Genomic DNA, 57,671 nt, shown 5'->3' with positions numbered 1-57,671 from the left:
AACGCATTAGACTTCCCTCAAGAAATTAGGGACAAGTACGATTTCCTAAGCAACTCTGAAAATAGTCAATACTTATGGGAAGACTATGTAATGAAGCATATGATCTATGGCGTTGATATTGACTACAAAGCTATCATTATTGCTAGTTTAACTTTGACTTTATCATCCCTAGAGCATAAGCCTAAGAATACCAAGTTGCCACAACTTATTGGTAGAACATTGATTCACGCAAACTCATTAATTAATGCCGTTCCTTATTACAAACGTGAAGAAGTCTTTAGTAAATACACGAAAGATATAGCCAAGTTAAGAAAACTCAAATCAACAGACTTTTCAGCATTTACTAAATTACGAGATGAGCTAACTGAAAAAGTATTGCCAGAAGCAGGCGATGTATCTAAATACGCTAGCTTCCTTGAAATTAGTTGTATTGAGTTTTGCTTGCCTGAAATATTCTTTAATGAAGATGGTACCCTTAAATCTCATGGTGGCTTAGATATTGTCATTGGCAATCCTCCGTGGGAAGTTTGGATTCCTAATGCAGATGAGTTCTTTTCAGAATATGATCAAAGTTATCGTAAGTTACCTACCAAAAAAGCTAAAAAGAAATTAGAAAAAGCATTAAAGGAAAAATTCCCAGAAATTGAAGAAAAATGGAATGAAGAACAAAAGAAATATAAAGCTGGATCAAAATATTTTACAAGTTCAAATGCGTTTAGATTTCAAAATTGGAAAGTGGATGGAAAAAAAGCGCCTGCTCATTTAAATTTATATAAGAGTGCAATAGAACGTTTTTCACAGCTTGGCAAAATAGATGGAAAATATAGTATTTTGGTTCCAGATAATTTTGCTACTGATAATGGTGCAGCAGGATTAAGACATTTGTTATTTGATCACTATCATGTAATGGAGTTTCTTTCATTTGCCAACCGTAAAAAGATATTTAAAGCAGTTGATATAAGATATAAATTTGGTTGTTTAACATATGAAGGAAAAGATCAATCTAATAAGGATAATAATTTTAATGTTTTCTTTTATCAAACTGATTTAGAGAATTTAAATAATAGTAGTGCTAAATATAGATATCCGATTAATTTTTTAAAGCAGGTAGAGCCAGAAGGATACAATATGGTAGAAACGCCTGATAAAAAAACTTTTGATCTATTTCGAAAGATTCAAACTGCTTTTCCTTTGTTAAGAGAATCTAAAATAATTAGTTTTTCTTATGAATTGAATAGAACATATGATTCTACATTATTTGATCCAATAAATAATGGTTCAGATCAAATACCAATGTATGAAGGAAAATATATGAATCAATTTAAACTGTTACCTTCAAAAGTAAAATATGGAATAAAAAGTGATCAAATTCCTAATGCTCTTACATCTAAGGTAAATAGCTATAGAATTGCTTTGAGAACTGTAGCAAGTGCTACGAATCAAAGATCATTAATTGCTACCTTGCTTCCTCCAAACACGATTAGTTCAAATAGTTTAGTTACACAAAATATGCCCACTAAAATGAAACTGTCGGATAAGTTGTTTATTTTGGGAGTTTTAAATTCATATGTTTTGGATTTTATATTAAGACAATTAATATCTATAAATGTGAATAATATTTATCTAAGAAGATTGCCTTTACCTCAAAAAGTGGATTTTCGCGATGCAGATAAAATAATAGAAATTGTTGCATATTTATTAAAAGAAAATACGGGTTACTATAATGATTTGAAAGGACTTGCATTTGGAGATGTATATCAGAATTATGACCATGATCAATTAGTTGCAGACCTTAATGCACGAATTATGATTGATTTTAATTTAACTAGACAAGAAGTAGTTACATTAATGCATACCTTTGAGAGCGCTAACCATATGAAAGATGTACAAGATGAAACACAACGTATTTTGGACAGTTATGATAGATTGAGTGAGGAAAATTAATGACTGATACTACATTTGAAGATCAGCTCTTGGGTAGAAAGGTTATTGATAACCGCAATGTATCAATGACTGATGCCTTAAAATATCTTCTCAAAAAAGAAGAATTTAGAATACTCGATGTAGCTGTAGGCTACTTTTACATTAGTGGGTTACTTCTTTTAAAAGATGAATTTACCAACTTTATGGATAACCGTAATGGTCATTTCCGCATTTTGATGGGTAATGAAACTAACGGTGCTACAGTTAATGTCTTAGATAGTGGTAAATACCATGATTATGCTGAACTAATTCAAGATTCAACTGAAAAAGATACCAGTAAAATTTCAGACAAGGAATTTCTAGGTAAAGTAGCTGAATGGATCAAAGAAGGACGTATTGAAATTAAAATCTACACTGGTACTGCCAATTACTTCCATGCTAAAAGCTATCTGTTTGCTTCTAGCTTAAATACTGGTTATGGGACGGCTATTGTAGGATCATCTAACTTCTCAAAGTCCGGTTTAGAGGGGAATACAGAACTAAATGTATTAACTCAAGATGGTTTCTTTGCCTTACACCACTGGTATAACGACTTATGGCTTTCTAAAGATGAAGTTACCGACTTTTCACCTGAACTGATCAAAATCGTTAAAAGTAATGGCGCTAAACAGACACTTCAACAATATAAACCAGTTAAGGAAACTTACTATGACTTTGCCAATATCTTTGCTCAACCATACGCTGAACTTGATATGAACAAAGAATGGGTTAAAGAATTGTTCCCACACCAAAGAAGCGGAATTATTAGTGTTAAGGAAAAACTTGATTCTTTAAATACCGCTGTTTTATCTGATGGGGTAGGTTTAGGTAAGACTAGAACTGCAGCAGGTGTCATAAGACTCTATTTGGAAACAGAAAGTGTTAACAGAATACTAATTATCGCTGATACCAAATTAAAAGATCAGTGGCACGATGAATTAAAAGCGGTCGGTATTAAGAAGCATGAGTATGAATATATTTCACGCCAACAACTTGTTAATATGGACTACGATCAGCTTAAGGACAATAACTACACTTTAATAGTTATTGATGAAGCACACTTAGGTTTCAAGAATAATAATACTGAAGCATATAAGAAAGTATTGTACATGAGACAATGCAATCCTAATGTAAAAGGCTTATTATTAACTGCTACACCGTGGAATAATGCTCGTGAGGACGTAATTAACATTGGATCGCTATTTCTTAAGGTAGATGCTATTCCAAATGATAGAAAATATAAGCAATATTTCTTGTTATCGCCAAATAAGCTGACTAATAAGGTGGTAAAACATTTAGCAAATGACGATGCAGCCTTTAAAGAATTTTGGTCTGACGTTTATCTTCAACGTACTAGAAAGACTTATGGCGGAAAGGGTACACGCTTTCCACATAGAAACTTCCCAAGCGTTGACATTCCATATGAACCAAGAAAGAATGAAATTTTCAGTACCAACTTTGATGTAATTGCCGATTTAAAGTTTCCATACCAAGATCCGATCAAATATATTGACGATAGTAAGGAAGAACTGGGGGCTAAACAGCTTAAGATGATGCTTCTTAAGAGAGCCGATTCAAGTTGGAAAGCTTATGTTACTTCTTTACAGCATATCGTAGACAAACTAGAAAAATTAAATGACTTGTATTTAAAACCTATGTCATTCTTAAAAGGTAAGGAGCTTCTAAATCACTATAAAGGATTTTTAGGCACTGCTTATGGTGTTCTTGAATATGAAGATAATGTAAATCTTTTATTTAAAGATTTTGAGCCGTCCGAACCTGTAGATCCTTCTCAGCAATCTGTTAGATCCCAACTTAGAAAACAAAGATATATCGAAAATCTAAAAGCTCAAATTGATGACTTGACTGTCAAAAAAGCTAAAAATGCCGTAGAACAGATGACTGCAGATTATAACAGCGATGTTTCTACGTTAAAGATGCTGATTGATAGCTTGAATAAAGCCTATAGTAAGGTTGATGAAAAAGTTGATGAAATTATCGAATGCATTGATAAAGAACGTGCTAAAGGTCATAAAATCATCTTAGTATCACAGTTTGCGGACACTGTAGAGTATTACTATGATAGGCTTTATACTCATTACAATAGACCACAGCTTAAATACCCAATGGGTATGATTACTGGTGCTTCTAATACTGATGAAAATGGTTATTCTGCACTGATTAATCAAAAACCATCGACTAAAAAAGATGTGTTAAATCACTTCTCACCACGTTCTAAAAAAGCAATAGAATTAATAGATGATAATTCTCAAATCGACTTAGTGGTGGCTACAGATACTATTTCAACTGGTCAAAACTTGCAGGATGCCGTAACCTTGATGAATATTGATCTACCCTACAACCCTATGACTTTGGAACAACGTATTGGTCGTATTGATAGACCATTACCTAAAGGTGATAACAACGATCAAATCTACATTTACACTTTTCCAATTTATCAATCTATCAACTCACAATTAAAGATGATGAAGCGTCTAGGTAATAAAATGGAAGGGGTATTAAACGACACTGAATTTGATAATGTAGTTTTACCTCAATATGAAGGCTACCTAAAAGATATTACGGAAAAGAAGCAGAATGCAGTTAAGACAATGCTTGATAAGACAGACGATCAGATGATTAATCACTCTGATTTCTCTTCAGAAAAGCACTCAGAAGCATATCAGCAAGCTAATAAGCGCATGTATGACTTTAAAGCTAATCAATTAATACCGCTTAAAGCTCCACTTATACCTGACTATAGTTTCTCAAATGGAAAAAAAGATCATTCAATTGCTGTTGTAGAGATTAAATACTATGACGTAAATGGATCATATCTTGAAAAGGAAAACATTCTGGTTGATGTAAATGATTCTAAAAAGGTTGAGATAATTGATGCTGAGAAGAATTTAAACGGTGAAATTGCATTTGATGTTCATAATAGCCAAGCTTTGTCACAGGGGGATGCATTAACGGCAGTAGAAAGGGCGAAGGACAAAATTTACAATGTCGTAAAGCAACAGGTGGCTGAATACAATAAGCAACATGAATTTTTTGCTAAAAATATAGATTCAACTAAGAATAAGACTGCAGTTAAAGCTGCGGTTGCTTTGAGAACTAGTGCATCTCAAGAGCCACAAATGGTTATGTCTAAGCTTCAATCAGTAGATGTTGATCCTAAGCTACTAAAAGATATTACAAAATATGTAGAAACTATTGACAAAGATGATGAGTTATTCCCAATAGTTCAAGAAATTGCTAATAACCCCAATGTGTTTTGGCTAGAAATCAATAAGTATATTAAATTCTTTAATCCAGATAGCATACGAGAAATGGAAAATGTTGGTAAAAACATACAAAAGGCAAGTACTAGAAAAGCTGACTTGGAAAAAACACAGTATAAAGTCTTAGATGGAAACATTGTAGTTAAATAATTAATTAGATTAATATTACTGTTAAAGATAATAGGTGATCTTAATGATTACATTAACCAAGATGAAATATTTTTGTGATGTGATTGATAGTGGTAGCTTTACCCAAGCTGGGAAAATCAATCATGTTTCGCAAACTAGTATTACTCAACAGATTCATGAAATTGAAAAAGAACTAGGGTATACTTTAATTGATCGGCGGGTTACCCCGGTAAAAGCAAATAAGGTAGGTCAGATTTTCTATTTAGAAGCTAAGAAGGTATTATCGCAATACGATATATTTGAAAATAATATAAAGCAATATATTGATCATCAGTCACTGAAATTAACTATAGGCTATACTTCTTTAACTGATCTACGTGAATTAGAAAAAATTATGACCAAACTGGATTATCAGAATATCGATATCGTAAAAGTAGATGTAGGTCAGGCTGCCGAGGAACTAAAGAATAAACAGTATGATCTAGTTATTTCGTTTCAATCTGAATTTGCTGATGATCCACAAATTGAAAGTATTCCAATTGCAAGTGGTAAATTTATTGCTTGTGTAAATTCAAAACATCCCTTAGCTCACAAAAAAGCAACAATGGTCGAAGTATACCATTATCCTTTGATTATGTTAAAACGAAAGATTATTGGTAAATCTTATGACTTAATGGCGAAGGAAACACGCAATTTAGGATTAAAGCTAAATGTGGTTCAAGAGTGCAACGATGTTTCAACAGAACTTTTCCTGATAAAACATAATAATTATGTGGGATTCTTACCTGACCAATATCCCATTAATGATGAGGATATCTGTAAGGTTGAAGTTGTAGATACACCTCATAAGTATGTTATTTCTCTTGCTATGCTAAGGAATAACGATGATATTAAAACAATAGATTTCTTTAGAAAAGCAAAGTGATTTGTCATAGGTAAAACTTATGGCAGATCACTTTTTTATATTGGCATTTATGTAAGCGGTGACATACTATGAGATTGAAGTAATTTAACTATTAGGAGGCTTAATTATGAAAGATGGCAAATTTGTAGAACAAGCTAAGGGAATGGAAAGACCTTTAACACTTAGTATTGATATAAAAGATAATAAAATTGTTCAAATTAAGTCACAAACCAATGACATGTCTACTCTTGAAGAAAATACCTTAAATAAAATGAGTAATCGCATTATTAAGGATCAATCCATTAGTGTAGATACAGTTTCAGGGGCTACTGTTTCTAGCAATGGTATTTTGGATGCCACACAACATGCGATAAAAGATGCGGGTGGTAATATTCATGACTTTGAACGTCAAGTTCAAAAGTCAGAAGAAACTAACGATGAATCTGATAATTATGCTAAATGGATTAAAAAGCCTAGCCACATTGATAAAGTAGAAAATACAGACTTGGTGATTGTAGGAAGCGGTATTTCTGGTTTATCAGCTGCAGTTCAAGCTGGTTATGAAGACATTAAGACCATTGTGTTAGAGAAAAATGGTTTTGTCGGTGGTAACGGTCTTGGTGTTGAAGGCATGATGGGTGCTCAAACTGCAATGCAGAAGAAGGCAGGTATTAATTTTAGCAAGCAGGAAGTTGTTGAGAATGAGTTAAAGACCATTCAATATCAAGCTGATGGTTCGTTCTGGGTCGATTTAGTTAACAATACCGCTGAGAACATAGACTGGCTGCAAAAACAAGGCGTTCAATTTGATCGTGTAGATGATTATCACCACACTTGTCCATTACCAACTTTCCATTGGTTTAAAGGTGGTAGAGGTGCCACTGGTTATGTTCCGTTCATGGAAAAGAAAGCTAAAGAACTAGGCGTTGATATTAGTACTTCTTCACCAGTAATTGGTTTGATTTACGAAAACAAGACTGTTAAGGGTGTATATGCCAACATTGATGACCAAGTAGTACAGATTAATGCTAAAGCAGTTATTTTTGCTTCGGGTGGCTTTGGTCAAGATAAAAAGCTGGTACATCGTCAAGGTTGGAACACTAAGAACATGTTGTTTGTTGGAATGAAAGGTTCAACAGGGGATGCATATAAGATGGCTATAGCTGCTGGTGCTAAAGATTCATTTGATCGTTCAGCTCCACTGATCACCAATTATATTCAGGCTCTTCCTTTGGGTAATGGACGTGATTTGCTTTCAGGTGGTCCAGCACTTTGGGTAAACCAATATGGTGTTAGATTTACTGATGAAAGTATTACAGACCGCAATGCCATCTTACAATCTCAACCATTTAAATTTATTAAGCATGGATATTTAGTCTTCACACGTAAAATGTTTGCTAAGTATGAAGCTAACTTACAAGACCTAACTGAAGAACAACAAAAGAGTATGCAAGGTATTGATCAATTTGCAGATCAAGATGAAGAGCGTGCATTAAGAATACTTGACCGTTCAGTTAAAGAAAATAAGGGTAATTCTTTATATAAGGCTGATACTTTATCAGAATTAGCAGAAAAGGTCGGTTTGCCAGTTGATGATTTTGTAGCACAGGTAAAACGCTACAATCAATATTGCCAAAATGGTGAAGATGAAGAATATGGTAAAGATCGTAAATTCTTAGTTGCTCTTGATGAGGGCCCATATTACATTGCCCGTTTGGATCAATCTTATGCCATTAGCATTGGCGGAATTGGCGAGAATCGTCACTTTGAAGTTATTGATGACAATTGGAACAAGATTCCTGGTTTATATGCTGCAGGAATTGATAGTGCCATGCAATATAAAGAAATTTACACCATTAACTTAGGTGGATCTTGCTGTGCTCACTGTGTAAATTCAGGTCGTCATGCTGTTATGAATGCGACCGAATATATTAAGTCATTGGATTAGCAGGTGAAAGAAATGAATCAAAAAGTTGATGAAGTTTTAAATTGTGATGTTGTAACTGTAGGTATTGGTGCTGCAGGAATGACTGCAGCAGTTAAAGCAGCTAAGGACGGGGCAAAAGTTGTTGGTATTGATCGTGCACAAGATTTTACCGAAATGAACAACGTTTACTCAACTGCTGCTTTAGCTGTAGAAACTGAAGACGAGAAAAAATATCCAAATTATATGACTGTTGGTGAAGCTTTTCGCTATGTTTGGGAGAAGAATAATTATCAAGCTAATGGTCGATTTACACTTAATGCGTTAAGGGCGACCGGTAAGGCCATTGATTTATTAAAAGATGGCGGAGTAACTTTCATTCCAACATATACAGACGCTAAGCCTGGTGATGATATTACTAAGAGAACAGGTAATATTTACAAAGAATCTGGTCCTAAACGTGCCGCTCAATTTCAAAAAATAGTTGATCAAGCTGGTGTAAAACAACTTTGGTCAACTAAGGTAATAAAAATTCTTAACAATGATCATGAGGTTACTGGAGTTATTGCACAAAAAGAAGATGGAAAGCTTGTACAAGTTAATGCCAAAGGTGGAGTCATTATTTGTGGCGGTGGCTTCTTGCATAATGATCAAATGATCCAACGTTACTATGGCATCCCTAAGGTTTACGGTTATGCTAATGCATTCGTAGATGGCTCAGGAATTAAGTTAGCTCAATAAGCTGGCGCACAAATGGGTAAAAATTTCACGATTGCTATGAATGAAGGCGGTGGGGTTAACCATAAATCTGCTACTTTTATGAAGACATTATGGGGTGACAACTCCTTATTCAGAATTGCTCTTTTGGGTGGAGTAATTGTAAATAACCACGGCTTAAGATTTGTAGATGAAGCAGAATTGTGCAAGCGGACCATGTATAACAGCGAGCCGTTAATCAGAGAAGGTGGCAAATTCTATTCTGTTGTTGATCAAAGTACACTAGATATTCTCAAGACAATGACCTTGGATCAATATACGCAGAAGTATTTGAAGACGAAAGTTACTGCACCAATGTTTGTTATGGCATTTGCTAACCAGATTTTAAAGAATGTTGATCAAGACATTAAAAAGGCAGAAAGTGAAGGTTGGTGCTGGCAAGCTGATACTTTAGAAGAACTAGAGCAAAAGTCACATTTGACTAATTTAAGTAAAGAAATTCAGCATTACAACCAAATGTGTCAGCAAGGTGAAGATACAGAATTATTCAAAGATCCTAACTTTTTGAATCCAATTAATAAAGGACCATTCTACGTTATTGAGAATGACTTCTCCGGCTGGGTTACCCAAGGCGGTATTAAAACTAATGGCGTTTGTTGTGCTTTAAATAAGTTTAATCAAGTCATAAATGGCCTATTTATTGCCGGTGCTGATGGTGACTTCTGGGGTGTACCATACCTTGTTGGTGGCACGGCTAATGGCTTTTCTTTAGCATCAGGATATATTGCTGGTACACAATGCTATCAAAGAGCACTTGATAAAGAATGATCAGGAGATGAAATCAAATGATCAATATGCAACTGATAATGCATCTACTAATAAATGGAAAGATGGTACTTACAATACAGTTGCTCATGGTAGAAATGCAGATTTTGATATTGAAGTCGGCATTAAAGATCATCAAATAAAGCAAATAAAAATTAGTGACCATAATTCAGAGAGCAAGGGTATTGGTTCTAAAGCTGTAGCTGAACTGCCTAGTCGTATTATTAAGGCACAAAGTACTGATGTTGATGCAATAAGTGGTGCCACTGTTACTTCAAACGCAATTAAGTACGCTATTAGGAATGTTCTGGACAAAAATCGTGATTAGAAAAGGAGAAAATTAAAATGGAACAATTTGATATCGTAGTTGTTGGTGCTGGTGCCTCAGGCTTAAGTGCAGGTTTAGCTGCTGCTCAAGCTGGTGCCAAGGTTGCCTTGCTTGAAAAAGGAGACAAATTCGGTGGTGCTGGTATGTTTGGTGCACAAGGGTTATTTGCCGTTGGTAGCAAAGAGCAGGAAGAACATGGCGAAGAATATACCTTGAAGGATGCTTTTCAAGAAGTCATGAATTATACTCACCATTCATCTAATGCTCGTTTAACTAAAGCAATTTTGGCTAAAAGTGCTGATACCATTGAATGGATGAGAAAAAATGGCATTGATACAGAATTGGTAACTAATACACAGGAAGTTCATCAAAATCATCCTAGAACTTATCATCAATTTATTGATAAATTTAATGGCTTTAAGAAGTTTATGGATAACTTTGAAACGGCTGGCGGTACTTTGTTGACTGAAACGGCTGGCAATAAGATTATTCAAGAAAACGGAAAAGTTACTGGCATTGAAGTCATTAGAAATAGTAGAAAAGAAAAAATTGCAACTAAGGCAGTTATTCTAGCTGATGGTGGATTTGGTGGTAATAAGGAAGAAGTAAAGCAGTATTTAGCCATTGATCCTAAAGATCTTTATTCAATGGGTGAACGTAAAGCAACCGGTGATGGCTTAAGAATGTTAAAAGAAGTCGGTGGCGTAAATGACTATAAGCGGATCTTTGAAAATCATGCGGCTTCAGTTGTTACCGGTGCTAAAAATCCTTGGAACAATGGTAACTTAATGACACTGGCTACTTTACCATTGCTTTGGTTAGATCAAGAAGGTAAGAGATTCACCAATGAAGATATAGTCTATGACTTTGCTTTATGGGGTGATACAACATATGCTACAGGTGGACATTATTACTTCGTATTTGATCAAAGTTTTGTTGATTATTTAAAGAATCATGCTTTGAATTGGACTGGATCTTTTGAAAGAACCGGTGCCTTGTTAGCACATAAAGATATGACATATCAAGTAGGTCCAATGAAAGACTTACAAAAAGAAATAGATAGCCTAGCTGGTAAAGATCCTGTATGGAAAGAAGATAACTTAGCGTCATTAGCTCAAGATATTGACGTACCAGAAGAGAATTTTAAGAAGAGTTTGGATCGTTATAATAAGCTGGTTGCTAAAAAGGAAGATACTGATTTTTATAAAGATAGTAAATTTATGAGATTCTCTCTTAAGCAAGCACCATTCTATGCTGTTAAAGCAGTATCAACTACTTTAGGTACAGTTGGTGGCGGATTAGTAAACGAAAACTTCGAAGCTTTAACACAAGATAGAAAAGTAATCCCAGGTGTTTATGCAGTTGGTAACAATGCTTCAGGAATGTTTGATTCATCTTATCCAACTATTGAAGGCTTAAGTAATGCATTTGCTTGGAACTCCGGTCGAATTGCTGGTGAAAAAGCTAGTCAATTTATAAAGGAGGGAAACTAAAATGAGCTTAAAGGACGGTCAATATAAAGTTGTTGCTGAAGTTTATCAAGGCGAAAAGTTGCCATTGATCGTTGATGTCGAAAATGGCAAAGTTGTAGGTATTAAAAGTGAAGAAAAATTAGCTAATACTAATTTGAATAAAGCTGTTATCGACACTTTTTCTCATGAAATTAGTAGAACACAGAGCTTAAATGTTGATGCAGTATCTGGTGCTAGCTATTCATCTAAAGGTATTTTGGCAGCTGTTAAGCAAGCAGTGGTTGATGCAGGTGGTAGTACCGATGACAATGAGATCAGCACTTCTAATGCAGGACATTATGATGCAACCACTAGAACTAATGTCGATGATTATTCTAATTGGCGCGAGAAACCACAAAAGATGGTTAAGACAATTGATACTGATTTGGTTATTGTAGGTTCTGGTATTGCTGGCTTAGCTGCTGCTGTTCAAGCAGGTGAACTTGGTTTAGATACTGTGGTTCTTGAAAAGAACAGTTTTGTCGCTGGTAATGGTGGCGGTGTAGAAGGCATCTTTGGTATTAATACCAAAATGCAACAAGCTGCCGGTATTCATACTGAACCAGAAAAGATCATTGCTAAGGAAATGCAATTAGCACAATATCGTGTTGATGGTTCATTCTGGGTTGATTTAGTAAACAATTCTTCAGCTAATATCGATTGGTTAGTCAAAAACGGTGTTAAGTTAACTAAAGTTGATGATTATGCAGGTATTTGCCAATTTCCAACATTCCACTGGTTTAAAGATGGTGTAGCTGCTTCAGGTTATGTACCATACATGAAGAAAAAAGCTGATGAATATGGCGTTAAATTCTTACTCAATACACCTGCCTATAGCGTAATTTATGAAGACAATAAAGTTAAAGGCGTTTATGCTAAAACTGCAGAAGGATTTATTAAAGTAAATGCTAAGGCTACAATCTTTGCTACTGGTGGTGTCGGTCACAATGCCAAGTTAATTGCTAAGCAAGGTTGGCAAACTAAGAATTTGAAGTTCTTGTCGATGCCATCTAATACTGGTGATGGATATCAAATGGCAATGTCAGTTGGTGCCAAAGATATGCTACAAGAATCTCCTGAATTTATGGATAATTACATTCAAGCATTACCAACTAACAGATTAACTAAGATGGCTCCTGAAACAATGATTGCCGGAGGCGGTCCAGTTATTTGGGTTAACCAAAATGGTAGACGAATTGTAAATGAAAATATCACTTCTTACAATATGCTGTATCAACACATGCCAATTAAAGCTACTAAGAATACTTATGTTGTTTTCAACAAGAAAATTTGGGATCAATTTGCCAAAGTAGCTCTTCTAAAGAAACCAGATCCTGATGAGATTTTAGCCGATGCCGTTAAGAAAAATCGTGGTAATTCCTTGTATGAAGAGAACTCAATTAAAGCTATAGCTAAAGATGTAGGCATCCCCGAGGATACTTTGATTAAGACAGTTTCCGACTATAATGACTTCTGTCATGAAGGTCGAGATCGTGAATTTAACAAAGAAAAGGCAGACTTGGTACCAATAGAGGATGGTCCATATTACATTGGTAGATTGGATAATTCTAACTTAGTCGGTTTAGGTGGTATTGGTGAAAATAATAAGTTTGAAGTAATTGACGAAAACTTCAATACAATTCCCGGTTTATATGCAGCAGGAGCCGATTCTACAATGCAATATCGTAGTGTTTATACAATCACATTAGGTGGGTCAGCATGTGCACATAGTGTAAATTCTGGTCGTCATGCTGTTATGAACGCTAAGAAATATATGCAGAATTTGTAAAGATATACTAAATTAAAAAATCAGACAATCAGAAATGATTGCCTGATTTTTTGTAGAATTTTAATTCTAAAAAGTTTGGAAAATAAATGCTAGGTCGTTCTTTAGATTCAGATAAACTATAATGGATATACACTTTAAATATATCAAGTAATTGGGGAAACAATAATGAAGAAAAATAAATCTAATTGTATTTTTATTAGCTTGATTCTTTTATTAACATTTGCAGTTGGACTATCATTTGCTAAGGTTAAAAATTCAACAGCAAGTCAAACCGTACAAGCAAGTTCTAGACTAAAAAGAGAATATATTCCTAAAAGATTTAGAGGTACATGGTATGCCAATAAGCATGACAAAATGAAAATCACTGCAAATTCTGTTGGTGGTAATGTAGTGGGGAAGACTTATACCAAGTTTTATCATGGTGGCTATAAGGATGTTGATGTAGTAAGCAAACATAATCTCGTTCGTTATCAGGAAAAGTCAATGATTATTCTTTTTGAAAAAGGTGGCAGTGATACAACTTTCCGTGTGGTAAATCGTCATCATAGAAAGGCTTTATATTTCCAGCAAGGTGGAGGATATATTTACTTCTATCGTTCAAGAGCTGCTGCAAAACGCTATGGCAATTATTAATTCTAATAAAAAGATTTAAAACAATTTAACTACTATTCTTGTTTGATATTGATATCTTTTGATATAATTTTACAAGTAGAAAACAAACGTTTTGTCTTAAATCTCTATTTAATTCATGAGAAATGTGAATGAGTCCACCGTTATTGGTATGTTTCACTATTTATATTTATCTAATTCAAGAGGAATGTAAATGCCACAAAAAATAATGGTTTAAAGTCTTCACGACTTCCTTTTTATCTAACTTACGAGAAACGTTATCCAAGTCCCAATCGGGGCTTTTTTCTTTTCCATCAAACAACATGCTGAAATACTACTGCTGAAACTGGTAAAATAGATAAGTAAGTATAGAGAACAATTTTTATAAAAGGGGAATAAAATGGCAGATAAAAAATTACTTCTAATCGATGGTAACTCTGTAGCTTTCAGAGCCTTTTACGCTCTTTATCGTCAACTAGAATCTTTCAAGAGTCCAGACGGCCTGCATACCAATGCCATTTACGCTTTTAAGAACATGCTCGATGTCCTTTTAAAAGACGTTGATCCGACCCACGTATTGGTAGCTTTTGATGCAGGAAAAGTCACTTTTAGAACAAAAATGTACGGCGAATACAAAGGCGGACGTGCAAAAACTCCGGAAGAGTTACTTGAACAAATGCCTTATATTCAAGAAATGCTTCACGATCTGGGCATTAAAACTTACGAATTAAAGAATTACGAAGCCGACGATATTATTGGTACTTTTGTTGATAAAGGTGAGAAGAACGGCTTTACTACCACAGTTGTGACTGGTGACCGTGACTTAACTCAGCTTGCTTCGCCTTCCACTACTGTCGAAGTGACAAAATCCGGTGTTTCTCAACTTGAAGCCTACACGCCTGAACATATGAAGGAAGTTAATGGTGTTACTCCAACTGAATTCATTGATATGAAGGCCTTAATGGGTGATAACTCTGATAACTACCCAGGTGTCGAAGGTATTGGTCCTAAGACAGCTTCTAATTTAATTCAAGAATATGGTTCAGTAGAAAATCTTTACGATCATATTGATGAAATGAAGAAATCTAAGCGTAAAGAGCGTTTGATTCGTGATAAAGACAAGGCTTTTTTAGCTAAAAAGCTTGCCACTATTGACCGTGATTCACCAGTTACCATTGATATTGATGATGTAAAACGTCAACCAGTTGATTATGAGAAACTGCGTCAGTTCTATGAAAAGATGAATTTCCGTAAGTTCTTGGCAGAACTTAATGCGTCAGGTGCTGGTCAAGGTAGTGCAGATGTTGAAAAAGTTGAATACACCGTTTTAAATGATGACAATGTCAAAGATGTCAAAGCTACTGAAAAAGACACTGTTGAATTTTATCTAGAAATGCTCGGTGCTAACTATCACCTAGCTCCTTTTGTTGGCTTCAGTTTGAAGCTCAATGACAAGATCTACGTTTCAAGAGACGTGGAATTGCTTGAAGAAGATAATATCAAGCACATCTTAGAAGACGAAAAGATTAAGAAGAATGTCTTTGACCTAAAGAGAACAATGGTTGCTGCACATCGTTTGGGCATTCACACTCACGGTCTTGATTACGACATGCTTTTGGCATCCTACTTGATCAATAATGAAAATAACTCCAACGATCTTGGTGAAATCGCTCATCTTTATGGTGATTACTCCGTTAAGACTGACCTCGAAGTTTATGGCAAAGGTAAGAGTGAACATGTTCCCGATAATGACGATGAATTGTTCAACCACTTAGCTTCCAAGATTAACGCTATCGAATCACTCAAGAAGCCACTGCTTGAAAAGCTCAAAGACCACGAACAAGATGCCTTGTTTGATACGATCGAAATCCCAACCGCGCGCGTTTTAGCCAGAATGGAAATGAACGGGATGAAGGTTGAAGCAAGTACTTTAATTCAACTGCAAAATGAATTTGCCGTTAAATTGAAGGAACTCGAAGACAAGATTTATGACCAAGCCGGTGAAAAGTTCAATTTGAATTCACCTAAGCAATTAGGTCACATTTTGTTTGAAAAGCTTGGTTTACCACCAATCAAGAAGACCAAGACTGGTTACTCAACTTCAGTTGAAGTGCTTGATCAATTGAAGACACAAAGTCCAATCGTTAGTGAAATTTTGGATTACCGTCAAATTGCCAAGATTCAATCTACTTATGTAAAGGGTCTGCTTGATGTTATCCAACCAGATGGCCGCGTGCACACGCGTTACTTGCAAACCTTGACTGCGACTGGTCGACTTTCTAGTGTGGATCCTAACTTGCAGAACATCCCTACCCGTACCGAAGAAGGTAAGCAAATCAGAAAAGCTTTCGTGCCAAGTGAACCAGACGGCTACATTTTCTCTTGCGACTACTCACAAGTTGAACTTCGTGTTTTAGCTCACGTTTCGGGCGATCAAAACATGCAAGAAGCCTTCAAGACCGGTTATGATATTCACTCACATACCGCGATGAAGATTTTCCACTTGGATTCACCAGATCAAGTAACGCCACTGATGCGTCGTCACGCTAAGGCTGTTAACTTCGGTATCGTTTATGGTATTTCCGATTACGGTTTGTCCAAGAACTTAGGCATTTCTAGAAAACGTGCTCAAGAATTTATCGACAACTACTTCGAACAATATCCTCAAATCAAGGATTACATGGATAAGGCTGTGCAAGAAGCGCGTGACAAAGGCTATGCCGAAACAATTATGCACCGTCGCAGATACTTGCCAGATATTCACGCTAAGAAGTACACCGTTCGTGCCTTTGCTGAAAGAACTGCTATTAATTCACCAATTCAAGGTTCAGCTGCCGATATTATTAAAATTGCAATGATTAACATGCAAAAGAAGTTAGATGAACTACATTTGAAGACTAAAATGGTAGTGCAGGTACACGATGAATTGATTTTTGATGTACCAAAAGATGAGCTAGAAACAATTAAAAAGATTGTGCCTGAAGTAATGCAATCAGCTGTTAAGTTGGATGTGCCATTGATTGCTGATTCTGGCTGGGGACACAATTGGTATGATGCAAAGTAGGTGATAAAATGCCTGAAATGCCCGAAGTTGAAACAGTTCGAAGAACGCTGCTTCCTTTAGTTAAGGGAAAAACTATTAAAAAAGTGATTTTGTGGTATCCAAAAATTGTGGCGACTGATCATGAAAAATTTTTATCTGAATTGCCTGGTAAAAAGATTATCGATATTGATCGCTACGCCAAGTATTTGCTTATTCGCTTGAGTGATAATTTAACGATTGTTTCTCATTTGCGAATGGAAGGAAAGTATCATTTAACTGCGTCTGATGCGCCTAAGGATAAACACGATCACGTTGAGTTTGTTTTTACTGATGGAACAGCGTTGCGTTATAATGATGTGCGCAAATTTGGGCGGATGCAGCTAATTTTAACTGGCACCGAAAGACAAACTACAGGGATTGGTAAGCTTGGAGTAGAACCAAATAGTTCTAAATTTACTTCAGAATATTTAATCAATGGCTTAAAGCGTAAGAAGAAAAATATCAAAAACACTTTGCTTGATCAATCAGTAGTAGCTGGTCTAGGTAATATTTATGTTGATGAGGTTCTTTGGCGAACCAAGATTCATCCTTTAAGTCAGGCCAATAAAATTCCTGTGGAAAAAGTATCTGAATTACATGATCAGATTAATAAAATTATTGCCGAAGCAATTAAGCTGCAAGGCACTACAGTTCATTCCTTTTTGAATGCGAATGGACAAGTTGGTGGCTTTCAAAGTAAATTGCAAGTTTACGGTCATGTAGGTGAGCCCTGCCCAGTTTGTGGTACTAAATTTGAAAAAATTAAGGTTAATGGTCGGGGAACCACTTTTTGTCCTCATTGTCAGGTGATTTATAAATGAGTTATGTCTTAGCATTAACAGGTGGAATTGCCACCGGTAAAAGTACTGCTGATGATTTTTTTAAAAAGAAAAACATTCCGATTATTGACTGTGATCAAATTGCCCACGAACTGATGAAACCCGGCAATGCATCTTGGCAAGCGATTAAAGATCATTTTGGGGTAGAATATTTAAATTCAGACCAAACAATAAATCGTAAAAAATTAGGGCAATTAGTTTTTAGTAATAAAAGAGCCTTGTCTGAATTAAATCAGTTGACGCATCCGTTAATTTTCGATAAAACAGTAGCAAAGATAAAAGAATATCAGAATTTTGCTCTTGTTATTTTAGATGCACCAGTGTATTTTGAAGCGGGATTGGATAAAAAACATGTAGCTAATGGAGTTTTAGTGATTACCCTTCCTGAGCAATTACAGATTGAACGTTTAAAAAAGCGTAATAATCTATCTGACGAGGAAGCAAGAATGCGGATTAATAGTCAGATGCCATTAGCTGAAAAAGAAAAAATGGCCGATTTTGTAGTGGCAAATACTGGTACAATAAAAGAATTAGAAAATAAACTAGAACAGATATTAATTAAGAGCAAAGAAGAGGGATAGCTATGGAATGTCCAAATTGTCATCAAAATGCCTCCCGCGTTATTGATTCACGTCCTAGTGATGAAAACCGGGCAATTAGAAGACGTCGAGAATGTGAAAACTGTGGTTTTCGTTTTACCACTTTTGAAAGAGTCGAAACAGCTCCGTTACTTGTAATTAAAAATGACGGTACGCGTGAACCATTTAATCGCAAGAAAATCTTGCATGGTGTAATGGCTGCAGGACAGAAACGACCAATTAGCAGTGAGCAATTTGAGCAATTGGTTGATCATGTTGAAAATAAAGTAAGAAAGCAAGGCATTAGTGAAATTTCATCTAAGAAGATTGGTCAATACGTTATGGATGAATTGGCTGATCTTGATGATGTGGCTTACATTCGTTTTGCATCTATTTATCGTGAATTTAAAGATATGTCTAGCTTCATGAAGACTATGGAAGACATGATGGCTAAGAAAGGTAAGGGCAATTAGTCATGTTTGAGACGTCTGATCCCAAACATCTTTATTATGTAGCCAATCGTGTGAAGCGTTTTCCCGAAGATGAAAAAGTTTTAATCAAATTATATCAACCGTTAGTAGGTGCCGTAGCAGTAGCGCTATATCAGACTTTGATTCAAAATTATGATCCGTATGGCATAATTTCCGACTCGAAGGGGATATATTCATTGCAAGAGCAATTGGATTGCAGTTTGAAACAATTATTTGATTCATTGCATAAATTAGAGGCTGTGGGATTAGTCCAAACATTTTTGTCTGATAATGTATTCAATAATGTTTTAGTTTTTAAATTGCTGCAAGTTCCAGCTGCAGACAAATTTTTTGCGACGCCACTTTTAGCTAGTTTATTAAAAGAAAAGGTTGGTGTATCAGCCTTTCATGATTTAAGTCATGCTTTTGCTCAAGAAGCAAAATTAAGGGAAAAACCTATTAAAAATGCTAAAGACGTGTCAGCAAACTTTTTTGATGTTTTTCGTTTACCTGGGGATGAAGCAATCACTCCGTCTAGTGATGTGGTTCAAGCCGCACAAGAAAATAAGATTCATGAAGTTGAAACTGCCAAGGTGAATGATCACGATAGTATTGATTGGGATTTTATCAAGCAGGAGTATAATCGCTATCAAATTCCAGCTAGTGAAATTGACCTTAATAAAGATCAAATTCGTGGTTTAATCCAAACGTATGGCTTATCAGAAAAAGAATTTGTGGATGAAAGCTTGCCATGTCTTCATGGCTCATATAGCTTAAATATGCATGACATTAGCAATACTTTAGCGGAAAATTATAAGAGGGCTAATACTAGAGAAAATGTACAAAAGCAGTTAAATGAAGGGCAAAAAAAGGCATTAGCTGTGATTAAAGATATGGATGACCATGATAAAAAGCTGTTAAAAGCAGCTAATGAGAGTTCACCCGCTGAATTTTTGTATAAAATAAAAACGCAAAAAGGCGGTATAACTAGTGCCAATGAGAAGCAGATTATTAATAATTTGCACACCCAGTATGGGTTGCCTGAAGACTTAATCAACATTTTGACCTATACATGTCTTACTTATGACACAGTAGTTAGTTCTAATTTGGCTTATAAGATTGCCAATGACTGGCTGCAACATGGCGTGGCTACAGCCGTACAGGCTTTGCAATATGTGAAAAAGCGGCGCAATAGCTTTGGTAAGAAAAAATCTGTTCGAACTTATCAAAAGCGAGTCGAAAAAGGCACTGATTGGAGTAAGAAAAAGGCTGATAGGGATGCTGGCATTTCTACCGAGCAATTGAAGAATTTATTTAAGGATTTAAATAATAAATAGGATTCAAAGATAATTGGAAGTAGGTGAAAAAATGGAGCCAATTGGCAATGTAATTAAAAAGATTGTAAAAGAGCGTAATCTGGGTGATGAACAATCTTTGATAGAACAAGCCTTGCGTGATCCCGATGTGCAGTTATTTATTCATGCAAATGCAGATAAAATTGATCAAAAGATGATTCGAAATAGTATATCTAACTTGTATGAGTATTATTCTCAAAAGCATACTGCAAGTAGGGTGATGGCAGGGTATGCTCCCCAATTATTTTTGAATGGTAAAGTAATTGATATTCGGTATGTGCCAACTAAGGCAAAATTAGCTCAAGATCGCAAGCAAGCTGCCGAGCGAAGATTACAACTAATCGATGTTCCGACTCGTCTTCATGATGTGAGTTTGAGTGAAATTGATGTAAATGATGATCGTAAACAAGTTTTAACTTTGATCTACGACTTTTTAAGAAAATATAAGCAAAATCCGCATATTCAGGGACTATATTTGTCAGGTGATTTTGGTGTTGGTAAGACATATATTTTAGCGGGATTAGCTAATTATGTGGTCACGAACATGAATAAAAATGTTGTGTTCTTGCATGTGCCAACTTTTATAGCCGGATTAGCAAGTCATTTTGACGACAATAGTTTGCAAAGTGAAATTCGCCGTTTGTCTGAATGTGATTTATTGATTTTAGATGATATTGGTGCTGAGAGTCTCAGTCAATGGTCACGAGATGACGTATTGGGTGTAATTTTACAAGCTCGGATGGATAATGTTTTACCAACATTTTTCTCATCTAATCTTGACATGGAAGCATTAGAATCTCATTTTGAAGAAACACGTAATGCGACTGATCCAGTAAAGGCTAGGAGACTTATGCAGCGAGTACGTTTTTTAGCTAAAGAAGTTGTGGTTTCTGGACCCGATCGAAGAAATTCTTTGCATTAATTTAAAAAAAGGTCTTGCATCTAAAAGTTTCGTGCGTATAATGAGAGTTAATTAAGCGAGACATGATAGCTTTCGATTCAGAGAGAAGAACCTTGTTCTGGAAGTTCTTCATTAGAAAGTTACCCCAATCGCTTATTCTCAAAGTTATTAATATTAGGTTGGATGCCTTTATCAATCTGTAAAGAGGTTAGATTACGCTAACCTGAATTTTGGGTGGAACCACGCTAATTAACGTCCCAGTGCATTCTCGCACTGGGACTTTTTTTATTATATTTTTTCTGGAGGAAAATATGAGTTTTTCAATCACTTTGCCTGATGGCTCAAAGAAAGATTTTGAAGAAAGTTTAACTATTGCTGACTTAGCTCACAACATTGCAACTTCACTTGGTAAAGCTGCTGTTGCTGGTAAGGTTAATGGTGAAATTAAGCCACTTGACTTCAAGCTTGATAGTGATAGCGAAGTTGCTATTATTACTGATAAAGATGAAGAGGGCTTAGACGTTTTACGTGCTACTGCTGCTTTTGTATTTGAAGCTGTAGCTAAGCGTGAATATCCTGAACTTCGTTTAGGTGAACATGTTGCCGATGAAGGTGGTTTCTACGTTGACACCGATAAAGATGACCAAATTAAAGTTGGTGAATTACCAAAGCTTGAAAAAGCTATGCAAAAGGTAATTAAGAACGGTGAAAAGATTGAACACGTTCAAATTGCTAAATCAGAACTTGAAGACCTTTACAAGAATGATAAGTTCAAGAGCGAACTTCTTGCTAAGGTTGAAGGCGATACTGTTGATGCTTACAAGCTTGGCGATTTTGTTGACTTTGGTTTTGATGCTTTACTTCCAAACACTGGCAAGATTAAGCAATTTAAGTTATTGTCAGTAGCTGGTGCTTACTGGTTAGGTAAGTCATCAAACCCAATGCTTCAAAGAATCTTTGGTACTGCATTCTTTAAGGAAGCTGATTTAAAGGCTGATCTTAAGCGCCGTCAAGAAATTAAGGAACGTGACCACAGAACTATCGGTCGTGACCTTGACCTCTTCTTCGTTGACCCTAAGGTTGGTGCAGGTCTTCCTTACTGGATGCCAAAGGGTGCTACTATTCGTCGTGTTGTTGAACGCTACATCATTGACCGTGAAGTAGCTGACGGTTACCAACACGTTTACACTCCAGTACTTATGAACCTTGATGCTTACAAGACTTCAGGTCACTGGGCACACTACCGTGATGACATGTTCCCACCAATGGACATGGGTGATGGCGAAATGCTTGAACTTCGTCCAATGAACTGTCCTTCACATATTCAAATCTTTAAGCACCACATTCGTTCATACCGTGATCTTCCACTTCGTGTTGCTGAACTTGGTATGATGCACAGATATGAAAAGTCAGGTGCTTTGTCAGGCCTTCAACGTGTACGTGAAATGACTTTGAACGATGGTCACACATTCGTAGCACTTGATCAAGTTCAAACTGAATTTGCTAAGATCTTGAAGTTGATCATGGACGTATACAAGGACTTCGATATTACTGATTACTACTTCAGACTTTCATACCGTGATCCAAAGAACACTGACAAGTACTTTGCAAACGACGAAATGTGGGAAAGAAGTCAAAAGATGCTTAAAGGTGCGATGGATGACCTTGGCCTTGACTATGTTGAAGCTGAAGGTGAAGCAGCCTTTTACGGTCCTAAGCTTGATATTCAAACTAAGACTGCTTTGGGTAATGATGAAACTATGTCAACTATCCAACTTGACTTCATGCTTCCAGAAAGATTTGGTTTAACTTACGTTGGTCAAGATGGGGAAGAACACCGTCCAGTTATGATTCACCGTGGTATTGTTGGTACTATGGAAAGATTCATTGCTTACCTTACTGAAATTTACAAGGGTGCCTTCCCAACTTGGCTTGCACCAGTTCAAGCTGAAATTATTCCAGTTAACAACGAAGCTCACGGCGAATACGCTGAAAAGGTTCGTGCAGAACTTGCTAAGCGCGGCTTCAGAGTAGAAGTTGATGACAGAAACGAAAAGATGGGTTACAAGATTCGTGAATCACAAACCCAAAAGGTACCTTACACTTTGGTATTAGGTGATGAAGAAATGAAGTCAGGTAAGGTTAACGTACGTCGTTACGGTACTGACGAAGAAGTTTCTAAGAGTCTTGACGACTTCATTAACGAAATTGATGCTGATGTTAAGTCATACTCACGTGAAAACTAATTAAATAAATAGTTAATTAAGGCACTTCATGAATATTCATGGAGTGCCTTTTTGACGTCATAATTTTGTAACATTTGTAAAATAAATGTAAAATTTATTGCTTCATCAAGCATTTTTTGTTGCATAATATCTGTAAAGATTTCTGTGGAGGATTTAAGATGAAAAAGAAATTTTTATTATTACTTAGTGCATTTTTATTAGTTCTTGGTTTGGCAAGTGTATCATCAAAGACTGATGCTGCAACAATTAAAGCAACCGATTGGGGTGCAAAGAAAGTATTTACTACACCTAAGAAAACTCGTAGTACTTGGTACTACAGGGAAGACAAAAAGGTAAAGAAATTCAAGATTACAGCGCACACTATTGATGGAGTTAAATTATACAAGGACTTAAGCGGAAAGACTTCAGATAAATGGGTCAATAAGCTGATTAAGGCTGATAAAAAAGCAAATTATAAATTAGCTGATAAAGTTGGTGAATCAGCGTGGGCTTGCCATACAATTAAGTACCATAAGATTACTGGATTTAATGCTGACGGCTGGCTTGCAGGTAGCGGAGATGGGTTTTACTATGTTCCCGTTAAAAAGAATGTTAAAGGAAAGAAAGTCAATGCTTTGCGTGTAGGTGAAGGTGCTGGAAATTATCTTTCATACTATGCTTACAAGAGTAGAAAATTAGTTAAATAAAGTTTAATGAAAAGGAACGAAGTGTATCCATTTCGTTCCTTTTTGTGTTTTAATAGGAAAAAATGATAAAGGAGAGTATATATGAAATTAACTATTAAGAAGTTGCCATATCAATTAACAGTTTGTCAATTGAGTGATATTAAAGATTTAAATTTTAAAAATGATTTTTATTTTTTTGCCAAGACTGATGAAGAATTATCTTTAGTCTGCGAAACTAAAAATGCTCCAAGCAAAACGATTAATCGGGAAGATGGTTGGCGTGCATTCAAAATAGAAGGACAATTAGATTTTTCATTAATTGGAATTTTAGCTAAAATTGCGCAATTATTAGCAAATAATGGTATTTCTATTTTTGCTGTGTCAACTTTTAATACTGATTATGTTTTAGTTAAAGATAATAATTTTGATCCAGCTATAAAAATTTTGTCAAAAAATAATTATGAGATTAAATAAGAAAAAATGAGTAGAAGAAACTATTTAAGCCCACAATTTCTTACCAAAATAAGTGATGATGGCACCTTAAATATAGAAAGCTTAATTATTTTAACTTGTGCGATCTTTATTGCAAGTATCGGGTTAAATGTGAATTCAACAGCTATAATTATTGGTGCGATGCTTATTTCACCTTTAATGGGTTCCCTTTTAGCCATCGGTACAGGATTGGCGCTGTATAACACCAATATTTTACGAAAAGGTGCCATTTCTTTATTAGCCGAAATTATTATTAGCTTAATTGCTTCAACCATTTATTTTCATTTTTCTCCGTTGACTTATGCTAGTCAGGAAATTATTGCTCGAACATCACCTACTATTTGGGATGTAATGATTGCCTTTTTTGGTGGTAGTGCAGGTATTATTGGAGCACGGAAAAAAGGTGCAAATAATATTGTTCCTGGTGTAGCAATAGCAACGGCATTGATGCCACCGCTTTGTACCGTTGGTTATTCAATTGCAGCCGGAAATCTTAAGTATTTCTTAGGTTCAAGTTATCTATTTTTGATTAACTGCGTTTTCATTACCCTTACAGCATTTTTAGGTGTAAAAATCATGAAGTGGCTAAGTCATTCAGCAGGTCAACCTGGACTTAGTTTCTTTCGCAAGCCAACTTTAAAAGAAGTAGGAATAGTCATGGTAGTAATTATTTTGATTATTCCAAGTATCCTTTCAGCCGGTCATATGGTAAATAAGACTTTGGTTGATCAAAATGTGCAAAATTTGGTTGCCAATGAATTGGGCGATGTTGATTTAATCAAAGAAAATGTTGATTCGCAAGAAAAGACTATTAATCTTACTGTGTCGGGTAATAAGATTAGTGCTAAGAAAATTAAAGCGGCCAAAGCTAACTTGGACGAATATAACTTAAAAGGTTATTCCTTGAATATTGTGCAAGTGGCACAAGTAAATCCTAACGCGGAGAATCAATTAGATAGACAAGTAAATAATATTATCAATCAACGTCAACGCGAACAAGAACAAGCAAATGAGAAGAGACAGCAAGAACAGGAAAAGCATAATCAAGAAATTCAAAAATTGTCTCCTACAATTTCTTCTGTTACTGCGGTAAGTGATAATAAAAATAAGCAAATTACTTTGGTGGAGTTAAAGAAAGATATTTCTGCCAAAAAGAAGAAGGCCTTAGTAAAACAAATCAAGAAAAAATATCCAAATATTAACTTAGTAGAGTTTGTGCAAGAAAGCGAGAAAGAATAAGCGTTAAATTATTTCTTAAGTCGTTTCTCTGTTAATATTTTGTAATATACGAATATTAGAATGAACTTGATGGGTTTATTTTAAAGGAGAAATTTTGGTGAAAAGTAATAGAATTTTACTCGCACTGGCAATGAGTTCGTTCATGCTGACGACACCTGTTGTGATGCTGCATGAACAATCGAAAACAGTTTTAGCACAAAAGAAAAATGGAAATGCTAAGAAAACTAAGTTAAGTGACAGTCAAATCATTAAAAATTTAGGTGTCAAAAAAGTAGCAAATCCAAGTAATGATGCTCTGACTACCAAATATGCAAATATTGTAAAAGGCCAACAATATACTTGGGAAAGTCCTTATATTAAGGTCAATCCTTATGAAAATTCGCCGCTGACAGCGTTAATGACTTTTCATACTGATCAACCTACCAAAATTAGTTATAGAGTAATTGGAAAAACAGCCAATACTACTATTAAAAATGAAGTTAAAGGTTATCAAACGAATCATCAAGTACCTATCGTAGGTCTATATGCTGGGTATGATAATTCTGTTGAAGTAACAATGACTGATCAATTTGGCAATAAACAGACCAAGACAGTTAAGATTAAAACAGCTAATTTACCTAAATGGATTAAAAGTTTTCCAATTAATGTCACTGTTAAAGACAAGGCTAAGATGAGCTTAGGCTCAAATGAATTGACTGTTTTAAACAGGACCACTAAGCAAACCTTTGCTGTAGACGGTGATGGAGAAGTACGCTGGTACTATTTACGCTGGAATGAGCATATTTTTGAACAATTGAATAATGGTCATATTCTCTTGTTCAATAAGATTAAATCCGGTGATGAAAAGTATAATATGTTGGTTGAAACTGACTATTTAGGTCGTGTATATCGTCAATTCAGTTTTGATAAAACCTTGGGTGGCAGTTATGCTGGAACCGCTGGCTTATCATTGGTTCACCATGATGTGGCAGAAATGCCCAACGGCAATTGGCTCTTAACTGTTGATGATGGCAGCAAGTATGTAGAAGATACGATTGCTGAACTTAATCCTAATACTGGTAAAATTGTTAAAGTAATTGATTTTAAGAAGATTTTTCCAGAATCAATGTACAAAAAGAGCAAAATCAAAGCCAATGACAATACTAGTAGCGGATTAGGACTAATGGATTGGCTGCATATTAACACCATTGATTATGATGCCAAAACTGGCAATATTTTATTGTCTGCGCGTAACCAAGATATTATTTGGTCAATGAATTATCAAACTAAAAAGATTAACTGGATTTTTACTAGTAAGCCGGCTAAGGAGTGGCCTAGTTCATTCCATAAATATCTGTTGAAGCCAAGCAAGGGGACAAAATATCCAGGTGGTCAACACGGAATTTACTTGTTAAAAGAAACAGGAAATAAATTAGATATTTTGCTTTATGATAATAATATTGCTGTTACTAACGGTGATAAGAAGCAAAGTGGCAAGTTTTCTGCTGCTACTGAATATCAAATTGATACTAAGAAAAAGACCATTAAACAAGTTTGGAGTTATGGCAAGAATTTAGGTAAACAAAACTTTACCGAAGTTATTGGTTATGCACAACGCTTGAATAATGGTAATACTCTGATTAATTTTGGTTTAAAAAATAAGGGTAAAGAAAGCAATATAATTGAAGTTGATGCCTATGGAAATCAAGTCTTTAATTTGACTATTACTAATAGTGCTAAAGATATGACATATGTATATCGTGCATATCGGATGCAATTTTATCCTGATAATTATGTTTTTGATGCAACTAAATAATTGCACATCATGTATTGACGCAGCTGGTTTAAACGCGTATAATACACCTAGTTGAGAACAAGAAGAAGCTCCCGCTTCTCGCCTAAGTTAAGTTAACCTCTGGGCTGATCGATAATTTCTGTTGATTAAAGGCGGGTGATTCTTATCCCGCCTTTTTCTTGTCCTCAAATTAACACGGAGGTGAATAATCATACCAAAAAGTTTAATCTTAAACGAAAGAATTCGTGCACGCGAAGTTCGTTTAATTGATGAAGATGGTCAGCAAGTTGGTGTTGTATCTAAGAATGAAGCTTTGCATAAAGCAAGTGATGCTGGCTTAGATTTAGTTCTTATTTCACCTAATGCTAAACCACCTGTAGCACGTATCATGGACTACGGTAAATATCGTTTCGAACAACAGAAGAAACTTAAAGAATCCCGTAAAAAGTCCAAGACAGTTAGTGTCAAAGAAATTCGTTTGAGTCCAACTATTGAAGGCAACGACTTCGAAACTAAATTGAAGCATGTTCGTAAGTTCGTTTCTAAAGAAGGAGCTAAAGTTCGTGTATCAATTCGTTTTAGAGGTCGTGCCATCACTCACAAGGAATTAGGTCAACAAGTTCTTGAAAAGATGGCTGAAGCAACTTCAGATATTGCTAATGTTATCAGTAAGCCTAAGATGGAAGGCCGTTCAATGTTCTTGATGTTAGCACCTAAGAGTGATAAGGACAAAAAGAAAAAGTAGTTAATTGGAGGAAATAGAAATATGCCAAAGATGAAAACACACCGCGCTTCTGCTAAGCGTTTTAAGAGAACTGCAAATGGTGGCTTGAAGCGTCACCACGCATTTACTGGTCACCGTTTCCACGGTAAGACTAAGAAGCAACGTCGTCACTTGAGAAAGGCTGCTATGGTTTCACGTAGCGACATGAAGCGTATTAAGCAAATGCTTGCTCAAATGCACTAATTATTAGTTCTTTAATAACTGACTATAGTAGGAGGAATTTTAAATGCCAAGAGTTAAAGGTGGAACTGTAACACGTCAACGTCGTAAGAAGATCATGAAGCTTGCCAAGGGTTACCGTGGCGCAAAGCACATGCAATTTAAGGCCGCAAGTACTCAATTATTTGTTTCATACAAGTACGCATTCCGCGACCGTAGAAGACGTAAGAGCGAATTCAGAAAGTTATGGATTGCTCGTATTAACGCAGCTGCAAGACAAAATGATATTTCATATTCTAAGTTAATGCACGGCTTGAAGTTAGCTGGTGTTGACATGAACCGTAAGATGTTAGCTGATATTGCTTACAACGATTCAAAGACTTTTGCACAATTAGCAGAAACTGCTAAGAAGGCATTGAACTAATATGACTATGAATAAGGATCAGGAGATATTCCTGGTCCTTGTTTTTTTATGATTTTGCAAATATTCTAAGACAAAAATTTCTAATGCAACTCCATTTTTGATATTATAGAGAATGAGAAAAAATGGAGAGTTTTTATGTTATTTAGACCAAAATATACAATAAATACAATTTACAATTTGGACCCCGTCAAGTTGAATGAAATGGGAATAAAAGCAGTTTTTTCAGATTTAGATAATACATTGCTTGCATGGAATAAGTTTGAAACTGCTAAAGAGATGGATAATTTTAATAAAAAACTTGCTAAAGCTAATATTAAATTGATAGTTATTTCCAATAATAATGCTGAAAGAGTTGGTAAGGTATTGAATCCATATCATATTGATTTTGTTTCTGAATCTCGCAAACCGTTACCTTTTGCGATCACGCGTAAACGCGAAGAGATGAAATTAGCTAAAGATCAAGTAATGATGGTTGGTGACCAGCTGATTACTGATATGCAAGCCGGGAATTTAGCAGGAGTAGAAACTGTTTTAGTAAAACCATTGGTTGAAACTGATAAATGGAATACGCGAATTAATCGCTTTTTTGAAAAGATTATCTTTTTCTTTCTTGGTTTATCACATCGAGTAACCTTTAAGGAGAATTTGCAAAATGGATGAGGATATTATTTGTATTGGCTGTGGGGCAGTTCTTCAGTCTGATGATCCACAAAAGGCGGGTTATTTGCCAAAGAGCGCTCTTGAAAAAGCAAAAAATGAAGAAAATACAGATGTTTATTGTCAACGTTGTTTTAAATTACGTCACTATAATGAAATTATGCCAGTAGATTTAAACAATGATGACTTTTTGGCTTTGCTCAATTCTTTAGCTGAGAAAAAAGCTTTGATTGTCAATGTGGTTGATCTATTCGACTTTTCTAATTCTTTGTTATCATCTTTAAAGCGTTTTGTAGGGAATAATGATTTTATTCTTGTTGGAAATAAATTTGATCTTTTTCCTAAGAATTCTAAGCAAAGCAAAATTAAGGATTGGATGAGACAAGAAGCTAATCGCATGGGGCTTTATCCTAAAGATATTTTCTTAGTTTCTGCTAAAAAGAAATTAAATTTAGAAAGTTTGATTTCATATATTAATGACCAATCTCAAGATAAAGATGTCTACTTTGTAGGGACAACTAATGTCGGTAAGTCAACTTTAATCAATGCAATCATTGACATGATGGGTGATATTCAAAATCTGATCACAACGTCACGTTTTCCAGGTACTACTTTAGATCAAATTGAAATTCCGCTTGAAAATGGACATTTTTTGATTGATACGCCAGGAATTATGACAGACAATCAACTAGCCACTCATCTAGATGCTAAGGATTTGGAATTGATCTCACCTAAGAAACCGTTAAAGCCAGCTACTTACCAACTTTTGCCAGGGAATACTCTGTTTTTGGCTGGATTAGGTAGAATTGATTACCTTAAAGGTGAATCAACTAGTTTTACAGTTTATGTAGCACGTAACATGTATGTTCATCGAACAAAAACTGCCAATGCAGATGCGTTTTATGAAAAACATAAGGGCGAATTATTAGCACCTCCATCTCCAGATGATAAAATGACACCACTTAAGGGAAAAGAATTTAAAACGGAATTTAAGAGTGACCTATTATTTGGAGGCATTGGTTTTGTAACTGTGCCAAAGGGCTGTTTAGTTAAGACATATACGCCAGATGGTATTGGCTTGGGTATTCGTCGTGCATTAATTTAGAGGTTTGCGTATGGTTAATCCAAAATGTATTGAAAAAGAAGCACCAACTGTTGAAGAAAAAGCTGAATTAGAACAGGAAAAGGGCAGAGGCCGGCAAATTGGAATTATGGGTGGTACTTTTAATCCAGTCCATATTGCCCATTTGGTAGCTGCAGAACAAGCAATGACTAAATTGCGTTTAGATGAAGTTTGGTTTATTCCAGATAATATTCCGCCACATAAAAATGCACCGCTAACTTCAGCCAAAGATCGAGCAACTATGCTTGATTTAGCAACCAAAGATAATCCTAAATTTAGAGTGAAGCTGTTGGAGTTATTCCGCGGAGGTGTTTCATATACTGTAGATACAATGCGTTATCTAAAAGAAAAAGCACCTCAAAATAATTATTATTTAATCATGGGTAGCGATCAGGTAAACAGTTTCCATACTTGGAAAGAAGCATCTACTTTAGCTAAGTTAGTTACCTTGGTTGGTATTCGTCGCCCAGGTTATCCGCAAGATCCGCAGTATCCAATGATCTGGGTAGATGCACCCGATATTCGATTAAGCTCGACTGCTATTCGTCGTTCTGTAGCTACTGGAACTTCAATTAGATATTTAGTGCCTGAAGCAGTTAGAAAATATATTGTGGAAAAGGGGCTTTATCTTGACGAAACTAATTTTTAAAAAGACATATTCACCATTAACAAGCGCTGAAATTATTGCTAAGGAAAAGGCAAATATGGATGATAAAAGATTTCAGCATTGCGTTCGAGTTAGTGAGACTTCACGTAAATTAGCCAAATTGAATGGTTATGATGAAGATAAAGCAGCACTTGCAGGTTTTGTTCATGATTATGCAAAGCAAGTGCCTGTAGAAGAATATGTTAAAGTAATTAAAGAGCAAGATTTTGATCCAGATTTACTTAATTGGAATCGCGCTATTTGGCACGGAATCGTTGGAACATATTTTGTAGAACGTGATTTGAAAATTCGAGATCCTGAGATTTTGACTGCTATTCGCCGTCATACTACTGGGGATGTAGAAATGACCACCTTAGACAAAATTGTGTTTATGGCGGATTTTATCGAGCCTGGTCGTGATTTCCTAGGTGTTGACGAAGCTAGAAAAATAACCTATGCCAATTTAGATAAGGGAGTAGGTTACCAACTGGCTCATACTTTAAGTTTTTTAATTGAACAAAGAAATAAAGTTTATCCACGTACTTTAAAAGCTTATAACGTTTGGAGTACAAAATAGTTTTATAAAGGAGAAAAAATTTGACTAGTCAAGAAATTTTAGATTTTACAACTAAAGCAATTAGTGATCGTCATGGTGAAGATACCGAAGCTTATGATATGCGCGGTATTAGTATTTTAGCTGATTATTATGTAATTACCAGTGCTGGTTCTAATCGTCAACTTCATGCTATTGTTAACTCAATTGTAGAAGCAGCACATGAAAATGAATATAGTGACTACCGTATTGAAGGTACTAGAGATTCAAATTGGCTTTTGCTTGATTTAGGCGATGTAGTAGTTAATGTCTTTACCAAAGAAGCTCGTGAATTTTATAATCTTGAAAAATTATGGGCTAATGGTAAGCAAGTTGAATTAAAGGAAGATTAATAAAAATGAGCGTTGTCGGGATTATTGCAGAATTTAATCCTTTTCATAGTGGTCATGAATTCTTGCTAAATCAAGCACGGTTAATTGCTGGGAATGATCCAATTGTAGTTTTGATGTCTGGTAATTATGTGCAGCGTGGAGAAATGGCGATTATGAGTAAGTGGCAACGGGCTAAAGCAGCACTTCAATCAGGTGCAGATTTAGTCTTTGAGACGCCTTTTTCAACCGCTGTTGAACCGGCAGACTTATTTTCATTAGGCAATATTGAACAATTAGCTAAATTAGGCGTGACTGATCTTGTTTTCGGCGTTGAAGATGCTAACCTTAATTTTGCATATTTGGGCAGTAGAATTGCTGAAATCCCCCAGAATCATATGGATTTTAAGGATTACAGCCAGACTTATTCAACCCAGTATAATCAGATGGTAGCTCGTGAGGTAGGACATGAGGTTAATCAGCCTAATGCAATTTTGGGTTTGGCCTATGCAGTTGCAAATCATAATTTAGGTTCACCACTGAAGTTACATCCTGTTAACCGAATTGGAGCGGGACATGATGATCTTCTGCAAAGAAATGGCGTAGTCCAAAGCGCAAGTGCTATTAGAAATTTACTGCTCCATGGTGAGGATACGAGTAATTTAAAATACTGGATGCCTAAAGCCGAAGCAATTGAACTGAGCAAGCAACAAGTTTATCCTAATTGGAATTTATTGTATCCGTTTTTAAAATATCGGATCGAATCTTCTTCAATTGAGGATTTAAGACAAATTTATCAAATGAGTGAAGGCTTAGAGTATAAAATGAAACAAGAAATACATTTATCTCGTGATTTCACAGAATTTTTACGTAGGATCAAATCTAAACGATACACTTATTCTCGTTTGCGTAGATTAAGCCTTTATACGCTTTTAAATGTTACTCAAGATGATATGATTGCTAGTTTCAATCAAGAATCCTTAATGTTATTAGGATTTAGTAAAATTGGACGTCAATATTTGAAGAAGAATCGAAAAGATTTTCAAACTGAAATTATTTCTAAAGTAGATAAGCGAAGTGCTAAAAGCGGTTCACTTGCATTGCAAGTTAGAACAGATCGTTTATTTGAACAAATAATGGGTGTTGATCAAAACTTTGGTCAACGACCAATTGAGGTGTAATATGTTAGAACTTAGTTTTTCTAGAATAAGAAATAGTTCTGAGCCGTTAACACATATTGAACGTGATGTAGAAATGCGACCAGAATTTTTCAAAAGAAGCAAGGATCTTTTAATTGATGCCAAAAACGTATATGTTTCTGGAGATTTGTTTTATCAAGAGCCCTTTGTAACTGGAAATTTTCATGTTACTGCTGATTTAGTGGTTCCATCAAGTCGAAGCTTGCAGCCTGTTAAATACCATGAAGATTTTACTTTTACAGAAAATTATCTTGATCGAAAACCAACTAAAGAAGAACTTGAAGATAATGATACAATTGTTAAAATTGAAAATGATGTAATTGATTTACAGACAGCAATTGAAGATAATATGTTACTTAATATTCCGACCACAATTTTAACTCCTGAAGAAAAGGAAAAGGATATCTATCCTGAAGGTAAAGGCTGGGAAGTAGTTTCTGAATCAGCATTTGAAGAAGGAAAGAAAAATCAAGTAAATCCTGCATTTGCCAAATTAAAGGTTTTATTTGATAATAATGAGAATAATAAGAAAAAGTAAGATTATCTAATTGACTAAGAACGATCAAAGAATTTTGGCTTTGATTGTTTTTTTATCTTGTTTTGAGGGCACTTTTAAAGTATCCTTTAATTATAAAAACATTTTTTAATATATTTGTTAGTATTTAGAGAACCAAATTGATCGATGAGGAATTGAATTAACATGGCAAAAATTCTAATTATTGAAGATGAAAAAAATTTAGCTCGTTTTGTGGAGTTGGAATTACAACACGAGAATTATGAAACTGTAGTAGAAAACAATGGTCGTAAGGGACTAGAAGATGCCCTTAATCAAGATTTTGATGCAATCCTGCTTGACTTAATGTTGCCGGACCTGAATGGATTAGAAATTGCTCGTCGTGTTCGTCAGGTGAAGACTACGCCTATTATTATGATGACCGCACGTGATTCTGTTATTGATCGCGTTTCAGGTTTGGATCATGGTGCAGATGATTATATTGTTAAGCCATTTGCAATTGAAGAACTTCTTGCTCGTTTACGTGCTGTTTTGCGCCGAGTAAAGATTGAAAAAGATGCTTCTAAGGTTACTGTAGCTAAGCAAAAGATTGTGAAATTTAAGAATTTAACAATTGAAACTGCTAATCGTATTGTTCACCGCGGAGATGGCAAGGCAATCGATTTAACTAAGCGCGAATACAACTTATTAATGACTTTAATTGAGAATAAGAATAACGTTGTTAGTCGTGATCAATTGCTAAATAAGATTTGGGGTCCAGAATCTAATATTGAAACTAACGTTGTAGAAGTTTATGTTCGTTACTTGCGCAATAAGATCGATGTTCCAGGACAATCATCTTACATTAAGACGGTTCGTGGTACCGGTTATATGGTAAGAGATGAAGATGATGACCAAGAATAAAAATGAAGAGACCAAGCATTCATCGTTAATTGTGCGATGGGTAAGTATCGTTGCTTTAACGATTACGGTCTCTTTTGTCATATTTTCAGTCGTTGTTTATCAAATTGTTAGTCAGCAATCATTAGATCAGCAGCAAGAGACATCGCGCAATGTAGTGACTACGCTAGATAGGACGTTAAGTTCAATTCCAGATGAATTGCAGATATCTAACGTAATACCATCTCTTTCTCCGGCTACTAGACGAATTCTAAAGGGTGGGCCAGTCATTAGCAATAAAGACACCACTAATAATGCGTTTAGCGATAATTTGATTGCTTCTATTTCTAATCCTGATATTAATGCGGCTGTTTATAATAAACATGGTGAGATTGTTTTTACTAATGGAAACGTGACACCAAAATTCAAACCGTTTAAAGAAGTAGAGAAAAATGAAATAATTAAACGCAATGGTCATCAAATTTTATTGACTTATCAAAAAGTTTATTCATCCGTAAACAATAAGTTGACAGGATATATTGTAGTTTCTAACAATATGACATATTACAATAGTTTGATGAAGAACTTATTGCGTTCAATGATTGTAATATCAATAATTGCGATTGTTGTGTTTGTAGTGACTTCATATATTTTGGTATTCAATGTTGTTAAGCCGATTAAACGGATGTCTAAAGTTGCTCAGGAAGTTAACGCGGATCCTAATAGTGGAGCACGAATTAAAGAATTAAATCGTGATGATGAATTAGAAGATTTGGCCACTTCGATTAATCAAATGTTGGATAGAATGCAGAGCTACATTGAACAGCAGAAGCAGTTTGTAGGGGATGTTTCGCATGAATTGCGCACACCTGTGGCTGTAATCGAAGGGCATCTGAATATGCTCGAACGTTGGGGTAAAGATGATCCACAGATTTTAGATGAATCAATTAAGGCCTCCTTGCAAGAAGCTGACCGGATGAAACATCTGATTCAAGAAATGCTTGATTTAACTAGGGCTGAACAAATTGATGTGCAATATCCACATGAAGTAACAAATGTTTATGATACAGTTAAGCGAGTAGTTGCAGATCTAGCCATGGTTCATCCTGATTTTGAAATTAGACTTGACGAGGATGATTTACCTCAAGGTACCGAAATTCAAATATATCACGGTCATTTAGAACAATTACTAGTGATTTTAATTGATAATGCGATTAAATATTCAACCGATCTTAAGCAAATTAATGTTTCTGCTGGGTTAACCAAAAAAGAAGTTAACATTATTGTTCAAGACTTTGGTGAAGGTATTTCTAAGGAAGATCAAAAGAAAATCTTTAATCGTTTTTACCGAGTGGATAAGGCAAGAACTCGTGAAAAGGGCGGCAATGGCTTAGGCTTGTCTATTGCCCATAAACTTGTAGACAGCTATCATGGTGAAATTAGTGTAGAGTCTGTTGAAGGACAAGGAAGTCAATTTAAGTTAACTTTCCCACTTCTTTCTAAAAAGAAGGCTGCTAAATTGAAGAAATTAAATGAAAATTCTGAATTGCCAAAGAGTAATTTGGAATAATGAAAAAATAGTAATTTAATTTTAAATAATTAAAAGCATCAAGTTGATTTGAAAAACTTGATGCTTTTTGTATGCAAAAATATATTATTTGATTATTAAATAACAAAAATATTATTGAATAATAGAAATGATTAAAGGGATTGCTAAGATAGCGTACTCGCTAGTTTTAATGATATTGAATAAAACACTGGAATTACGGTGTTCTTAGCATAAACAGAATTAAGCAGAAATAACAAAACAATATTATATAATACGCGTACACAAAAGTCACAAGACAAGGCTAAGCTTTAAATGATATGTAAAAAGAGTAATTTATGCGCATTAAAAAAAAGAACTAGAATGAATTTTGTAAAGATAAACGTTGTTATTGATTCAAAACTTGAGTACTGGGAGGTTAAATCATGTTGTCAAAAAATAATTTTGATGAAAAACTTAAGCAAATGAATAAAAAAAGTGATAAGTTTTCGATTAGAAAGCTTACAATCGGTGCAGCTTCCGTTTTGATTGGAACAGTATTTTATTTAAATAATGGTGGTAATGTAGTGCAAGCTGCGGATGACGTTCCCAACCAACCCGCTACTCAAGTTGAAAAACAAAATATAAACCAAAAAACAGTAGGTAAGGTCTCAACAGATACTGCTACTTCAACTTTAAAGGCAGATAATACATAGCAAGATAATGTTGTTAAAGTTAATACTTCTGTTTCACCAGAAAGTGAAATAAATTCAAGCAAGATAGTTGTTAATAAAGATGCAAGAGAGAAAACTGCTAACTTGAATGAAGTTGGGCTTCAGGGGATAAAAGCAAAGAATCATTGCCTGCATCTGCATTAAAAACAAGTAAAGTTGAAAAGACTGATTCAAAACAGGTTAATGGTCAAGATGTATCTAATAAATTGGAAGATGTAAAGACAAATATCACTGATTCAAAAGGAAAAGCACTTGAAGATAATCAAAATGTTGAACCAGAAAATGGAGATATACTCAGAGCTAATTATTCTTTCAAACTTCCTAATGATTCCGTAAAAAGTGGTGACGGTTTTAAGATTCATTTTAGTGACAATCTGAATTTATATGGTACGACTGATCCTAATTTTATGAATAATCATGCTCATGAAGAAGGACGTAGTATACCAGATTTAATGGATCAAGATGGTGATATAATTGCTACTACTTCTAATAAGGTGACGGATAGAGATATTCTTTATACTTTTACTTCAAATATTGATGGTAAGGAAGATATATCTGCTTCGCTTTCTATTCCTGTATTTATCGATCCTAAAAATGTCCCTAATGATTCACAACAAGAGCTTGAGACAAACATTGGATCGAAAACTTATAGTAAAGATGTAAATGTAAAGTATCGTACATTTAATAATGATATTCAATCTGAAAATTCAAATCTAAATGGTGAAGCCTTTATAGATAAAGTTAATCTAGATAATAATACTTTTAGACATACTATTTATATTAATCCTCTAGGCAAAAGTATTGGTGATGAAACGGTTACTATATCAAATTGCCCCAAGACAGATTCAGAAGTAAATTATAATAATCATGTCACAAAGATTAAAATATATGAATTAAATAATCAGAATTCATTTCCAACTCAAAGTATGTATTTTGATCCGGACGCTGCAAAGGATGTCACAGATGCCTTAGCAGGAAACATGCATTTTTATGGTAATAAACTATATTTAGAGTTACCAGGAAATGATCCATATGATAGTGGTAAATATAATGATAAAAAGTATGTTGTTCACAAGAAACATCAATCATGGAATAAGAATAGTGGGATACATGCTGAAAATAATCGCTGGACTAATAACTACGTACCACAAGGGGAAAGCTGGTCTAATGATTATAAACCATATGGTGAGAACAGCATACAAAGCAAAGTGGTTAATGAATCAAGTCATAAAACATTACCTCAAACAGGAGAAAGACATAGTATTATGACTATTATGTTAGGTTCTTTACTTGCTGCAACTGGATTAATGGCTTTGTTCATAGATGATAAACGTAAGAAAAATTAAAGAATAAATCCTTAATAATGTAAAAGAGATTGAATATCTGCGTTATAAAAACGTTAGATATATCAATCTCTTTTTAGTTTATAATCGTAATTTTTTCTACCTAAAACGCTCTTTCTTCAACCAAATGCCCATAGCTACTCAAAATACGTGTTAAATCGATCCATTGCAGACTAATCGTTTTAGTATTGTCATTAGGGTGCACACCAACAAAATTATTTTCTTCCATCGCTTCTTGATCAATGACTAATGGAATTGTATTAGTTTGATCGTTTAAAAGGCTGAACGGAGATACTAAACCTCTTTTTACCTTTAATTTGTTCATTAATTCATCTTCATTAGCCATAGTTAAACTAGAAGTAAATAATTCTTTTTCTGCTTTCTTCCAATCTATTTTTTTATTTTCAGGAAGCGTTATTAAAAAATATGATTTTTTATCTCGCGTTTTAATAAAAAGATTTTTACATTTAGCGAAAGTTCTATCTTTTAAATATTGGTCTGCTTCTTCACAGGTTGAGACCGCAGGATGAGTAAATGTCTGATAAGTAACATCATGCTTGTCTAATAAACTAAGTAATTCTTTGCTGTTCATAAAGTTTTTCCTTATTAAAAAAGCCAGGAAAAATCCTGACTCCATTTTATTATTTACGTTTTTGCTTACCCTTATTGCGGTTACGTAAGTCTTGGTGCAATTCCTTCTTTGCTTGACTAGTAGTGCTATTACCAGAATTAGTATCAAACAAATCGGCAACTTTTTCTTTAGTAACTACAATTTCAACCGGCTTATCCTTTAATTCATCAGCCACATGTTTCTTAACGCTAGGTGTAAGAATGAAGGTAACAATGATTTGTTGAATAATCATTACTAAGTTACCGGCTGCCCAGTATAATGCTAAAGCGCCTGAGAAGGATAAACTGAAGAATAAAGTCATAATTGGGTTGAAGATCATCATTGATTGCATGGTCTTCTTTTGTTCTTCAGGAATACCGATTAATGAAATGTATCCTTGAATTACCGTAAAGATAGTCGCAACAATCGCTAACACAACTGACTTTTGACTAAGTGAAATGCCAAAGAAAGTTGAGTGAGCCAATTGTGGTGAGTAGAATACCGCTTGATAAATTCCCCACATAATTGGCAACTGAATGATCAATGGCAAACAACCAATCCCGCCAGTTAATGACATTTCATTCTTAGAATAAAGTTCTCTTTGCCAACCTGACAAGGTCATTTGTTGTTGAGGAGTAATTCCTTTATGCTTCATTGCAGTTTGGATTAACTTCATTTGTGGTTGCAAACGAGCCATCTTTTCTTGTTGACGCACACTCTTGTTTTGTTGAACAAGCATTAAAGGCATTAAGATTAAACGAACAACGACGGTAATAATCACAATACCCCAACCTGCGCCGTTGTCACCACCGACCATATGAGCCGTGTGAATCATGATATTTTGTAATGGTCGGCCTAGCCATTGGTAAACCCAACCATAAATGCCACTATGAGGTGCAACATTAGGATTATTTGTAGCACCACAAGCACTTAATACAAGAGCAGTAACTACTAAAAGTGCTAAGACTCCCGTATATCTTTTGATTTTCTTCATTAAATAAATCACCACTTAGTTTCTATAGTAAATAAAATATGCATCTCTAATATAATACATGAAAATCATGCATTTGTTCCACATTTGGGATAGATTCTTGTGCAATATTTTCAATATGAGCGAATCCTGATGCAGATGGTAGTTTTTCAATAAAATGATCAATTTTATCGGGAGTACTTTGTAAGTAAATAGTAACAGTGCCATCCGAATTATTTTTAACAGTACCAGGGATGTTCATTTTATTTGCTAGTGCCGTAGTGCTCCAGCGAAAGCCAACGCCTTGTACTAAACCAGAGACAGTTAATTTTCTTGTTTCCATAGTATTTTCCTTCTTAAAAATCAATTTCATTTTTAATTTTAACATGTTCTATGCTCATTATACTTTATAATAGAAAAGGATTAAAAAAGGAGAAACATATGCAACAAATTAGTTCAGTTAATAATGCAACGGTTAAAAAGTTAGCTAAGTTAAAGCAGAAGAAGTATCGAGATGAAGAAGGCCGCTACTTAATTGAAGGTTTTCATTTGTTTGATGAAGCCATTAAATCTGGTAAAAAGTATCAATATCTCTTGGGTACTGAAGAAGCTCTCGATAAGGCAGAGGAAGACTATGATGTCGATCTAAGTGGTAAGAATGTAATTTTGATCAATAAAGCGATTGCGCGTCATTTAAGCAGTACCAAGAATTCACAAGAAATTTTTATGGTACTAAAAATTGATCAACCTCGTGAATTTCCATTTAATTATGGTAAGTGGGTTTTACTTGATAATTTAGCAGACCCAGGTAATGTTGGAACAATCATTAGAACAGCTGATGCAGCTGGCTTTGATGGGGTGGTACTTTCTCCAGAAAGTGCAGATTTGTATAACCCTAAGACCCAGCGAGCAATGCAAGGCAGCCAATTCCACATTGATTTGATTAAGCGTGATTTGGCTGATGTCATCACTGATTTTCAAGATGCGGCAATTCCCGTTTATGCAAGTATGTTAGATAAGACTGCTAAACAATTGCCTGATTTTGATAAAGTACCACAACTTGCTTTAATTATTGGTAATGAAGCTCATGGTGTTAGCTCTACGATTGCCAGCTTAAGCGATGAAAAATTGTATATTCCAATTAAAGGCAAGGCAGAATCCTTGAATGCGGCCGTAGCAGCAGGAATTATGATTTATTACTTTGCATAGCACTTGTATTTAGTAAGTGAATTTCATATAATAACTTATGGTCAGAGTAAAACAAAAATATAATATATGGTTATGGAGGAATTTACTTATGCAAGAAGTCAAAGAAAAAAAGGAGAGCGCTCCTTGTAAACCCGAAGACTACGAATTATGTGGTCATTTTATCAATGCTTTTCAAATAATTGGCAAAAAATGGAACGGCTTAATTATTAGTTCATTATGTGATACAGAAGATATGCGTTTTAAAGACTTGGCTCGCTGCATTGAGGCATGTTCAGATCGAGTTTTAGTAGAACGACTTAAAGAACTCGAAAAAGATGATATTGTTAAAAGAAGTGTTGATAAGGAGACAGGGATTATTTCCTATGGTTTAACTGAAAAAGGGGTAGAACTTAAACCAGTCTTTGATCAAGTACATAATTGGGCCGATAAATGGGCTTAAAGACTTGCAAGAACAAGCAAAAAGAAATATCATAATAGTTAATTACTGAGATCAAGACTAGTAACAGTTAATTATCTGAACAGAGAATCTTCTTTAATAAGCTGAAAGAGAAGATAGAATAGTTAATTGTGAATTTCATCTTGGGAGTAGAATCTAATCAATTCCGGTATTTCACCGTTAACGAAAACTTGAGTGTGGGCAGATAATGTCCAAACTAGGGTGGTACCGCGACGCTTCGTCCCTATTGAGGGACGGAGCTTTTTTGTTTTGAAAGGAAAGAATTAATGGACTTATTTGATAAGTTAAAAGAGCTTCATGAGCAAGGTCTTGAAGAAATCAAAAAGGCTACTGATGAACAGACTTTGAATAAAGTCAGAGTTGAATTAGTTGGACGTAAGGGTGAATTAACTAAGATTTTGCACTCTATGCGTGATGTTGCACCAGAAAACAGACGCGAAGTCGGACAAAAGGTTAATGAACTACGCGATTTATTTAACAAGCAATTAGATGCTACTAAGGCTGAAATCGTTAAAGCAGTTTTAGTAAAAAAGCTTGAAGATGAAAAAATTGATGTTACTTTGCCAGGTTGTGAAGGACATTTAGGTTCAAAGCACCCAATTAATGTTATTTTGGATGATTTGGAAAGTTACTTTATCGGTATGGGTTACAAGGTAGTACAAGGTCCTGAAATTGAAACTGATCACTACTGTTTTGAAATGATGAATTTGCCAAAGGATCACCCAGCACGTGATATGCAAGCTACTTTCTACATTGATAGTGAAGACTTGCTTAGAACCCAAACTTCAGGTGACCAAGCAAGAGTGTTAGAAAAGCATGATTTTTCTAAGAGTCCGCTTAAGATGGTTGGTCCTGGTAAGGTATACCGTCGTGATGATGATGATGCCACTCACTCACACCAATTCATGCAAATGGAAGGTTTAGTAGTAGATAAGAACGTTACAATGAGTGATTTAAAGGGTACTCTTGAAATGATTGCTAAGCATGTCTTCGGTCAAGATAGAGCTACTCGTCTTCGCCCAAGTTACTTCCCATTCACTGAACCATCAGTTGAAATGGACGTATCTTGCTTTAACTGTGATGGTAAGGGCTGTCCAATTTGTAAATACACTGGTTGGATCGAAGTATTAGGTGCTGGTATGGTTCACCCTAACGTATTAGAAAATGCTGGTATTGATTCAACTGTTTATGGTGGTTTTGCCTTTGGTTTAGGATTAGACCGTTTTGCAATTTTGAAGTACGGTATTGACGATATTCGTGATTTCTACACTAACGATGTTCGTTTCTTGAAGCAATTCCGCAAGGAGGAAAATTAATTTATGTTAGTTTCATACAATTGGTTACAAGATTTTCTTAATTTAGATCAAGATCCTCACGACTTAGCTGAAAAGATTACCCGTACTGGTGTTGAAATTGCTGACGTTAAGCATCCAGAAGAAGGACTTAAGAAGTTAGTTGTCGGTAAGGTCCTTGACTGTAAGGGTGTTGAGGGTACACACCTTCATTTAACACATGTTGACGTTGGCGAAGATGAACCACTTCAAATTGTTTGTGGTGCTCCTAATGTTGCTGCAGGTGAATTAGTAATTGTTGCTCTTCACGGTGCCCGTATTGCTGGCAATGAAAAGATCAAGAAGGGCAAGATTCGCGGCATGGAAAGTTACGGAATGATCTGTGGCTTGCAAGAAATTGGCTTCAGTGACAGCGTAGTACCAGAAGAATTTGTTGATGGAATCTATGTTTTCCCAGAAGATGCAGACGTTAAGCCAGGTCAAGATGTTTATGAAGCACTTGGAATGGATGACTACATTTTAGACTTCGATATTACGCCTAACCGTGCTGATACCTTAAGTATGGAAGGCTCAGCTTACGAAGTTGGTGCAATTGTTGATCAAAAGCCTAAGGTAGAAGATGTTTTCTTAAAAGAAGATGGTCCTGACTGGACAGATTCTCTTGATGTTAAGGTTGATGAAAAGTTAGCACCTAAGTTTTACTTACGTAAATTAACTGGCGTTAAGATTCAACCATCACCACTTTGGATGCAAAGACGTCTTTGGAATGCAGGCATTCGCCCAATTAACAATGTAGTTGATGTAACTAATTACATTATGCTTTTAACTGGTCAACCAATGCACGCCTATGATGCTAAGACTTTCTCAAATGGAAAATTAGAAGTTAGATTAGCTAACAAGGGTGAAAAGCTTACTTTATTAAATGAAAAAGAAGTAGATCTTGATCCTAATGATATCGTTATTACTGATGGTGAAAAGCCTGTAATGATGGCTGGTGTCATGGGTGGACTTAACTCAGAAATTACTGCTGAAACTACTGATGTAATTTTAGAATCCGCAATTTTTGATCCTACTTTGGTTAGAAAAGCTGCTCTTCGCCATGCAAACCGTACAGAAGCTTCTAGTCGTTATGAAAAGGGCGTTAACTGGGATGGAACTGAAAAGGCAATTAACATGGCTGCACTCTTGCTTAGAAATGATGCAGATGCAACTGTAGATGAAGGCATTATTAAGGCAACTGACACTAAACGTAAGCCAGTTGTAGTTAAAACTACTGTTTCATACATTAATCATGTTTTAGGTACTGAAATTTCTGCTAAAGATATGATTAAGATTTTTGATCGTTTAGGCTTCATGGTTGAGCACGATGGCGATAATATTGCAGTCCATGTTCCAAATAGAAGATGGGATATTGCTATTCCTGCCGATTTAGTTGAAGAAGTTGGTCGTATCTATGGTTACGATAATTTGAAGTCAACTCAACCACTTTTGGCTGAAACTCACGGTGGTTACTCAGAAAAAGAAGAAATGATGCGTCGTATGAAAGCTATTGTCGAAGGACAAGGCTTAATGGAAGCTATTTCTTACTCATTAACTTCACCAGAAAAGGCTGTTCGCTACACTAAGGATCCTAAGGATTTAGTTAAGGTTCAAATGCCACTTAACTCAAGTCGTTCTGCTATGCGTGAAAACTTGATGACTGGTTTAGTTGATGCAGCTAGCTACAACTTTGCTAGAAAGCAAACCCAATTGGCATTGTTTGAACAAGGCCGTGTTTATGATCATGATGGTGGAACATTTAATGAACATGAACATTTAGCTGCTTTATATTCAGGCAATACCTTTGCTGAAAACTGGCAACACTTAACCCAAAAAGTGGACTTCTACTTTGTAAAAGGTCAATTGACTAACCTATTTACTGCAATTGGCATTGATCTCGAAAAGGTAGTCTACAAGGCTGAAGGCATCAAAGGGATGCACCCAACTAGAACCGCTGCTATTTACATTGATAAGCAATATGTTGGTATGATCGGTATGATTGCTCATGCTGTAACCCTTGCTGACAAGGCTCTTCGTGGTTCAGAACTTTATGGTTATGAAATTAACCTAGATGTAATTATTCCTATGCTTACTAAGGGCATGACTGCTACTCCAGCTCCTAAGTTCCCAGCAATTGAACGTGACCTTTCATTGTTAGTCAATAAAGATGTAACTAACCAAGAAGTTGAAAATGTCATTAAGTCTAATGCTGGTAAGTATTTGACAGCTCTTAAAGTAATTGATGTTTACGAGGGTAGTCACATTGAAGTTGGCAAGAAGAGTATAGCTTACAGTTTAACTTTCTTGAATAGAAAGGATACTTTAACTGATAAGGTCGTAAATAATGCAATGGACAAGATCAGAGCAGGTCTTGAAAACGATCTTGATATTAAAGTACGTTAATGGTTGACTTTAATGGTGTAAACCAATATCATTGATCAATGCAAAGAGAATTTAATTTCTGAGGAGTTAAAATAATATGCCTGAAAAATCTTATCCAATGACTGCTGAAGGTAAAGAAAAACTTCAAGCAGAATTAAAGAATTTAAAATTAGTTAAGCGTCCAGAAGTTATTGAACGTATTAAGGTTGCACGTTCATTCGGTGACTTATCAGAAAATTCTGAATACGATGCAGCTAAGGATGAACAAAGTCACGTAGAAGACAGAATTGCTCAAGTAGAAGACATGCTTAAGTACGCACAAGTTGTCGATGCTGACAGTGTTGATCCTAATGAAGTTTCAGTTGGTAAGACTGTTACCTATACTGAAGTTGGTACAGATGATGCTGAAACCTACACTATTGTAGGTAGTGATGAATCTGACCCATTAAATGGCAAGATCTCAAATGATTCACCAATTGCACAAGCACTCTTGGGCAAGAAGAAGGGTGAAACTGTATCAATTACCACTCCTGGTGGCCAATTTGACGTTGTAATCAACAATGTTGAAGCATAATAATTGAGAAGAGGAGTTAGGTAAAACTAACTCCCTTTTTGTTAGAAAGAAGGTTTTTAAAAATGAGAACAGTAGGAATTATCGGAATGGGTCATGTTGGTGCAACTGTCGCATATACTTTATTTACTCATGGCATGGTTGATGATTTAATTTTAATCGACAAAAATGAAGATAAAGTAAACGCTGAATACAATGATTTACATGATACTTTGGCTAGAAATGATAGTTATGTCAATGTAAGAAAGCAAGATTGGGATGGTCTTGAAGATGCCGATATTATTATTACTGCTTTCGGTGATATTGCAGCTTCAGTTAAGACTGGCGATCGTTTCGGCGAATTTGAATTAAATGCAAAAAATGCTAGACAAGTTGGTGCAGATATTAAGGAATCAGGCTTCCACGGAGTTTTGATCAATATTTCTAACCCTTGTGATGCAATTACTCAAATTTTGCAAGAAACTTCCGGTTTGAAGAAGAATCGTGTCTTCGGTACTGGTACTTTCCTTGATACTGCAAGAGTACAAAGAATTATTGGTGAAAAGTTAGGACAAGATCCACGTAATGTAGAAGGTTTTGTTTTGGGTGAACATGGTTCTTCTCAATTCACCGCTTGGTCAACGATCAGAGTTAACAATAAGATTGCTTTCCAATTATTTGGCGATGAAGAACAAGAAAAGATCAGTGAACAATCAAATAAGAACGCATTTGTTGTGGCAAACGGTAAAGGCTATACTAGTTATGCCATTGCTACTTGTGCAGTTCGTTTGGTTCAAGCTGTATTTAGCGATGCACGTTTATACTGTCCTGTTTCAGTTTATAATCCAGAATACAAGACTTACATCGGCTATCCAGCAATTATTGGCCGCGACGGTATTGAAGAAGTAATTGAATTGAAGCTTACTTCTGAAGAAAAGGAAAAACTTGAAGCAGCAGCTGATAAGATCAAGGAACACTTGGATCAATTGAAGAAAAAATAAAATATTGATTTAGATAAGAAGACGAGAAGTTACAATTGCGTAATTTCTCGTCTTTTTAATTTTTCCAAAAAAATTTTCGTCTTTTTTGCGTAATAAATAGTGGGAGGTAAATTTTGATTCTTATGTATATGAATTTGATAGTATATTTGCTATCATAGAAAGGGAGTAATGCGCGAAAAAAGCTAAAATTTGAAATGTACGAGCGTTTAAACGGTCATAATGAATTTTATGAGTATTTGAATTCATTGACAGTTAAGGACAGGCAAAATTGTTATCACTTATTAAGCAAATAGAGCTTAATGGTATAAGTGTCGCTATTCAGCAACATTGGGTAGGAGTAATTGATTCAAATATTTTTGAACTTAGGGCTATATTCTCTAATAAACGGATGAGAGGTTTGTACTTTCACGTAGATGGTGACAAGTACATAATTACGCATGGTTTTACAAAAACGACCAAAAAGACGCCTCTTCGAGAAATTAAGCATGCTCATGATATAAGAAATGAATATTATGAAAGGAAAAATTATGAGTAAAAGTATTGATGATGTAATTCAAGAAAAAATGAAAAATCCGGGATTTAAAAAAGCATTTGAAAAAGATATGGCTCAGTTTAGTAGCTCAGTGGCACTTTTAAAAGCTAGAGAAGATGCGGGCTTAACGCAACGTGAACTAGCTGAAAAGGCTGGGGTACCTCAAAGTACAGTAGCTCGTATTGAACGTGGATACAGTACGAGTACCAAAACGCTTTCTAAACTTGCAAATGCAATGAATAAAACTATGAGAATTGTAATTTCATAATAATCAAAAAAGCCCACAACTTCTACAATTTGTAAAAGCTGTGAGCTTTTTCTTTGTTTTAAATTAACGATCTTCGTGGTTAGTGAAGTAACGGTAATCTTTACTCTTGTCGAATAATACGGCACGAGCGTTTTCACCATTTGAGATGGAGAAGATTGCGTCAGGGTATTTATCCTTAACTTCGTCTTCAATAAGTCCTCTCATCATTTCGTTGTTAGCCAAAACTGAACCAGTCAAAGCAATCTTCATTGGCTTTGGATCTTCGTAACGATTAAGACCAATAATAATATCGCGAGCTAACAAGTGAGCTTGATGTTGGATGATCTTGATTGCGTCATCGCTGCCTTCATCTGCAAGCTTAGCAACATGAACTGCCATGCCGGCAACTTCAGGATTAGACATTCTGTAGAATTTAGCGTTACATTCATCCATGTGTTCTACGTCGAATAACTTAGTGAACATTGGAATAAGTGCATTATCTTCACGCTTGTCCCAGCTAAGAAGTGCAGATTGCATAGCTGAACGAGCAATAGCATAACCTGAACCTTCGTCACCTAAAATGTTACCGTAACCACCAACAGCGATTAAGTGACCGTTTTGTAAGCCGTTGTATACTGAACCAGTACCAGCGATAACAAGAGCACCGTCATCACCTTCAAGACCAGCATAAAGGGCTAAGAGTGAGTCAGTAATAGCACGGGTAGGTAAGTTGTTGATTCTTGATGAAATAGTAGCAGCAACTTCAGGTGCGTTACCAACAACTGAAAGACCAGCAATACCTACTAAAACGCGCATACAGTCGCCGTCAATCTTGTTTAACAATTCGTTAATAGTATCTGAGATGTTTTTAATTCCGCCTTCGTAATCAGCGTTAATTTGACCAGGACCGCCTTCTGCGCGACCAAGTTCTTTGCCGTTTTCGTCATATGCAATGGCAGTTGAGTGAGTACCGCCTGCATCTACACCAATTTGGTATGTAAGAGCCATATTCAAATCTTCTTTCTATATTAATTTATCCATATGATAACGTATTCATTTTATTACATTTTTATATTATAGGTCTAGTATTATTTCTCCATGTTAACGCTAACACTGATATTTTTGTTTATTTTTATGTAAATTACTAAGGTAATCAAGCTGATTAATAAGCCGATTATGAGAATCCATGGAATATAAATCAAAGTTATCTGATGTTTACCGGGATTGAGGTTAAAACTCAGAAAAGCATTAGCAAATAGTACTTTATTTTTATGAAGAATTTTACCATTATCAATTACTAACCAGTTAATACTACTTGGGATAGTAGATTTCATGGTCATTTTTTTATGAAGGGAAAAATGATTGGATTTGATAACCAAGGCAGAGGGTTGAGTAATTTGAGGTTGAATTTGCTTAAATGAATGCATTTCTTGGGCTAGCTTTTTGGTATCTAAACGCCATAAATTTGTTGCATTTAAGTCTAAATTGTCTTTTTTCAGAGTAATAGCAATTTGGATACGTTGGCCACTTTGTCTACTTCCTAAATTTATCAGTCGAGTATTTGAATCACGTACTGTAAGGTTAACGAAACTACCGTTAACGTACATATCAATAGCGTTGTCATCAATATCACCAGGCAACTCGAGATAATAAGAAGAATTTGTTTTAGGCCTAAGGTTAAAAATTAGACGAGCTGATTTATTCTTTCTCTTTTTGGAATATTGCATCCAGCCGCCATCCCAACTTGAAACATTAATCTTTTTTGGATCGGGCCAAATTACATTATGGAAGAGAGTAGTAGTATTGCCAGTTGCCGCTTGTAAAAATTGAGTTTGATTTTTAGTGATATTACTAGGATCGAACTTCATCTTTTTGGTAGAAGTTGGTGATAAAAATAAAAGTGGCAGTGCATAATTATTTTTCATTAAAATTAATTGATTAAATCGTTTTTGTAAATGATAATCACCAACGTCGATTCTTTGATTTTTATTATCATATTTCATTTGTTTTTTTTCTTTAAGTGGGGTGATTTCTTCATTAGGAAGAATGTAATATTTAATGCCAAAAAGATCGTCAGTAATTGGAGTACCGCCAAAATTGGTATAAGAATTGCTGTTATTAACAAAACCTAGATTATTTAACAGCGACAGCACATGTTGGTTGGAGATGGAATTGAAGTTGCTCAAACCATAATAATTAGCACTAAATGGATCATCATCGGAACGATAAAAATTCTTTTCGGTTCTATATAAGCTTTGATCATGATTAGTTTCATAGTTAGTAACTTGCGTTGTATTTTTTACAAAATTTTGATAATCGTAATTTTTTTGATAGGCCAAATTTCCTAATGATAAGACCAAATTAATTACCAATTCCAATTCAATTATTAAATAAAAGAATATTGCTGCATAATTGTTTTTATTATAAATAAAAGCGATAAACAGTAAGCCCAAAGCTAAAAAAGCTCCTGTGGCAATTTGAGCATTTTCATTTAAGAAATCAAATGATTGATCATTAAACGTGACAAAAAGAATCAGTCCCAAAGCAACAATAGCTAATGGCAGAACTTGCCATAGTTTGATTTTTTCTTGCTGATTTAATGCGATGATTGCTAAGTTTAAAGCTAAAAAAATCAACACAAAACTAAAGCGACCAGGGTACCAGACAGGAAATTGACCTAAGTGCCATAGTAAGACTAATGGTGTCCAAAATAGTGAAGCGATTAAAAATAAAAGCAGGAGGCCATTAGCTAATTTAGTTTTCCAATTAATTTTTTTATTTAGAAAGTAAAGAATAGTCAACAACAAAAAAGGAAGAGGAATAAAAATATTTGGCATCCCTTCTTGCATTTCATGAAAATTATAAGCACCATCGGCAAGCTTAGTTATTTGATTATATGGGATAAATTGAAATCCCCATGACCAATTTGCAGAAGATGCTGCCTTTCCTTGCAACATTTCAATAAAAACTGGCAATAACATAAAGGCATCTAAAAAAGACCCCAAAATACTTTTTATTAAATATGATTTAAAAATAGACCATTGCTTTTTTCTATTGAAGAAGAAAATCTGGGTCAATAAATAAAGAAAGCCAAAAGCTAATGTCATAAATGCGGTATAAAAATTGGTAAACCACAGTAAAAATGTGATTAAGATTAGATGGCTTTTCTCTTGCCTTAGCGTGCGATCGATTTCATTAATTAAAAGAGGCAAAAGTATAACTGAATCTAGCCACATCAAGTTGAAGTGGTTGGCGATAACATATCCTGATAATGCATAGGCGCTGCTTGCAGCTAAAGCGTAGAATGGCATATTTATTTTTTGCTGCCAGTAATAATAACTAGTTAGGCCACTTGTAGCGATTTTTAGTCCGATAATTATTAAAATAGCTTGCGGTAATAAATTTTCTGGAAATAAGAATAAAAGTAAATTAAACGGGCTAAAAAGATAATAAGCATCTGTTGCTAACATCGATCCGCCTAATCCATTTGAAAAGGAATAAATTAAGCGAAGGGGATGAGAAAACAAGTTATTTCTAAAAAAAGCGAGGAAATCAACATATTGTTGCCCCAGGTCTACTGTTAAAACGCCATTTTTGGTATAAAAGAAGTAGCTGAAGAAAATTAAACCAGGTAAAATAAAACTTAATAAAAAAAGAAGATTTTTTTTAGCAGTAAATAATTTATGGATAGTAAAATAATTATTCATCTTAAAATTTAGCTAAGCTCCATTCTCAATCGTAGAATTAACGTTCAGTTTTTGTTAAAATACATACAGTTTTAGTAAGGGACGATATACGTGGATTATTTTAGAAAAAATAGTGGGACTGGTTCAAACAAACAGTCTTCTACTCCAATAAGAATGCGAATCATCGTAGGGGTTATCCTTGTGCTTTTTGCGATGTTGATCGGACAACTGGCTTATTTACAGCTAGTATATGGATCTCGTTTTAAAGCAGAAGTACAACAATCGGATTCGACAGTTGTTTCAAATCAGGTGCCGCGAGGTGTTATGTATGATGCTAAGGGACATGTATTAGTAGGAAATAAGGCTACTAATGCTATCACTTATACTAAGAGTGCTTCGACCACCACAACGCAGATATATCAAATTTCTAATGCGTTGAGCAACTATATTAAGATTACAGATGAAAAGCCGACAAAGCAAATGATTGCCGATTATTATTTAGCTGATGAAGATAATAATACTAAGATTTCAGCTGAATTGCCTAAATCAGCTAAGGTAGATGCAAGCGGAAATAAGAAAACTAATTCCGAGGTTTACCAAGCCGCAATTGCTTATGTTGAAAAAATGGATCCTAAGTTAACTGAAAAGCAGAAAACGGCCGCATTGATCTTTAATAAGATTTCTGGTGCCTATACTTTATCAACTATTTATATCAAAAATAAGGGCTTAACTGATAAGGAAATCGCTCAAGTGGGTGAGCACCTATCAGAGTTGCCAGGTGTCGGTATCGGAACTGACTGGCAAAGATCTTATCCAAATGGTTCATCTATCCAAAGTATTATTGGTTCAGTTTCTACTGAAAAATCCGGATTACCTAGCGATAACTTGCAGTACTACTTGAGAAATGGCTATTCTCGTAATGATCGAGTAGGTACTTCATATTTGGAAAAGGAATATGAACCGCTATTAAAAGGAACGAAGTCAACTAGCAAGGTAACTACTAAGTCTAATGGTAATATTCAACAGACTAAGACAGTTTATGATGGACAAGCTGGTGCCAGCTTAATGTTGACCATTGATGCCAAGTATCAAAAGGAAGTTCAGGCATCTTTGAAGCGAATTTATGGTTCAGCTATTGGTGCAGGAGCAGCTCGCTATTCTAACGGTGCCTACGCCGTGGCAATGAATCCAAATACGGGAGCATTATTAGCGGTAGCTGGTATTAACCGTAATACGAATACAGGCAAGACTACCGATAATGCCTTAGGTGTAATCAATCAGTCATTTGTTATGGGGTCAGTAGTTAAGGGTGCAACTGTTTCTGGTGGTTTGATTAATAAAGTTATTACTCCTACTAGCAACACTTTGCCCGATACGCCAATTTATCTTCCAGGTTCACCAGTTAAGAAATCTGTTTACCCAGTCGGAACATTCAGTTCATTGGATGCCGAAACAGCGCTAGAAGTTTCAAGTAACATTTATATGATGCACTTAGCAATGAATTGGGTTGGTGCAAAATATGTACCTAAGACCTACATCCATATGCCAGACAATGCTTTTAATACTTTAAGAAGAAACTTTGCAATGTTTGGTCTTGGTCAAAAGACTGGTGTTGACCTTCCTGGTGAAGTTGCCGGAATTGAAGGTAAGTCCTTCAATTCTAAAGGAAATATTCTTTCTGGTTCAGTACTTGACTTGGCATATGGTAACTATGATGCTTATACACCAATTCAGCTTGCTCAATATGTATCTACAATTGCTAATGGTGGTTATAGAATGCAGCCATATATTGTGCAGTCTGTTGGGAAGACAAGTAAAGACGGCAAGAAGATTTATATTAACTACAATAAGAAGCCAAACGTTCAACAGTCTATTCCATGGACTCCAGATGAATTAAACGTAGTTAGAAAAGGATTCTGGCGTGTAGTACATGGTACAAATGGTTGGGGTACTGCTCACTACTTGAAAGATGTTAAACCATCAGTTTCAGGTAAAACTGGTACTGCCCAAACTTTCTACTATGATGCTGAACACCCTAATAGAAAACATAATATTGAATTAATTAACGCTACTTTCATTGGTTACGCTCCATCTAAAAATCCAAAGCTTGCTGTAGCTGTGGTGTTCCCAGGTCTTGATCCAGACATGGAAGGGAAGTATACTTTGCAAGTCGCTAAAGCAATGATTCAGGATTATTTTAAACTTCATTCAACAAAATAAAGAATTAACACTGGTCAAATTGCTTGAAAAATGCTATTCTAGTACAGTCAGAATAAAAGTGTAGGTGGTGAAAAAAATGGCAGATAACATCATTTTAGAATGCACCGAATGTGGCGATAGAAGTTACTTATCTAAGAAGAACAAGCGTAAGCATCCGGAACGTTTATCTTTGAAGAAGTATTGCCCAGTTGAAAGACGCGCAACACTTCACCGTGAAACTAAGTAATAAATCAAAGTAGCAGGTTGTGTGCCTGCTATTTTTTGTAGGTAAAAAATGAAAAAATCAGAATTAAGAAAAATACAAATAAATAAATTAAAGCGTTTTGCCAAAACTGAAGATAAAAAATTAGAAGATACAATTTTACTTAAAAAGTTAATGGAATCTGATTTAATCAAAAATAGTCAAACTATTGGAATAACTGCTTCTCTACCTTTAGAGGTGGATACTTCCGAAGTAATTGCTCATTTATGGGATGAGGGTAAAGAGGTATATTTGGCCAAAGCTGAAAATGATCAAGATCATACTTTAAATTTTTTGCATTACACATATATGAGTAAATTGAAAAAATCTAGTTTTGGTGTAGAGGAAATCGCTGACCCAGATGCTATAGTTAATAATCATTTGGACTTGGTGATTGTGCCTGGATTAGCATTCGCACTTGATTCTCACGTTCGTCTTGGTTTTGGTGGCGGCTATTACGATCGCTTTTTAGCAAAATATAATCCTAAGACTGTATCACTAGTGAATTCTCAAATGCAATTCCAACATGCTGAATGGCCTGTTGAAAACACTGATATACCAGTTCGGACGCTGATAACTACTGAAACACATTAATTAATTTAAGGAGGCTGGAATGAAGCAAAAAATTAACCTCTCACAAATATTTGTGACCTTAGGAATTTTAATAGTTTTATTAATAGTCTTTTTAGTTGAAGTCTTTTTAGGTGGCTCCGAAAGCGTCAATGTTTTGATGAAAATGGGAGCCATGAATAATTATGCGGTAGTCGCTGGTCATCAATGGTGGCGTTTATTTACTGCTCAATTTTTGCATATTGGTGTCATGCATTTAATATCAAATGCTGTCATTATCTATTACATGGGTCAATATATGGAGCCAGTTATGGGTCATACGCGCTTTTTAGTTACGTATTTATTGGCTGGAGTTGGTGGTAATTTATTTAGTTTGACTTTTAGTTCAGATCGAAGTTTAAGTGCAGGAGCTTCAACAGCTTTGTTCGGACTTTTTGGGGCTATGGTTGCCATTGGCTTGCGTAATTTCCATAATCCAATAATTAGTTTTTTAGGAAGACAAGCTTTTGTCTTAGCACTGATTAATTTAGCGTTAGATATTTTTGTACCCGGTATTGATATTTGGGGTCATATTGGTGGTTTAATAACTGGCTTCTTGCTAGCTATCATTTTAGGTGATCGCGTAATGCGGACGTATAATCCTAAGTGGCGCGTTTTAGCGGGCGCTGTTTTGATCGTTTATATAGTGTGGACTGTTAGAACAGGAATGGTTATTAACTTTTAAATGAAGACTTTATACGATGTACAACAACTTTTAGAAAAATATGGCATTTTAGTTCATGTTGGTAAAAGAATCTGGGATATTGAATTGATGGCGCTCGAACTTGATAATATCAATAAAGCCGGTTTAATTGATAAACATGATTATATGATTGCAAAATTGATTTTACGTAGAGAACATAGAATCGAAGAACTAAAAGAGGAAGATAAAAAGAAAAAGGATAGCAAGTAAATTAGTTTAGCGGTATCATTATATTTGTAAGTTTTTATGGAAGGGCAGATTAAGGTTTATGTCGAGTTTTTTAATTATCTTAGATTTAGTTTTATTAGCCATTATTTTAGTTTTTGTAGGTATTTGGGGATGGAATAAGATCCAAGCCAAATCTATCGGCGGTGAATTGACTAATGAAGAATTTAAGGCAGGCATGCGCAAGGCACAAATTATCGATCTGCGTGAAAAAGAACCGTTTAAGCGCAAGCATATTGATGGTGCCCGCAATTTGCCATATACAATGCTTAAATACCAATATAATGAACTTAGAAGTGATTTACCGGTTTATCTTTACTCAGATTCAAACACAATTACTTTGAGAGCTGCCCGTTTCTTAAAGAAGAAGGGCTTTGTTTCAATCCACTGGCTTAAAGGTGGTTTTGAAACTTGGGATGGTAGAACTAAAAAGTCTAAATATTAATAAAAAAAGACACATTTAGAGCTGAAGGAGCCTAAATGTGCTTTTTTGTATCAAAAATAAAATTGAAAAGATGATGATATGCAAAAAGTACTAGCAATAGTAGGGCCAACTGCCATTGGTAAAACAAATTTGGCAATTTCTTTGGCGAAAACATTAAATGGTGAGATTGTCTCTGGTGATTCTATGCAAGTTTACCAAGAAGTGGAAGTCGGTACAGCTAAGGCAACTAAAGAAGAGCAGGCAGAAGTTAAGCATTATTTAGTTGATACACGATCAGTATTTGATGAATATTCTGTCAAAGATTTTGTTGGTGAAGCTACTAAGGCGATCACAGATATTAGTGAAAAAGGTAAATTTCCTATTTTAGCAGGCGGAACAGGCTTTTACGTTAATGCTCTGTTGAATAAAATGCAGTTGGGAGAAAAAAAGGACGAAGACAGCGGAACTTCCCAAAAGTGGGAAGTTTATTTAAAGCAGAATGGACCGCAAAAGTTGTGGGATATTTTAAATGAAAAAGATCCAGAAGCTGCTAAGAAAATCCCAGTTCCTAATTCGCGCAGAACGATGCGGGCATTAACGGTGATTGATCGTACAGGTGAAAAATTTTCACAACAACAAAAAAAGATTGAACCTAGATATGATTATCTGATTATTGGTTTAAATTCTGACAGGCAAGAAATTTATCGCCGAATTAATTTGCGCGTTGATCGCATGATGCAAAAGGGGATGCTAGAGGAGGCAAAGTTTATTTATCAAAATAGGGATAAAGAACATCAAGTATTGCAAGCTATCGCATATAAAGAATTTTTTCCTTATTTTGAAGGCAAAAAAGCTTTAGACGAGTGCGTTGAGCAACTTAAAACTGCATCTAGGCGGTATGCGAAGAGACAGCTGACATACTTTAGAAATCAGTTGCCAGTTAATTGGTTTGATCCATTAAATGATCCTGATTGTAAGGCAAAAATTATTGAAAAAGTAGAGGCATGGAAGAATGAATAATATACCAGATGAATTGCAAAAAATAGTAAAAGAAGTAGATAAACAAATAGCTCCTAAATTGGCAGAAATTGAGGATCAGATTGTTTATAACCAGGCTAAGGTATTGCAAGCATTTCAAGATAATAGCGTAGCAGAAGCTGATTTAAACGGTGCTACAGGCTATGGTGATGATGACATTGGTCGTGATAAGTTAGATCGAGTTTATGCGCAAGTCTTTGACACGGAAGATGCATTAGTGCGCCCTCAGTTTGTTTCAGGTACTCATACTTTGTTTACAGCATTGAATGGTAATTTGAAATATGGCGATACTTTGACTTATTTGACGGGGATGCCATATGATACTTTGCAAAAGGTAATTGGTTTAACTGATGACAAGCGTGGCACTTTGGCTGAAAAAGGCGTTAAGTTTTCATATGTTCCGCTAAAAGATAATTTGGTTGACTATGATGAAGCTGAGAAGATTCTCCGTAGAGATCAGCCTAAGGTGGTAGCGATCCAGAGATCACGTGGTTATTCGACTCGTAAGACTTTTACTATCGACCAAATTAAAGAGATGATTGCTTTTGTTAAGAAAGTTAGTCCACAAAGTATTGTCTTCATTGATAATTGCTACGGTGAATTTTCTGAAAAGCATGAAGCAACAGAATATGGCGCAGATTTAATGGCCGGTTCTTTAATAAAGAATGCCGGTGGTGGTCTTGCTAAGATGGGTGGCTATATTGT

At 35.2% G+C, this 57,671-nt stretch carries 56 protein-coding genes and 2 other annotated features (2 of these 58 cut by a window edge); of the genes, 51 read left to right on the top strand and 5 right to left on the bottom strand.

All coding sequences use genetic code 11. The features are described 5' to 3' along the window. The 35 genes from FC37_RS05535 to FC37_RS05360 form a co-directional block, all read left to right on the top strand. Nucleotides 1-1,944 carry the 3' portion of an Eco57I restriction-modification methylase domain-containing protein gene (locus FC37_RS05535; RefSeq protein WP_056945535.1) on the top strand. Its footprint begins 1,533 nt before the window's first position, so only the last 1,944 of its 3,477 coding nucleotides appear in the window; the start codon falls outside the window, past its left edge; it ends in the stop codon at nucleotides 1,942-1,944. Beyond that, nucleotides 1,944-5,396: a DEAD/DEAH box helicase family protein gene (locus FC37_RS05530; RefSeq protein WP_025005301.1), complete on the top strand. Its 3,453-nt coding sequence runs from the start codon at nucleotides 1,944-1,946 to the stop codon at nucleotides 5,394-5,396. The genes FC37_RS05535 and FC37_RS05530 overlap by 1 nt, the downstream gene beginning before the upstream one ends. A 43-nt stretch (nucleotides 5,397-5,439) precedes the next feature. After that, a complete protein-coding gene (locus FC37_RS10790) occupies nucleotides 5,440-6,300 on the top strand; it encodes a LysR family transcriptional regulator (protein ID WP_236697285.1) in 861 nt (286 codons plus the stop codon). Nucleotides 6,301-6,406: 106 nt separating this feature from the next. Further along, nucleotides 6,407-8,227: an FAD-dependent oxidoreductase gene (locus FC37_RS05515; protein ID WP_025005303.1), complete on the top strand. Its 1,821-nt coding sequence runs from the start codon at nucleotides 6,407-6,409 to the stop codon at nucleotides 8,225-8,227. Nucleotides 8,228-8,239: 12 nt separating this feature from the next. After that, nucleotides 8,240-8,944: an FAD-binding protein gene (locus FC37_RS10970; protein ID WP_081776551.1), complete on the top strand. Its 705-nt coding sequence runs from the start codon at nucleotides 8,240-8,242 to the stop codon at nucleotides 8,942-8,944. Nucleotides 8,945-8,956: 12 nt separating this feature from the next. Then, nucleotides 8,957-9,748, top strand: a complete 792-nt coding sequence (locus FC37_RS10965) for an FAD-binding protein (protein ID WP_025005304.1) — start codon at nucleotides 8,957-8,959, stop codon at nucleotides 9,746-9,748. 7 nt (nucleotides 9,749-9,755) lie between these two features. Then, nucleotides 9,756-10,073, top strand: a complete 318-nt coding sequence (locus FC37_RS05500; protein ID WP_035434143.1) for an FMN-binding protein — start codon at nucleotides 9,756-9,758, stop codon at nucleotides 10,071-10,073. A gap of 17 nt (nucleotides 10,074-10,090) precedes the next feature. Then, the gene (locus FC37_RS05495; RefSeq protein ID WP_025005306.1) at nucleotides 10,091-11,566 is read left to right on the top strand and encodes an FAD-dependent oxidoreductase; all 1,476 of its coding nucleotides are present in this window, start codon (nucleotides 10,091-10,093) and stop codon (nucleotides 11,564-11,566) included. 1 nt (nucleotide 11,567) lies between these two features. Next, nucleotides 11,568-13,373: an FAD-dependent oxidoreductase gene (locus FC37_RS05490; protein WP_025005307.1), complete on the top strand. Its 1,806-nt coding sequence runs from the start codon at nucleotides 11,568-11,570 to the stop codon at nucleotides 13,371-13,373. Between the two features lie 165 nt (nucleotides 13,374-13,538). Next, on the top strand, nucleotides 13,539-14,006 hold the full coding sequence (locus FC37_RS05485) for a hypothetical protein (protein ID WP_006351611.1): 468 nt from the start codon (nucleotides 13,539-13,541) through the stop codon (nucleotides 14,004-14,006). 376 nt (nucleotides 14,007-14,382) lie between these two features. Next, nucleotides 14,383-17,046 carry a DNA polymerase I gene (gene polA, locus FC37_RS05480; RefSeq protein ID WP_025005308.1) on the top strand — a complete coding sequence of 888 codons (2,664 nt, stop codon included), beginning with the start codon at nucleotides 14,383-14,385 and terminating at the stop codon, nucleotides 17,044-17,046. An 8-nt stretch (nucleotides 17,047-17,054) separates the two neighbouring features. Further along, a complete protein-coding gene (mutM, locus tag FC37_RS05475; protein ID WP_025005309.1) occupies nucleotides 17,055-17,885 on the top strand; it encodes a DNA-formamidopyrimidine glycosylase in 831 nt (276 codons plus the stop codon). Further along, nucleotides 17,882-18,484 carry a dephospho-CoA kinase gene (coaE, locus tag FC37_RS05470; protein WP_025005310.1) on the top strand — a complete coding sequence of 201 codons (603 nt, stop codon included), beginning with the start codon at nucleotides 17,882-17,884 and terminating at the stop codon, nucleotides 18,482-18,484. The genes mutM and coaE overlap by 4 nt, the downstream gene beginning before the upstream one ends. A 2-nt stretch (nucleotides 18,485-18,486) precedes the next feature. Next, nucleotides 18,487-18,954 (top strand): transcriptional regulator NrdR, encoded by a 468-nt coding sequence (gene nrdR, locus FC37_RS05465; RefSeq protein ID WP_025005311.1) that lies wholly within the window; start codon nucleotides 18,487-18,489, stop codon nucleotides 18,952-18,954. Between the two features lie 2 nt (nucleotides 18,955-18,956). Further along, nucleotides 18,957-20,288, top strand: a complete 1,332-nt coding sequence (locus tag FC37_RS05460; RefSeq protein WP_025005312.1) for a replication initiation and membrane attachment family protein — start codon at nucleotides 18,957-18,959, stop codon at nucleotides 20,286-20,288. A gap of 31 nt (nucleotides 20,289-20,319) precedes the next feature. Beyond that, entirely contained in the window at nucleotides 20,320-21,228 is a 909-nt protein-coding gene (dnaI, locus tag FC37_RS05455; RefSeq protein ID WP_025005313.1) for a primosomal protein DnaI, read from the top strand. A 290-nt stretch (nucleotides 21,229-21,518) separates the two neighbouring features. Continuing rightward, complete coding sequence (thrS, locus tag FC37_RS05450) at nucleotides 21,519-23,453, top strand: threonine--tRNA ligase (protein ID WP_025005314.1); 1,935 nt, start codon at nucleotides 21,519-21,521, stop codon at nucleotides 23,451-23,453. A 158-nt stretch (nucleotides 23,454-23,611) separates the two neighbouring features. Next, complete coding sequence (locus FC37_RS05445; RefSeq protein WP_025005315.1) at nucleotides 23,612-24,139, top strand: hypothetical protein; 528 nt, start codon at nucleotides 23,612-23,614, stop codon at nucleotides 24,137-24,139. 81 nt (nucleotides 24,140-24,220) lie between these two features. Then, a complete protein-coding gene (locus FC37_RS05440) occupies nucleotides 24,221-24,592 on the top strand; it encodes an ACT domain-containing protein (RefSeq protein WP_025005316.1) in 372 nt (123 codons plus the stop codon). A 6-nt stretch (nucleotides 24,593-24,598) separates the two neighbouring features. Continuing rightward, a complete protein-coding gene (locus FC37_RS05435) occupies nucleotides 24,599-25,849 on the top strand; it encodes a DUF389 domain-containing protein (RefSeq protein ID WP_025005317.1) in 1,251 nt (416 codons plus the stop codon). Nucleotides 25,850-25,946: 97 nt separating this feature from the next. Then, on the top strand, nucleotides 25,947-27,644 hold the full coding sequence (locus FC37_RS05430; protein WP_025005318.1) for an aryl-sulfate sulfotransferase: 1,698 nt from the start codon (nucleotides 25,947-25,949) through the stop codon (nucleotides 27,642-27,644). 53 nt (nucleotides 27,645-27,697) lie between these two features. Beyond that, nucleotides 27,698-27,809, top strand: a sequence feature (ribosomal protein L20 leader region). A gap of 25 nt (nucleotides 27,810-27,834) precedes the next feature. Beyond that, the gene (gene infC, locus FC37_RS05425) at nucleotides 27,835-28,368 is read left to right on the top strand and encodes a translation initiation factor IF-3 (protein WP_081776552.1); all 534 of its coding nucleotides are present in this window, start codon (nucleotides 27,835-27,837) and stop codon (nucleotides 28,366-28,368) included. A 21-nt stretch (nucleotides 28,369-28,389) separates the two neighbouring features. After that, entirely contained in the window at nucleotides 28,390-28,590 is a 201-nt protein-coding gene (gene rpmI / locus FC37_RS05420; RefSeq protein ID WP_014918452.1) for a 50S ribosomal protein L35, read from the top strand. Between the two features lie 43 nt (nucleotides 28,591-28,633). Next, a complete protein-coding gene (gene rplT / locus FC37_RS05415) occupies nucleotides 28,634-28,990 on the top strand; it encodes a 50S ribosomal protein L20 (RefSeq protein ID WP_005719897.1) in 357 nt (118 codons plus the stop codon). Nucleotides 28,991-29,125: 135 nt separating this feature from the next. Further along, nucleotides 29,126-29,650, top strand: coding sequence for a YqeG family HAD IIIA-type phosphatase (locus FC37_RS05410; RefSeq protein WP_025005320.1), 525 nt, complete (start codon nucleotides 29,126-29,128; stop codon nucleotides 29,648-29,650). After that, entirely contained in the window at nucleotides 29,643-30,752 is a 1,110-nt protein-coding gene (gene yqeH, locus FC37_RS05405) for a ribosome biogenesis GTPase YqeH (RefSeq protein ID WP_056945534.1), read from the top strand. Before FC37_RS05410 ends, yqeH begins: the two co-directional genes overlap by 8 nt. Nucleotides 30,753-30,762: 10 nt before the next feature. Then, the gene (locus FC37_RS05400) at nucleotides 30,763-31,419 is read left to right on the top strand and encodes a nicotinate-nucleotide adenylyltransferase (RefSeq protein ID WP_025005321.1); all 657 of its coding nucleotides are present in this window, start codon (nucleotides 30,763-30,765) and stop codon (nucleotides 31,417-31,419) included. After that, entirely contained in the window at nucleotides 31,400-31,993 is a 594-nt protein-coding gene (gene yqeK, locus FC37_RS05395; protein WP_056945533.1) for a bis(5'-nucleosyl)-tetraphosphatase (symmetrical) YqeK, read from the top strand. The genes FC37_RS05400 and yqeK overlap by 20 nt, the downstream gene beginning before the upstream one ends. Nucleotides 31,994-32,013: 20 nt before the next feature. Continuing rightward, nucleotides 32,014-32,361, top strand: coding sequence for a ribosome silencing factor (gene rsfS, locus FC37_RS05390; protein ID WP_025005322.1), 348 nt, complete (start codon nucleotides 32,014-32,016; stop codon nucleotides 32,359-32,361). A 5-nt stretch (nucleotides 32,362-32,366) separates the two neighbouring features. Further along, a complete protein-coding gene (locus FC37_RS05385; protein WP_025005323.1) occupies nucleotides 32,367-33,518 on the top strand; it encodes a nucleotidyltransferase in 1,152 nt (383 codons plus the stop codon). A 1-nt stretch (nucleotide 33,519) separates the two neighbouring features. After that, on the top strand, nucleotides 33,520-34,074 hold the full coding sequence (locus FC37_RS05380; protein WP_025005324.1) for a DUF177 domain-containing protein: 555 nt from the start codon (nucleotides 33,520-33,522) through the stop codon (nucleotides 34,072-34,074). Nucleotides 34,075-34,236: 162 nt separating this feature from the next. Beyond that, nucleotides 34,237-34,953, top strand: coding sequence for a response regulator transcription factor (locus FC37_RS05375; RefSeq protein WP_025005325.1), 717 nt, complete (start codon nucleotides 34,237-34,239; stop codon nucleotides 34,951-34,953). Further along, nucleotides 34,931-36,499 (top strand): HAMP domain-containing sensor histidine kinase, encoded by a 1,569-nt coding sequence (locus FC37_RS05370; protein WP_025005326.1) that lies wholly within the window; start codon nucleotides 34,931-34,933, stop codon nucleotides 36,497-36,499. Before FC37_RS05375 ends, FC37_RS05370 begins: the two co-directional genes overlap by 23 nt. Nucleotides 36,500-36,900: 401 nt before the next feature. Continuing rightward, on the top strand, nucleotides 36,901-37,170 hold the full coding sequence (locus FC37_RS05365) for a YSIRK-type signal peptide-containing protein (RefSeq protein WP_025005327.1): 270 nt from the start codon (nucleotides 36,901-36,903) through the stop codon (nucleotides 37,168-37,170). Between the two features lie 143 nt (nucleotides 37,171-37,313). Next, entirely contained in the window at nucleotides 37,314-38,534 is a 1,221-nt protein-coding gene (locus FC37_RS05360; RefSeq protein WP_025005328.1) for an Ig-like domain-containing protein, read from the top strand. A 100-nt stretch (nucleotides 38,535-38,634) separates the two neighbouring features. Here FC37_RS05360 and FC37_RS05355 read toward each other — a convergent pair whose 3' ends face one another. Genes FC37_RS05355 through FC37_RS05345 form a run of 3 tightly spaced genes read right to left on the bottom strand, consistent with a single transcriptional unit; the run spans nucleotide 38,635 to nucleotide 40,454 of the window. Further along, complete coding sequence (locus FC37_RS05355; RefSeq protein WP_025005329.1) at nucleotides 38,635-39,123, bottom strand: YbaK/EbsC family protein; 489 nt, start codon at nucleotides 39,121-39,123, stop codon at nucleotides 38,635-38,637. 49 nt (nucleotides 39,124-39,172) lie between these two features. Next, nucleotides 39,173-40,135 carry a membrane protein insertase YidC gene (yidC, locus tag FC37_RS05350; protein WP_025005330.1) on the bottom strand — a complete coding sequence of 321 codons (963 nt, stop codon included), beginning with the start codon at nucleotides 40,133-40,135 and terminating at the stop codon, nucleotides 39,173-39,175. Between the two features lie 46 nt (nucleotides 40,136-40,181). After that, a complete protein-coding gene (locus tag FC37_RS05345) occupies nucleotides 40,182-40,454 on the bottom strand; it encodes an acylphosphatase (protein WP_025005331.1) in 273 nt (90 codons plus the stop codon). A gap of 98 nt (nucleotides 40,455-40,552) precedes the next feature. Between FC37_RS05345 and FC37_RS05340 the strand changes: the two genes are divergently transcribed. The 8 genes from FC37_RS05340 to FC37_RS05305 all read left to right on the top strand — a co-directional run bounded on the left by FC37_RS05340 (nucleotide 40,553) and on the right by FC37_RS05305 (nucleotide 47,841). Next, entirely contained in the window at nucleotides 40,553-41,320 is a 768-nt protein-coding gene (locus tag FC37_RS05340) for a TrmH family RNA methyltransferase (protein ID WP_025005332.1), read from the top strand. An 88-nt stretch (nucleotides 41,321-41,408) separates the two neighbouring features. Continuing rightward, a complete protein-coding gene (locus FC37_RS05335) occupies nucleotides 41,409-41,759 on the top strand; it encodes a winged helix-turn-helix transcriptional regulator (protein ID WP_025005333.1) in 351 nt (116 codons plus the stop codon). Nucleotides 41,760-41,797: 38 nt separating this feature from the next. Next, nucleotides 41,798-42,005: a binding site (T-box leader), on the top strand. A 38-nt stretch (nucleotides 42,006-42,043) separates the two neighbouring features. After that, entirely contained in the window at nucleotides 42,044-43,093 is a 1,050-nt protein-coding gene (pheS, locus tag FC37_RS05330) for a phenylalanine--tRNA ligase subunit alpha (RefSeq protein ID WP_025005334.1), read from the top strand. A 3-nt stretch (nucleotides 43,094-43,096) separates the two neighbouring features. Beyond that, nucleotides 43,097-45,511, top strand: a complete 2,415-nt coding sequence (pheT, locus tag FC37_RS05325; RefSeq protein ID WP_056945532.1) for a phenylalanine--tRNA ligase subunit beta — start codon at nucleotides 43,097-43,099, stop codon at nucleotides 45,509-45,511. A gap of 76 nt (nucleotides 45,512-45,587) precedes the next feature. After that, nucleotides 45,588-46,064, top strand: coding sequence for a transcription elongation factor GreA (greA, locus tag FC37_RS05320; RefSeq protein ID WP_014918467.1), 477 nt, complete (start codon nucleotides 45,588-45,590; stop codon nucleotides 46,062-46,064). 62 nt (nucleotides 46,065-46,126) lie between these two features. After that, entirely contained in the window at nucleotides 46,127-47,041 is a 915-nt protein-coding gene (locus FC37_RS05315) for an L-lactate dehydrogenase (protein ID WP_025005335.1), read from the top strand. A 268-nt stretch (nucleotides 47,042-47,309) separates the two neighbouring features. Next, complete coding sequence (locus FC37_RS05310; protein WP_306424291.1) at nucleotides 47,310-47,576, top strand: type II toxin-antitoxin system RelE/ParE family toxin; 267 nt, start codon at nucleotides 47,310-47,312, stop codon at nucleotides 47,574-47,576. Then, on the top strand, nucleotides 47,545-47,841 hold the full coding sequence (locus FC37_RS05305; protein ID WP_081776553.1) for a helix-turn-helix domain-containing protein: 297 nt from the start codon (nucleotides 47,545-47,547) through the stop codon (nucleotides 47,839-47,841). Before FC37_RS05310 ends, FC37_RS05305 begins: the two co-directional genes overlap by 32 nt. 63 nt (nucleotides 47,842-47,904) lie before the next feature. Here the strand turns inward: FC37_RS05305 and FC37_RS05300 are convergent, their stop codons facing one another. Both FC37_RS05300 and FC37_RS05295 read right to left on the bottom strand, forming a co-directional pair. Continuing rightward, complete coding sequence (locus FC37_RS05300; protein WP_025005337.1) at nucleotides 47,905-48,828, bottom strand: N-acetylglucosamine kinase; 924 nt, start codon at nucleotides 48,826-48,828, stop codon at nucleotides 47,905-47,907. An 80-nt stretch (nucleotides 48,829-48,908) separates the two neighbouring features. Beyond that, on the bottom strand, nucleotides 48,909-51,527 hold the full coding sequence (locus tag FC37_RS05295) for a YfhO family protein (RefSeq protein ID WP_056945531.1): 2,619 nt from the start codon (nucleotides 51,525-51,527) through the stop codon (nucleotides 48,909-48,911). Between the two features lie 90 nt (nucleotides 51,528-51,617). On the opposite strand from FC37_RS05295, the gene FC37_RS05290 reads away from it, so the two are divergent. The 8 genes from FC37_RS05290 to FC37_RS05255 form a co-directional block, all read left to right on the top strand. After that, a complete protein-coding gene (locus FC37_RS05290; protein ID WP_025005338.1) occupies nucleotides 51,618-53,726 on the top strand; it encodes a peptidoglycan D,D-transpeptidase FtsI family protein in 2,109 nt (702 codons plus the stop codon). 76 nt (nucleotides 53,727-53,802) lie between these two features. After that, nucleotides 53,803-53,952 carry a 50S ribosomal protein L33 gene (gene rpmG / locus FC37_RS05285; protein ID WP_003548272.1) on the top strand — a complete coding sequence of 50 codons (150 nt, stop codon included), beginning with the start codon at nucleotides 53,803-53,805 and terminating at the stop codon, nucleotides 53,950-53,952. Nucleotides 53,953-54,000: 48 nt separating this feature from the next. Then, complete coding sequence (locus FC37_RS05280) at nucleotides 54,001-54,561, top strand: 5-formyltetrahydrofolate cyclo-ligase (RefSeq protein WP_025005339.1); 561 nt, start codon at nucleotides 54,001-54,003, stop codon at nucleotides 54,559-54,561. 19 nt (nucleotides 54,562-54,580) lie between these two features. Then, entirely contained in the window at nucleotides 54,581-55,261 is a 681-nt protein-coding gene (locus tag FC37_RS05275; protein WP_025005340.1) for a rhomboid family intramembrane serine protease, read from the top strand. Continuing rightward, nucleotides 55,262-55,489 (top strand): YqgQ family protein, encoded by a 228-nt coding sequence (locus tag FC37_RS05270; RefSeq protein ID WP_025005341.1) that lies wholly within the window; start codon nucleotides 55,262-55,264, stop codon nucleotides 55,487-55,489. A 58-nt stretch (nucleotides 55,490-55,547) separates the two neighbouring features. Further along, entirely contained in the window at nucleotides 55,548-55,949 is a 402-nt protein-coding gene (locus FC37_RS05265) for a rhodanese-like domain-containing protein (RefSeq protein WP_025005342.1), read from the top strand. Between the two features lie 78 nt (nucleotides 55,950-56,027). Further along, nucleotides 56,028-56,948, top strand: coding sequence for a tRNA (adenosine(37)-N6)-dimethylallyltransferase MiaA (miaA, locus tag FC37_RS05260; RefSeq protein WP_025005343.1), 921 nt, complete (start codon nucleotides 56,028-56,030; stop codon nucleotides 56,946-56,948). Beyond that, a protein-coding gene (locus FC37_RS05255) for a methionine gamma-lyase family protein (RefSeq protein WP_025005344.1) crosses the window boundary here: on the top strand, nucleotides 56,941-57,671 show its 5' portion. The gene runs 517 nt beyond the window's last position; only the first 731 of its 1,248 coding nucleotides appear in the window; its start codon is at nucleotides 56,941-56,943; its stop codon lies off the right edge, out of view. Before miaA ends, FC37_RS05255 begins: the two co-directional genes overlap by 8 nt.

The sequence above is a fragment of the Lactobacillus gallinarum DSM 10532 = JCM 2011 genome, from assembly GCF_001434975.1.
GTDB classification, from domain to species: Bacteria; Bacillota; Bacilli; order Lactobacillales; family Lactobacillaceae; genus Lactobacillus; species Lactobacillus gallinarum.
Note: the sequence above shows the minus strand (reverse complement) of the source record. Positions and strands in the feature narration are given on the sequence as shown.

What these genes read in the sequence shown, in the direction of transcription:
- rpmG (WP_003548272.1), top strand. Translation starts at nt 53,803, where the DNA reads ATGGCAGATAACATCATTTTAGAATGCACCGAATGTGGCGATAGAAGT.
- yidC (WP_025005330.1), bottom strand. Translation starts at nt 40,135, where the DNA reads ATGAAGAAAATCAAAAGATATACGGGAGTCTTAGCACTTTTAGTAGTT.
- FC37_RS05380 (WP_025005324.1), top strand. Translation starts at nt 33,520, where the DNA reads ATGTTAGAACTTAGTTTTTCTAGAATAAGAAATAGTTCTGAGCCGTTA.
- pheT (WP_056945532.1), top strand. Translation starts at nt 43,097, where the DNA reads ATGTTAGTTTCATACAATTGGTTACAAGATTTTCTTAATTTAGATCAA.
- FC37_RS05300 (WP_025005337.1), bottom strand. Translation starts at nt 48,828, where the DNA reads ATGGCTCTTACATACCAAATTGGTGTAGATGCAGGCGGTACTCACTCA.
- FC37_RS05375 (WP_025005325.1), top strand. Translation starts at nt 34,237, where the DNA reads ATGGCAAAAATTCTAATTATTGAAGATGAAAAAAATTTAGCTCGTTTT.
- FC37_RS05270 (WP_025005341.1), top strand. Translation starts at nt 55,262, where the DNA reads ATGAAGACTTTATACGATGTACAACAACTTTTAGAAAAATATGGCATT.
- rpmI (WP_014918452.1), top strand. Translation starts at nt 28,390, where the DNA reads ATGCCAAAGATGAAAACACACCGCGCTTCTGCTAAGCGTTTTAAGAGA.
- FC37_RS05400 (WP_025005321.1), top strand. Translation starts at nt 30,763, where the DNA reads ATGGTTAATCCAAAATGTATTGAAAAAGAAGCACCAACTGTTGAAGAA.
- FC37_RS05275 (WP_025005340.1), top strand. Translation starts at nt 54,581, where the DNA reads ATGAAGCAAAAAATTAACCTCTCACAAATATTTGTGACCTTAGGAATT.
- FC37_RS10965 (WP_025005304.1), top strand. Translation starts at nt 8,957, where the DNA reads ATGGGTAAAAATTTCACGATTGCTATGAATGAAGGCGGTGGGGTTAAC.
- FC37_RS05500 (WP_035434143.1), top strand. Translation starts at nt 9,756, where the DNA reads ATGAAATCAAATGATCAATATGCAACTGATAATGCATCTACTAATAAA.
- FC37_RS05295 (WP_056945531.1), bottom strand. Translation starts at nt 51,527, where the DNA reads ATGAATAATTATTTTACTATCCATAAATTATTTACTGCTAAAAAAAAT.
- dnaI (WP_025005313.1), top strand. Translation starts at nt 20,320, where the DNA reads ATGGAGCCAATTGGCAATGTAATTAAAAAGATTGTAAAAGAGCGTAAT.
- FC37_RS05370 (WP_025005326.1), top strand. Translation starts at nt 34,931, where the DNA reads ATGAAGATGATGACCAAGAATAAAAATGAAGAGACCAAGCATTCATCG.
- FC37_RS05485 (WP_006351611.1), top strand. Translation starts at nt 13,539, where the DNA reads ATGAAGAAAAATAAATCTAATTGTATTTTTATTAGCTTGATTCTTTTA.
- FC37_RS05495 (WP_025005306.1), top strand. Translation starts at nt 10,091, where the DNA reads ATGGAACAATTTGATATCGTAGTTGTTGGTGCTGGTGCCTCAGGCTTA.
- FC37_RS05345 (WP_025005331.1), bottom strand. Translation starts at nt 40,454, where the DNA reads ATGGAAACAAGAAAATTAACTGTCTCTGGTTTAGTACAAGGCGTTGGC.
- FC37_RS05435 (WP_025005317.1), top strand. Translation starts at nt 24,599, where the DNA reads ATGAGTAGAAGAAACTATTTAAGCCCACAATTTCTTACCAAAATAAGT.
- FC37_RS05265 (WP_025005342.1), top strand. Translation starts at nt 55,548, where the DNA reads ATGTCGAGTTTTTTAATTATCTTAGATTTAGTTTTATTAGCCATTATT.
- FC37_RS10790 (WP_236697285.1), top strand. Translation starts at nt 5,440, where the DNA reads ATGATTACATTAACCAAGATGAAATATTTTTGTGATGTGATTGATAGT.
- FC37_RS05315 (WP_025005335.1), top strand. Translation starts at nt 46,127, where the DNA reads ATGAGAACAGTAGGAATTATCGGAATGGGTCATGTTGGTGCAACTGTC.
- polA (WP_025005308.1), top strand. Translation starts at nt 14,383, where the DNA reads ATGGCAGATAAAAAATTACTTCTAATCGATGGTAACTCTGTAGCTTTC.
- mutM (WP_025005309.1), top strand. Translation starts at nt 17,055, where the DNA reads ATGCCTGAAATGCCCGAAGTTGAAACAGTTCGAAGAACGCTGCTTCCT.
- FC37_RS05335 (WP_025005333.1), top strand. Translation starts at nt 41,409, where the DNA reads ATGCAAGAAGTCAAAGAAAAAAAGGAGAGCGCTCCTTGTAAACCCGAA.
- rplT (WP_005719897.1), top strand. Translation starts at nt 28,634, where the DNA reads ATGCCAAGAGTTAAAGGTGGAACTGTAACACGTCAACGTCGTAAGAAG.
- FC37_RS05355 (WP_025005329.1), bottom strand. Translation starts at nt 39,123, where the DNA reads ATGAACAGCAAAGAATTACTTAGTTTATTAGACAAGCATGATGTTACT.
- FC37_RS10970 (WP_081776551.1), top strand. Translation starts at nt 8,240, where the DNA reads ATGAATCAAAAAGTTGATGAAGTTTTAAATTGTGATGTTGTAACTGTA.
- yqeH (WP_056945534.1), top strand. Translation starts at nt 29,643, where the DNA reads ATGGATGAGGATATTATTTGTATTGGCTGTGGGGCAGTTCTTCAGTCT.
- FC37_RS05340 (WP_025005332.1), top strand. Translation starts at nt 40,553, where the DNA reads ATGCAACAAATTAGTTCAGTTAATAATGCAACGGTTAAAAAGTTAGCT.
- coaE (WP_025005310.1), top strand. Translation starts at nt 17,882, where the DNA reads ATGAGTTATGTCTTAGCATTAACAGGTGGAATTGCCACCGGTAAAAGT.
- FC37_RS05280 (WP_025005339.1), top strand. Translation starts at nt 54,001, where the DNA reads ATGAAAAAATCAGAATTAAGAAAAATACAAATAAATAAATTAAAGCGT.
- FC37_RS05305 (WP_081776553.1), top strand. Translation starts at nt 47,545, where the DNA reads ATGAATATTATGAAAGGAAAAATTATGAGTAAAAGTATTGATGATGTA.
- FC37_RS05385 (WP_025005323.1), top strand. Translation starts at nt 32,367, where the DNA reads ATGAGCGTTGTCGGGATTATTGCAGAATTTAATCCTTTTCATAGTGGT.
- FC37_RS05515 (WP_025005303.1), top strand. Translation starts at nt 6,407, where the DNA reads ATGAAAGATGGCAAATTTGTAGAACAAGCTAAGGGAATGGAAAGACCT.
- miaA (WP_025005343.1), top strand. Translation starts at nt 56,028, where the DNA reads ATGCAAAAAGTACTAGCAATAGTAGGGCCAACTGCCATTGGTAAAACA.
- greA (WP_014918467.1), top strand. Translation starts at nt 45,588, where the DNA reads ATGCCTGAAAAATCTTATCCAATGACTGCTGAAGGTAAAGAAAAACTT.
- FC37_RS05530 (WP_025005301.1), top strand. Translation starts at nt 1,944, where the DNA reads ATGACTGATACTACATTTGAAGATCAGCTCTTGGGTAGAAAGGTTATT.
- FC37_RS05445 (WP_025005315.1), top strand. Translation starts at nt 23,612, where the DNA reads ATGAAAAAGAAATTTTTATTATTACTTAGTGCATTTTTATTAGTTCTT.
- FC37_RS05365 (WP_025005327.1), top strand. Translation starts at nt 36,901, where the DNA reads ATGTTGTCAAAAAATAATTTTGATGAAAAACTTAAGCAAATGAATAAA.
- FC37_RS05460 (WP_025005312.1), top strand. Translation starts at nt 18,957, where the DNA reads ATGTTTGAGACGTCTGATCCCAAACATCTTTATTATGTAGCCAATCGT.
- nrdR (WP_025005311.1), top strand. Translation starts at nt 18,487, where the DNA reads ATGGAATGTCCAAATTGTCATCAAAATGCCTCCCGCGTTATTGATTCA.
- pheS (WP_025005334.1), top strand. Translation starts at nt 42,044, where the DNA reads ATGGACTTATTTGATAAGTTAAAAGAGCTTCATGAGCAAGGTCTTGAA.
- thrS (WP_025005314.1), top strand. Translation starts at nt 21,519, where the DNA reads ATGAGTTTTTCAATCACTTTGCCTGATGGCTCAAAGAAAGATTTTGAA.
- FC37_RS05440 (WP_025005316.1), top strand. Translation starts at nt 24,221, where the DNA reads ATGAAATTAACTATTAAGAAGTTGCCATATCAATTAACAGTTTGTCAA.
- FC37_RS05490 (WP_025005307.1), top strand. Translation starts at nt 11,568, where the DNA reads ATGAGCTTAAAGGACGGTCAATATAAAGTTGTTGCTGAAGTTTATCAA.
- FC37_RS05410 (WP_025005320.1), top strand. Translation starts at nt 29,126, where the DNA reads ATGTTATTTAGACCAAAATATACAATAAATACAATTTACAATTTGGAC.